Source organism: Brachybacterium tyrofermentans (assembly GCF_014897585.1).
GTDB classification, from domain to species: domain Bacteria; phylum Actinomycetota; class Actinomycetes; order Actinomycetales; family Dermabacteraceae; genus Brachybacterium; species Brachybacterium tyrofermentans.
Window position 1 is genome coordinate 52,707 of the sequence record NZ_JABUXW010000008.1, and the last position, 56,561, is coordinate 109,267.

Sequence of the window (56,561 nt, forward strand, 5' to 3'; positions counted from 1 at the left end):
AGCCTCTTCGCCGGAGGATCCGCGGAGCTGTTCGCCCAGCTCGCGCAGACCACGCGGTACGCCCCGGTCGTCGGATACGTGCTGCGGCGTCTTCAGGCCGGCGGGCCCCTCGCCGTGGAGCTGGTCGGCGACTTCGCCGCCGACGCCGTCGAGTACTTCGCCGACGGGGAGCGGGCGGGGACGATCACCCCCAGTCGCGATCCACAGGCGCGAGCGCAGGTGCTCACCGAGATGGCCCTGGGTGCCCTGCTCCTCCAGCTCCCCGCCCAGCGCGACCAGCTCGACCTCGAGGAGCTGCCCGCCTGGTTCGAGCAGTACTCCGCTCGGATCATCGGCCCGATCCTCGAGCTCTACAGCATCCCGTTGCTGGCCGATCGATCGATGCTCGACGCCTACCTGGCCGCTACGCAGGGCGACGACCCAGCACCGCAGACCATCCGACCACCAGCAGGAGAGACCTCATGAGCGCCGGACGCCGCCCGACAGCCAGGACAGCCACGACGGCCACGACCGCCGGCGCGTCGGGCGCGATCGACGCGGCGGTCGAGATCCGCGACCTCGGCAAGACCTTCGGGGCGACCCACGCCCTGGAGGGGCTCTCGCTCACCGTCCCCACCGGGCAGGTCACCGGATTCCTCGGACCCAACGGGGCGGGCAAGTCGACCACGATCCGTGTCCTGCTGGGCCTGCTCCGGGCGAGCTCCGGATCCGTCCGGGTGCTGGGCATGGACCCGTGGTCCCATGCTGTGCAGATCCATCGGCGGCTCGCCTATGTTCCCGGGGACACCAGTCTCTGGCCGAACCTCACCGGGGGAGAGGCGATCGACGTGCTCACCTCCTCCGAACGGTCGACGACGCATCGTCGACGCCGCCAGGAGCTCATCGAACGCTTCGAGCTGGATCCCACGAAACGCTGCCGCACCTATTCCAAGGGAAACCGCCAGAAGATCTCCCTCATCGCGGCGCTCTCGCGGGATGTGGACCTCTACGTCATGGACGAGCCCACGTCCGGGCTCGACCCCCTGATGGAAGCGATCTTCACCGATGAGGTCGACCGCCTGCGGAGCGAGGGTCGCACGGTGCTCCTGTCCAGCCACATCCTCGCCGAGGTGGAGAAGCTCTGTGACACGGTCACCATCATCCGCGCCGGTCGCGACGTGGAGAGCGGGACGCTGGCCCAGCTGCGCCATCTGACCCGCTCCACGGTCGCTGCGACCACGCATGCCGATCCCGGGGCGCTCTCGCGAACGCCCGGCGTGCACGACCTCGTCGCCGACGGCGGGCGGATCCGGTGCGACGTCGACGAGTCGGCGGTCCACGAGGTGCTGCCGATCCTGACCGCGATGGATGCACGGGGCCTCACCATCACCCCGCCGTCCCTCGAGGACCTCTTCCTGCGCCACTACGGCGACGACCTCGGTGCGGGCGCGGCTGGACCAGCAGGCAGCGCGGAGACCACCTCCGGGGAGGCGAGGACATGAGGACTGCTGCGGACCGTGCGACCACCATGCGCCACAGCCACCTGCTCGAGGTCGGACCCGCCACTGCGCTGACCGGTCTGGGGACCCTCGTGCGCCTGTTCTGGCGCCTGTCCAGGCGCCAGATCATCCTCTGGGGGCTGGTCATGCTGGCCACCGTCCCTGCCTCGGTCGTGGCCCTCAAGGAGGCGTACCCCGACCAGCAGGCGCTCGATGCCCGGGCCGCCCTGCTCGGGAATCCGTCGGCCGTGCTGATGACCGGACCGGCGTTCGCCCGGGACCACTACACGCTGTGGGCGGCGGTCGCCAACGAGCTCTTCCTCTACATCCTCCTCGCCGGAGCGATCATGAGCATCCTGATGACGATGCGGCACACCCGCCTGGAGGAGGAGTCGGGGCGGTTGGAGCTGCTGCGGTCGCTGCCGATGGGTCGCCTCGCCCCCGCGGCGGCAGCCCTGGCGATCGTGGTGATCGCGAACCTCGCCCTCGGGGCCGGCGTGAGCATCGGTGTGCTGGTCACCGGGGCGCCTGCCGTCGAGGCCCTCGCACTCGGCCTCGCCACCGTGCTGACCGGGCTGGTGTTCGCCGGGCTGGCAGGGGTCGCCGCGCAGCTCACCGAGCACGCCGGGACCGCCTCCGGGCTCTCCCTCGGCGCCCTCGCCGTCGCCTTCCTACTGCGCGGGGTCGGGGACGTGCTCGACGCGGAGGGGTCGTGGCTGTCATGGCTCTCCCCGCTGGCCTGGGCCCAGCAGACCCGGGTCCTCGTGGACCTGAGGTGGTGGCCGCTCGCCGTCTCCGGAGCCGCGCTGATCGTGCTCCTCGTGCTCGCCGCCGCGCTCTCCCGGCGTCGTGACGTCGGTGCGGGGCTGCGCGCGGCCGCAGCCGGACCGAGCGGTGCCTCCCGCGCGCTGCGAGCCCCGGGAGGACTCGCACGGCGCCTGGTGACTCCGACGATGCTCACCTGGGCGATCGGGCTGTTCCTTTTCGCGATCGCCTTCGGGTCCCTGGCGGCCTCCCTCGAGGACATGGTCGACCAGCTCCCGACGATCGGGGAGTTCGCCCCGATCGATGTCGACGACCTCACCAGCTCTTTCACGGCCTACATCCTGCTGATGCTCGCTCTGGGGCCCGTGGGCCTGATCGTCGCCGGCGTGCTCCGGCTGCGCGCCGAGGAGCAGGAGGGGAGGCTGGCCGGGTTGCTGGTGGCCGGGACCTCGCGAGTCGACGTCGTCTCGCGATGGGTGCTGGTCGTGGCGCTCGAGGTCGTCGCCCTGCAGGTCCTGCTCGGTCTCGGCACGGGCATCGGGGTCTGGCTGGCCACCGGCGACCTCGCGTGGATCGGGGAGTGCCTGCTCGCCGCCCTCGTCTATCTGCCCGCCGAGGCACTCGTCGGAGCCATCACCCTGGCCCTGTACGGACTGCGGGCGCGATGGGCGGGCCTCGCCTGGCTCGTCGTCGTCTGGGCCGCGCTGGACACCTTCCTCGGCGATCTGCTGCAGCTGCCGGAGTGGTCGCGCGACCTGTCGGTGCTCCATCACGTGCCGTTCGTGCCCCACGACGACCTCGACGTGGTCCCGCTGGTGGTGATGGCCGTCCTCGCGCTCGCGCTCGCAGCGGTGGGCCTGATCGCCCTGCGCCGACGCGACCTCGTGGCGGGCTGAGCCCGGGCCGACAGGACGGGCCCCGGATCCGCCGCACGGCAGATCAGGGGCCCGTCCTCGTCAGAGCTGGACCCCAGCGGTCTCAGATCTGCCGTATCGGCCAGGGGACTCGAGGGAGCCCGGTGGCTCAGATGTCGTAGTAGAGCTCGAACTCGTGCGGGTGCGGGCGGTAGCGGAACGGATCGATCTCCGTGGTGCGCTTGAGCTCGATCCACGTCGAGATGAGGTCCTCGGGGAACACATCGCCCTCGGTGAGGAAGTCGTGATCGCGCTCGAGGGCATCGAGCGCGGCGCCGAGAGACTCGGGCAGCTGCTTGATCTGCTTGTGCTCCTCGGGGGGCAGCTCGTACAGATCCTTGTCGATCGGCTCGGGCGGCTCGATGCGGTTGCGGATGCCGTCGATGCCGGCCATCAGCTGCGCGGCGAACGCCAGGTACGGGTTGGCCGACGGGTCCGGCGCACGGAACTCCACCCGCTTGGCCTTGGCGGATGCACCGGTGACCGGGATGCGGATCGCTGCCGAGCGGTTACGGGCCGAGTAGACCATGTTCACCGGAGCCTCGTAGCCGGGCACCAGGCGCTTGAAGGAGTTCACCGTGGGGTTGGTGAACGCCGTCAGCGAGGGGGAGTGCTCGATGATGCCGCCGATGTACCAGCGGGCGATGTCGGAGAGACCGCCGTAGCCGCGCTCGTCGAAGAACAGCGGCTCGCCGTCCTTCCACAGCGACTGGTGGGTGTGCATCCCCGAGCCGTTGTCACCGAACAGGGGCTTGGGCATGAAGGTCGCCGTCTTGCCGGCGTCCCACACGCAGTTCTTCACCACGTACTTGAACTTCATGACGTCGTCCGCGGCCTGGAGCAGCGTGTTGAAGCGGTAGTTGATCTCCTGCTGGCCCGCGGTGCCGACCTCGTGGTGGGCACGCTCGACCTGCAGGCCGGTCTCCTCCAGCACGGCGCAGATCTCATCGCGCAGATCCGCCATCTGGTCGTTCGGCGGAACGGGGAAGTAGCCGCCCTTCAGTCGGGTCTTGTAGCCCTGGTTGCCGCCGTACTCGGACTCGTCACGGTCCGTGTTCCACACGGCCTCGTCGGAGTCGATGCTGTAGAAGCCGGAGTTCACGGTGGTCTTGAAGCGCACGTCATCGAAGATGTAGAACTCGGCCTCGGCCGCGAACAGCGCGGTATCCGCGATGCCCGTCGACTTCAGGTACTCCTCGGCCTTCGACGCCACGGTGCGCGGATCGCGGGAGTACGGTTCGTCCGTGAAGGGATCCACGATCGAGAAGTTGACGATGAGCGTCTTGCGCTCACGGAACGGATCCAGGTAGGCGGTCTCCAGGTCCGGCACGAGCTTCATGTCGGACTCGTGGATCGCCTGGAACCCACGGATCGACGAACCGTCGAACAGCTGGCCGGTTGCGATGGCCTCCTCGTCGAACGTGCTCGCGGGGATGTTGAAGTGCTGCATGATGCCGGGCAGATCGCAGAAGCGGATGTCGATGAACTCGACACCCTCCTCTTCGATGTACTTGACGACCTCGCTGGGATTGTTGAACACATTTCCTCCATCCGCACCGTGGGGGCGCGTGTTGTGCTGACTGTCCCCGTGGGGTGATCACCGGGCCGAGCTCCGCAGAGCCCGGGAAGTCCGGGCAGTCCGGGCCGGGGGCTCGGTGCATCCAGCTTATGCCGTGCGGCACCCGGCTCCGGGGGAAACCTGGATCTCCCAGCCGCGCGCACTAGGGTCGACCCGTGATCGATCGCAAGGACCTCGGCTCCTGGATGGAGGGTGCCCCGAGCACCCCGGACTACGTCAAGGGCTCCTCCCTCGGACTGCCCGCCGACGGGCCGGGATCCGTCGCCCCCTTCTGGCGCCGCCCGCTCTCGCTGCTGATCGACTGGGGCCTGTCCATGGCGATCTCCGCCGTGGTGTTCGACGCCGACGCCCTGGCCAACCTCCTTCTCTTCGTGAGTGTGAACGTGCTGTTCCTGAGCCTTTTCGGGGGCACCCCGGGCCAGTTCGTCATGCGGATCCGGGTGCACCCGGTGCGGGGCCGCACCCCGATGGTGCTGCGCGCCCTGACCCGCACCGGCGCGATGCTCCTGCTGCTGCCGGCCTGCGTGTGGACCCGTGACGCCCAGCCCCTGCACGACCTGGCCGCCGGCACCGCCGTGGTCCGGATCTGACTCCACCAGCTGTCCGCCCAGGCCTCGTCGCCGAGGGGACCCGGACGCTCGGTGCGCCCCAGGCACGCCGAGCAGGGACGGGCACGTTCCCTGTCAGATAGCTTTCTGACCTGCGGCGACACCAAATGTCACGATAAGGTTACGAAGGTAACGGAAAGATAACGGCCGCTCGATCCCGCTGCCGCGCAGCGGTCGCCGCCGAGCCCGCGCACGAGGAAGCCCCCCGCCGGCCGTGGGGCCGATCGGGGGGCTTCGTGCAGCAGCGTCCGTGCAGCAGCGCGTGGACTCAGCGGCCGCGCATCGCCTTGCGGTTGGGGCGGGCGCGCGAGGGATCCACGCCCTTGGGGACGGACTGGCGGATCGAGCGGTGCAGCGCCGCCAGGCGCTTGCTCACCTGTGCCGACTCGTCCTTCGTGAGGGTCTTCTTCATGCGGGTCATGTAGGTGGGCAGCTTGTGCAGCGCCACCTCGCCCTCTCCGTCGCCGACCACGATCTGATGGATCGGGACGTTCTCGTGCTGGAGCACGCGGCGGATGTTGCGACGCTCCTTCTCGAGCAGCTTCATCGAGAGCGAGGAGGAGTCCTCGGCGACGACGGCGATGCCGGCGCGTCCGGAGGCGCGGAACAGCATCTTCTGGCTGCGGGGATCGACCTGCACGGGCTCGTCGGCCACGTCCCAGCCACGGCGGATCGACTGCATCGCCGCCAGCGCCGCACCGGGCTGGCCCTTGATGCGGCTGAAGGCAGCACGCTCGGCCTTGCGGGCCAGGATCAGCATGGCCACGAGCAGGCCGACGGCCAGGCCCATGAAGATGCCGTACCAGGGGCTGTTCAGCACGAGCCAGCTCACGAGCACGCCGACGGCGACGGCGGCGAGGAGCGCGCCGATCATCCACGGCATGGTGGTGCGGTCCACCTCTTGGGTGTACTTGAACACCTCGATCATCTGCTTGAAGCGGCCGGGCTTCTTCGTCCCGTCGGCCTTCTTCTCGCCCTTGGCGGGCTTGGTCTCGCTCTTGCGGGCCATCATGTGTGGGGGATCCTCTCGGGGGCGCGCGAGCCTCAGCTCGCGGCAGCCTGATCGCGGCGTGCGACGACGCTCGCTGCTTCTTGACGGGCGGGCTGGTTCTGGTCCAGGTGGCGGAGGTTCTCAGGGATCTCGCGGCCCAGCTTCTTCATCGACTGCGCCCACAGCTTCCCGGCGCGGTACGAGGAACGGACCATCGGTCCGGCCATGACAGCGAGGAAGCCCATCTCCTCGGCGGCCTCGGAGAGCTCGACGAACTCCTCGGGCTTCACCCAGCGATCGATCGGGTGGTGCAGCTTCGAGGGGCGCATGTACTGAGTGATGGTGATGATGTCGCAGCCGACGTCATGGAGGCGCTGCAGGGACTCGAGGATCTCCTGCGTGGTCTCGCCCATGCCCAGGATCAGGTTGGACTTGGTGATCATGCCGGCGTCCTTGCCCATCGTGATCACATCCAGCGAGCGCTCGTAGCGGAACGCGGGGCGGATCTGCTTGAAGATCCGCGGGACGGTCTCGAGGTTGTGCGCGAACACCTCCGGCTGCGCCTCGAAGACCTGCTCGAGCGCCTCGCCGTTTCCCTTGATGTCGTCGATGAGCAGCTCGACACCGGTGCCGGGGTTCATGGTGTGGATCTGGCGGCAGGTCTGCGCGAACAGCCCGGCGGCTCCATCGGGCAGATCATCCCGGGCCACACCCGTGATCGTGGAGTAGCGCAGGCCCATCTCCTTGACGCTCTGGGCGACCTTGAAGGGCTCCATCGGGTCCACAGCCATCGGCTTGCCGGTCGCGATGTTGCAGAAGTCGCAGCGGCGGGTGCAGGTGTCGCCACCGATGAGGAAGGTCGCCTCACGGTCCTCCCAGCACTCGAAGATGTTCGGGCACCCGGCTTCCTCGCAGACGGTGTGCAGGCCCTGTCCGTGCACGCGCTTCTTCATCGCGGTGTACTCGGGGCCCATCACCGCGCGCGTCTTGATCCATTCCGGTTTGCGCTCGATGGGAACTTCGGCGTTCCGTGCTTCGACGCGCAGCATGCGCCGGCCTTCGGGAGCAATGGTCACCCTCATGCCTCCTACATTCGACGTTTCGGGAAGTCTATCGAGCGCCTCGGGTCCGGGGCGCCTCATACGGCCCGGACGGAGGTGCGGTGCGCCACGAGTTCGGACATCGCCTCCGCCGCGGTGTCGACCACATCGGCGACGGCGATGCGTCGGCCGGCCTCCTGGCTGAGGCTCGTCACCCCGGCATCGTCGATCCCGCAGGGGATCACGTTCTGCGCCCAGGTGAGATCGTTGGCGCAGTTCAGGGCGAAGCCGTGCATCGTGGCGCGCTTGGAGACGCGCATCCCGATCGCGCACACCTTGCGTGCCTCCTCACCCTCCGGCGCGACCCAGACCCCGCTGCGGCCCTCGATGGGGACGGTCGCAACGCCGAGCTGGGAGCACACCTCGATGAGGGTCCGCTCGAGATCCCGCACGAAGCCGACGACGTCGATCGGGATGGGCAGCTTCACGATCGGGTAGCCGACGAGCTGCTGGGGGCCGTGCCAGGTGATCTTGCCCCCGCGGTCGATGTCCACCACCTCGGCGCCGTCGCGGGGCCGTTCGTTCTCCGCGGTGAGCTTGCCGGCGGTGTACACGGGGAGGTGCTCGAGCAGCAGCAGGGAGTCCGGACGGGTGCCCGACACGACCTCCGCGTGGATCCTGCGCTGGAGCTCCCAGGCCGCGCGATAGTCGACCGGTCCTGCGGGCAGGTCGAACTCCTCGTGGCGGTCGCCACCAGGGAGGGATTCGCTGAAACCGAGTCGGATCACGTCGAGCACCTGCTCAGGTTACTCCGGCTCCCACCAGTGCGTTGTGGATGACCACGGGGGCGGGGCCGAGCGATGGGGTTCACTGCGGCCATGGACGACTTCGACGACGCCCGGTTCGCGCGAGGGCCCGCACCCCTGGACGTCGCGCCGGCGCCTTCGCGGCACGGGACGAGCGGTGGGGAAGAGGTCGCGATGCCCGCTCCGGACTGGCTGCGTGACGAGGAGGACGTGGTCGAGACGGTGCTGGCGCCGCACGGCGGCGGTACGCGGGCGCCGGCGAGGGTGCAGGTGCAGGGACTCACCGTCGTCGGCCGGGTGCGGGTGCGGGCGGAGATGCAGCTGCTGGGATCGCTCGAGATCGCGGGGGTCCTCGCCGTCCCCGGCATCCTCTCGATCGAGGACGACGGCTATGTCCGGGAGGCGGCACCGCCCCTGGATCGTCGCAGCGGGCGCCGCGCGGCGGAGGTCGGCACCCCTGCCACGGCGGAGCGCGCGGGGACCCGCCGTGCCCGCGACCAGCTCGATGCTCTGGTGGACGCCCTGCACGAGCGGGGCTGGGTGCTCGGGGCGGCGACCGGGCACGGCGTGGGCCTGCGCGCGGACGGCACCGTGGTGGTGCTCGACCTGCGGGGCCTGATGCCGCATGACGATCTGGCGGCCTGCCGGGCGGATCGACGGTGGGTGGACTCCGTGCTCACGGACTCGGAACGGACGCTTCGCCGACGGATCCAGGACCCGCATCACGGCGGTATCGGCGGGACCAGCGGGACCAGCGGGGACGTCATCACGGACGTCCCCGTGCAGCCGGAGGACCCGGCCGGAGCGGGTGTGCGCGGCCTGCCCGGAGCGATCCCTGCGCACGGGGAGGTGGAGCGTTCGGAACCGGCCACGGTGAGACCGGTTCCCCGCGGCGAGCATGCCGCGCCGGTCCTGCCGCGGATCCGGACCCGGATCCGGGAGCTGATGACCAACCGCCGGTCGCGTCGCACGACCCTGGCGACGGCCGCCGCGGTGCTGCTCGCGGGGACCGTGCTCGGAACCGGGACCTGGCTCGTCATGCCGTCCACGGGCCAGCAGCCGTCCGAGACGCCGTCCGAGCCGGTCTCGGAGTCCGCGGCAGCAGACCTCCCCGCCCCGCCGATCGATGATCCCTGGGCGCTGGCCGCAGAGCTCGCCGGAGCGCGCCACGCCTATGTCACGGGGCTGACCCCGCAACCGGTGGCGGCGCCGGGGAGCGATGCCCTGGCGGCCGACATCGCGGTGCGGGCGGCGTACGACGGATACACCGTCGAGGGAGGCGGACCGGTCATCCACGAGGCGGAGGTCCTGCAGGGGCCGACGGAGGACGGCATGGCGCTGCTGCGGATCCTGACGTCCTCCGAGGCGGCGGATCTGGTCGCCGCCGACGGCACCCGGCACCCTGTCCCGGCGACCGGGCAGGAGAGCATCGACCTCGAGATCCACTGGGACGGGACCGGATGGCGGGTGCTGAGCTCGGCGCCGGCCTCTGCACCGGCGGCGGGGTGACTCCGGTCGGGAGCCGGGGTCGGCGGTGGGAGGGGACCGCTGGAGCGATGAGCGCACCGGCGACCGCACGAGGGCCCGGCACCGAGCTGATCGGTGCCGGGCCCTCGAGACAGGGTTCCTGCGGGGAGCGGCTGTCCCGTGGGGCAGCCGCTCAGGGCATCACAGGCCGAGCTCGGCCTCGAACGCCCCGTCCTCGAGACGCTTCTTCATGAAGGTGAGGAAGCGTGCCGCGTCGCCGCCGTCGACCAGACGGTGGTCGTAGGACAGGAACAGGTACATCATCGAGCGGATGGCGATGGAGTCATCGCCCTCGGCGTTCGGCACGACCGCCGGACGCTTGGTGATGGTGCCGCAGCCCAGGATGGCGACCTGCGGGCTCGGCACGATCGGCGTATCCCAGAGGGCGCCGCCGGAGCCGGTGTTGGTGATCGTGAAGGTCGCACCCTGCAGATCGTCCGGCGTGAGCTTGTTGCCCTTGGCCCGGGAGCCGAGGTCGCCGATCTGACGGGCCAGGCCCGCCAGGTTCAGGTCGCCGGCATTCTTGATGACCGGGACCACGAGGCCGCGCTCGGTGTCCGCCGCCATGCCGATGTTCTCGGAGGCCGCGTACTTGATGGTCTCCTCGTCGATCGAGGCGTTGACCTTCGGGTAGGTCTTCAGGCCCTCGACGGCCGCCTGCATGATGAAGGGCAGGAAGGTGAGCTTGGCACCCTCGCGCTGGGCGAAGGGCTCCTTCGCCGAGGCACGCAGCTTCGCGATCCGGGTCATATCGACCTCGACCGCCGTGGTGAGCTGAGCCTGCCCGTGCAGCGACTCCATCATCCGCTTGGCCGTGACCTTGCGGATACGGCTCATCTTCTCCTCGGTGCCGCGCAGCGGGGAGACCTCGACCTTGGCAGGTGCCGAGGTGGCGGCAGGGGCGCCGGCAGCGGCAGGAGCAGGGGCCGACGCAGCGGCCTTCTGCTCATCGATCGTCTTCTGCACGTCCTGCTTGCGGATGCGGCCGCCCAGGCCCGTGCCCGCGACGGAGGACAGATCGACACCGGCATCGGCGGCCATTTTCCGCACCAGCGGGGTCACATAGCCGGACGCCTCGGCGCCGGTGACGGAATCCGCGGCCTTCGGAGCCGGGGCAGCGGCGGGAGCCGACGGCTCCTGGGCCTTCTGCTCCGGTGCCTTCGGAGCCTCGGTCTTCTGCGGCTCAGCCGGCTTCTCCTCAGCCTTCGGCTCCTCAGCCTTCGGCTTCTCGGCCTCGGGGGCGGGAGCTGCGGGCTTCTCCGCCGGAGCGGATGCCCCGGAGGAATCGCCGACGACAGCCAGCACGGAACCGACCTCAGCGTCCTCGTCCTCCTGGACGCGGATCTCGAGCACGGTGCCCGCGACGGGCGAGGGGATCTCGGTGTCGACCTTGTCGGTCGAGACCTCGAGCAGGGGCTCGTCGACCTCGACGGCGTCGCCGACGGCCTTGAGCCAGCGGGTGACGGTGCCCTCGGTGACGGACTCGCCCAGAGCCGGCATCGTGACGTCCTGCCCGGAGGCCGCGCCCCCGGCGGTCCCGGACTCGGCGCCGGCGTCGGCGGGCTTCTCGTCCTCGCCGGCGGGTGCTTCCTCGTCGGTGGACGGTGCGGTGGTCTCGTCGGAGGCGAGGTCCTCACCGCTGTCGGAGGGCTCGTCCTGCTGGGCCTCGGACTCTCCGGCGTCGGCCCCGGAGTCGTCGGAGGACGACCCCTCGGAACCGGACCCATCGCCGATGAGGACGAGATCGGCGCCGACCTCGGCGTCCTCGTCCTCCTCGACCAGGATCTTCTCGATCGTGCCCGCGACGGGCGAGGGGATCTCGGTGTCGACCTTGTCGGTCGAGACCTCGAGTAGGGGCTCGTCGACCTCGACGGTGTCGCCGACGGCCTTGAGCCAGCGGGTGACGGTGCCCTCGGTGACGGACTCGCCGAGAGCCGGCATCTTCACGGTTTCAGACATGGGGATTCTCCTCTGGGGGACTCAGGCGTGTGCGTGCAGCGGCTTGCCGGCGAGGGCGAGGGCGGCCTCGCCCATGGCCTCGTGCTGCGAGGGGTGGCCGTGGATCAGCGAGGCGACATCCTCGGGGTAGGCCTCCCAGTTCACCATCAGCAGCGCCTCGCCCATGAGCTCGGAGGTGCGGGCCCCGATCATGTGCACGCCGATGATGGGCCCGTCCTTCTCGCGGATGAGCTTGATGAAGCCGGTGGTGCCGAGGATCTGCGACTTGCCGTTGCCGCCGAGGTTGTACTCGTAGGACTCGACGCCCTCCTCGCCGAACTGCTCCTTGGCCTGCTTCTCGCTGAGGCCGACGGAACCGATCTCCGGCTCGCAGTAGGTGATGCGCTCGATGCCGGACTCGACGATCGGGGCGGGATTCTGGCCGGCGATGCGCTCGGCGGCGAAGATGCCCTGCGCGAAGCCGCGGTGGGCCAGCTGCAGGCCGGGGACGATGTCGCCGACGGCGTAGATGCCGGGGACGTTGGTCTCCAGGGTCTCCTTGTTCGCGAGCACGAAACCGCGATCCATCTCGATGCCCTGGTCCTCGTAGCCGAGGCCCGAGGTGTTCGGGCCGCGACCGACGGCGACCAGCAGGTAGTCGCCCTCGAGGACCTTGCCGTCGGCGAGGGTGACCGTCACGCCGCTGTCGTTCTGCTCGGCCTTCTCGGTGAAGACACCGAGCGAGTAGGCGATGCCGCGCTTCTTGAACGCGCGCTCGAGCGCCTTGGAGATCGACTCGTCCTCGTTGGCGACCAGGTGGGGGAGGCCCTCGACAATGGTCACCGACTCCGCCCCGAGGGACTTCCAGATCGAGGCGAACTCGACGCCGATGACGCCGCCGCCCAGGATGATCGGGTTCTTCGGGACCTCGGGCAGCTGCAGAGCCGTCTCGGAGTCCAGGAAGCGACCACCCAGGTCGATGCCGGGGATCGACTTCGAGAAGGACCCGGAGGCCAGGATGATGTTCTTGGCGGTGAGCTCGCGCGTCCCGCCGTCCGTCTCGACCGAGACCGTCTTCGGCCCGCTGAGGCGGCCGAAGCCCTCGACGTACTCGACCTTCGAGGACTTCACGAGTCCCTGCAGTCCCTTGTAGAGGCGCGAGACGATCTTGTCCTTGAAGCCGAGGACCTTCTCGGCATCGATGGAGTTCAAGGTGAGGTCCAGGCCGACGGCCTTGGCCTCGGACGGGGCGTCGGCGAGCTCGCCGACGTGCAGCATGGCCTTCGTCGGGACGCAGCCTCGGTGCAGGCAGGTGCCGCCGAGCTTGTCCTTCTCCACGAGGGCGATCTTCTGGCCGAGCTGGGCTCCGCGCAGCGCGGCCGCATAGCCGCCGCTGCCACCGCCCAGGATCACGACGTCGAACTGGTCAGTGGATGTGTCAGCCACCTGTGTGCTCCTCGGTGTGTACGTTTCTCCGCAGCACGCGCTGACCCTGATGGCCGACGGCGCCGCCTGCGTGTCCCATGCTAGGCCACGAGGCGGCGCCGACAGGCCCGCTCCACGGGATGTTCCATGCCGTGGCGCGGCGAGGATCACTCGCCGGAGGCCGCCGCGCGGTCCTCGAGCACCTGCAGGACCGTGCGCACGCTCATACCGGTCGCACCCTTGCCCATGTACCCCAGGGGGGCGGAGGCGAAGCCGGGGCCCGCGATGTCCAGGTGGGCCCACTCGGTCTCGCCCACGAACTCCTGCAGGAAGACGCCCGCGGAGAGCGCTCCGCCGGGACGGTCCCCGATGTTCCGGAGGTCCGCGACGCGGCCGGTGAGATCAGCGCGCAGCTCCGCCGGGAAGGGCAGCGGCCAGAAGGGCTCTCCGGTGGTGCCGGAGGCCGTCATGACCACGTCGCGTCCGAGCTCGGTGCCCATCACCGCGGCGGTGCGCTTGCCCAGCGCCACCACGGCGGCGCCGGTCAGCGTCGCCACGTCCATCACCAGATCCGGCTTCTCAGCCACGGCGTCGACCAGGGCGTCGGCCATGACCATACGTCCCTCGGCGTCGGTGTTGAGCACCTCGACCGTCTTCCCGTTACGCATGGTGACCACGTCACCGGGGCGCTGGGCACCGCCACCGGGCATGTTCTCGGCGATCGCGAGATAGGTGGTGACCTTGACGTCGAGGCCGAGCCTGGCGGCGCCGATGGTCGCGCCGAGCACGGTGGCTGCGCCGGTCATGTCAGAGGTCATGTCGTCCATGCCGGCGGCAGGCTTCAGCGAGATGCCGCCGGTGTCGAAGGTGATGCCCTTGCCGACCAGGGCGACGGAGCTGCGGGCGCTCTGGGGGGCGTAGTCGACGCGCACCAGACGCGGCGGACGGGTCGACCCCTGGCCCACACCCACGATGCCGCCGTAGCCGCCGTCGGCGAGCTGCTTCTCGTCGAGCACGGTGACGGTGAGGGGCAGGCCCTCCACGAGCTCCTGGGTGCGGCGCGCGAACTCCTCGGGGTAGAGCAGGTTCGGCGGGGTGTTGACCAGGTCGCGGGTGAGATCGACGATCTCGGAGAGCACGGTGGCGCGCTCGGCGGCGCCCGCTGCCGACTCCTCGGAGCTCAGGGCGGTGACCGCCGTGAGGGCGCCCTTGGGGGCCGGGCCACCGGTGGCGGTCTTGTGTGCGACGAAGGCGTAGGCCCCCAGGGCTGCGCCCTCGAGGGCGGCGGCAAGCTGGTCGGCGGTGCCGCCGGGCAGGGCGATCGCGGCGGAGCCGACGCCGGCCAGAGCTCGGGTCGCCGCGCCGAAGGCGAGACGGAGGTCCTCGGCGGAGGTCGCGGCGAGATCCTCCTCACCGAGACCGACCAGCAGCATGGAGCCGGCTCCGGTCAGTCCGAAGGCAGGGATGCGGTGCACGTCGCCGCGGGCGGCGGAGGGGTCGAGACCGGCGATGGCCTCGGTGATCTCGGGTGCGCCGGGCACGCTCGAGGGGGCGTCGCCCGCTCCGCGGAGGAGGGGCAGGATGAGGACGTCGGCCTCGACGTCGCGCAGGGATGTATCGGTCACTGAAATGGTGGGCATGGTTCTATCGTAGAGGCGGCCCGGACCGGATGTCCGCGCCCCACGGAGCCACGTCGGATCGTCGACGACGGTGCCGTGCGCGCTCACGCGAGCGAGAACACAGGAACAGGACGGGCGGGTCGATGCTGGCACTGAGCATCCTGGTGTCGGTGGTGTGCTCCCTGACGGCACTGCTGGGGATCTACTACGCCGTGCGGGACCTCAGCGCGGATCTGGTCCTCCTCGGTGCCTGCGCACTGGTGGCCCTGGTCTGGGCGATCTTCGGGATCACGCTCGGCTTGCGGGACCTGGGCGGTGGACATCCCGAGGATCGGATCACCCTGTACGGCTATCTCCTCACCGGCTTCGCCATGGTGCTCGGCGGCGGCTGGGTCTCGCTGTGGGAGCGCAGCCGCTGGGGGAGCCTCGTCATCGCCGTCGTCTCGCTCGTGGCCATGGTGCTGCTGATGCGGCTCCATCAGATCTGGCCGGGAGGCTTCGCATGACCGACAGGGACACCCGCAGGGACACCGACCTCGGGACGACAGTCGCCGGCAGCAGCTCGCAGGGCTCCCGCAGCCCCCGCAGCGGGAGCCGTGGATTCGAAGCGGTGCTGATCATCCTCTATGCGCTCTTCGCCACCGCGGCGACGGCCCGCAGCGTGGTCCAGATGCTCCGGGACTTCTCCTTCGCCCCGGTCGCCTATCTGCTGTCCCTGGCCGCCGCGCTCACCTACATCGCCGTGAGCATCGCCCTGGTCAGGGGCGGGAGGCGCTCGCGCATCGCCCTGGTCCTGTGCCTGGTCGAACTCGTGGGCGTGCTGGGCGTGGGCACGCTGAGCCTGCTGGACCCGGCCCTGTTCCCGGACGCCTCCGTCTGGTCGGTGTTCGGCGAGGGCTACGGGTACGTGCCTCTGCTGCTGCCCGTCATCGCCCTGGTCTACCTCCTCCGCGGACGGCACCGCGCGCCGCAGACGGCGGACGACGCCCGCTGACCGCGTACGGTATCCCCGTGACCACGAACGACACCTTGCACGAGAGCACGCACGCCACCACGCGGCGCGGGCCGTACGCGGCCCTTTTCCAGCATGTCCTCAGCCGGCTCGACGCCGAGCAGGCCCACCGTCTCACCGTGAGGTCCCTGCGGCTGGCCCATTCCCTGCCCGGCGGTCCCGCAGCCCTGCGCACGCTCTTCAGGACGCCCGACCCGATGCGGGATCCGCGGCCCGCCCGGCGCGTGCTGGGCGTCGAGCACCGCAGTCCCCTGGGGCTGGCGGCCGGCTTCGACAAGGACGGCGAGATCCCGCTGGCACTGCTGGACATGGGCTTCGGCCACGTCGAGGTGGGCACCGTGACCGCGAAGGCGCAGCCGGGGAACCCGGCCCCGCGCTCCTTCCGGTTGATCCCGGATCGTGCCCTGATCAACCGCATGGGCTTCAACAACCATGGCGCCGGGGCGCTGGCGAAGTCACTCGCCGTCGCGCGCCGCACCGAGCGGGGACAGCGCGCCGTGATCGGCGTGAACATCGGCAAGTCCAAGGTGACCGCCCTCGAGGACGCCGCCGAGGACTACCGCTTCTCGGCCCGCATCCTGGCCCCCTATGCCAGCTATCTGGCAATCAACGTCTCCAGCCCGAACACGCCGGGACTGCGCGACCTGCAGACCGTCGACATGCTCCGACCCATCCTGGAGGCCGTGCTCGACGAGGCCCGCCAGGCGGAGCGCCGTCTGGGTCGCGATCTGCCCGTCCTGGTGAAGATCGCGCCCGACCTGCACGACGACGACGTGCGTGCCGCCGCCGAGCTCGCGACCGAGGTGGGGCTCGCCGGAGTGATCGCCACCAACACGACCATCGCACGGCCGGAGTCGCTGCGGACCGAGCGTGCCCGCATCGAGGCGATCGGCGCGGGGGGACTCTCCGGGCCGATGCTCGGCGATCGCTCGCTCGAGGTGCTCCGGCTCCTGCGCGGGACCCTGCCCGCCGAGTCGGTGATCATCAGCTGCGGGGGAGTCACCACGTCAGCGGACGTCCGCACCCGCCTCGAGGCCGGCGCCGATCTCGTGCAGGGCTACACGGCGATGATCTACGACGGTCCGTCCTGGCCCGGCCGGATGGCACGTGAGCTCGGCCCCCTCTCATGACGCGGTGCGTCCGGACCGTCAGCTGCTCGGCCTAGGCTGGGCCCATGGACGAGGATCTCTTCTCGCTCGGCGGAGACGCGCCGGCGCCGCGCACGCTCTCCGATCGCAACGTCGATCACCGGGCGCCCCTGGCCGTCCGCATGCGTCCGCGCACCCTCGAGGAGATCGTCGGGCAGAAGTCCGCGCTCGAGCCCGGAAGCCCGCTGCGCCGCCTGGTCGCGGCCGATGATTCCCGGACCTCACCGAGCTCGGTGATTCTGTGGGGTCCTCCCGGCACCGGCAAGACCACGCTCGCCTATGTGGTGGCGCAGTCGGGGGACCGCGAGTTCGTCGAGGTCTCCGCGGTGCTCGCCGGGGTCAAGGACATCCGTGAGGTCGTGGACCAGGCCCGCTCCCGGCTCCGCACCGTCGGCCGCGAGACCGTCCTGTTCGTCGACGAGGTGCACCGCTTCTCGAAGTCCCAGCAGGACGCCCTGCTGCCCAGCGTGGAGAACCGCTGGGTGACCCTGATCGCCGCGACCACCGAGAACCCGTACTTCTCCGTGATCTCGCCCCTGCTCTCACGCTCCATCGTGCTCACCCTGGAGTCCCTCGAGCGAGCTGATCTCGACACCCTGGTGGATCGTGCACTGGCCGACGACCGCGGGCTCGGAGGGGCCGTCACCCTGGCCGACGACGCCCGCGAGGCCCTGCTGCGGCTGGGCGGAGGCGACGCGCGCAAGATCCTCACCTCGCTCGAGGCCGCCGCGGCCGCCGCCCTCATGAAGGAGTCGCGCGAGATCGACGCGGCCGTCCTGGCCCAGGCCGTGAACCGCGCCGCCCTGCGCTACGACCGTGCCGGTGACCAGCACTACGACGTCACCAGCGCTTTCATCAAATCGATGCGCGGCAGCGACGTGGACGCCTCCCTGCACTATCTCGCCCAGATGATCGAGTCGGGGGAGGATCCCCGGTTCATCGCCCGCCGTGTGGTGATCGCCGCCGGCGAAGAGGTGGGGATGGCCGATCCGACCGCGCTGCAGGTCGCGGTCGCCGCGATGCAGGCGGTGCAGTTGCTCGGCATGCCGGAGGGCCGGATCCCGCTCGCCCAGGCCGTCGTGCACATCGCGACGGCCCCGAAGTCCAACGCCTCCTACCGGGCCCTGGACGCCGCGATCGCCGACGTGCGCGCCGGCAAGGGGAGCGGGGTGCCCGCCCATCTGCGCGACGCCCACTACGCCGGGGCGAAGAAGCTCGGCCACGGGACCGAGTACCGCTACGCGCACGACGCGCCGCACGGCGTGGTGGCTCAGCAGTACGCGCCGGACGACCTCGTCGGGGTGGACTACTACCACCCCAAGGGGCACGGCAACGAAGCCCAGACCGGCCGACGGCTCGAGGCGCTGCGACGGATCCTGCGCTCCACCGACGGCTCCTGATCCGCCGCGACGGGCGACCGGGAGCAGTGCCGCGGTCCCGTCCGGACCGTGCGGAACGGCCCGGTGTGGGCCACTCCACAGGAACTCGAGGTCACACCCGGGCGTCGTGTCGTTGAGCCGGCGCTCTTCCTGCGGTAATCTTGGGTGTTGAATCCGCGGCTGCATGACTGGATTCACCACACGAACAAGAGGTATACCTCGTGACCAACGTCACCCGCGCGCGCCGCCAGGCGCGCCTCTCCCGAGCTCTCGGGCTCCCGCTGACCCCGAAGTCGGTCAAGTACTTCGAGAAGCGCCCGTACCCCCCGGGCGAGCACGGCCGTGCTCGCCGTCGGACCGAGTCCGACTACGCCGTGCGCCTGAAGGAGAAGCAGCGCCTGCGTGCTCAGTACGGCATCCGCGAGAAGCAGATGCACCGCGCCTACCTGGACGCCAAGAAGGAGCCGGGTCTGACCGGTGAGAGCATGGTCGAGCTGCTGGAGATGCGTCTCGACGCTCTCGTGCTGCGCTCCGGCTTCGCCCGCACCACGCTGCAGGCCCGTCAGGCCGTCGTGCACCGTCACGTCCTGGTCGACGGCAAGATCGTGGACCGTCCCTCCTTCCGCGTGAAGCCGGGCCAGACCATCCAGATCAAGCCCAAGAGCCAGGCCATGGAGTCGTTCCAGATCGCTGCCGAAGGCGGCAACTCGGACGTCCTGGCCTCGGTCCCCTCGTACCTCTCCGTCGAGCTCTCCGAGCTCAAGTCGCAGCTCGTCGCACGCCCCAAGCGTGCCGAGGTTCCTGTGACCTGCGAGGTCCAGATGGTCGTCGAGTACTACGCGCGCTGACCTCTCCACACTGCGGCGCGAAGGCCCCGGCGGGTGTACTCCGGTACCCTGACCGGGGCCTTCGTGTCCGTTCAGCTCGTCGGGCGGCCCTGTACGCCCTCCCCAGGTTTCCCCGGAAGGACCTCACCAGACCATGCGCACATCCGAGATCCATCGTCGCTGGCTCGACTTCTTCGCGACGAAGCAGCACGAGATCGTCCCCAGCGCCTCGCTGGTGTCCTCCGATCCGTCGATCCTCTTCACGATCGCCGGCATGGTCCCCTTCATCCCGTACATCGTGGGCACCGAGAAGGCCCCGTACGCGCGCGCGGTGAGCGTGCAGAAGTGCATCCGCACCAATGACATCGAGAACGTCGGTCGCACCACGCGCCATGGCACGTTCTTCCAGATGGCCGGGAACTTCTCCTTCGGCGACTACTTCAAGAAGGGTGCCATCGACTTCTCCTGGGAGCTGCTGACCACCCCTCAGGACGACGGCGGGCTCGGCTTCGATCCCGACTCCCTCTGGTTCACGCTGTGGGAGGAGGACGAGGAGTCCTACCAGCACGTCACCGAGGTCATCGGCCTGGACCCCTCGCGCGTCGTGCAGCTGCCGTGGGAGGAGAGCTGCTGGGACACCGGTCAGCCCGGCCCCGCGGGCTCGACGGGCGAGTGGCACGTCGACCGGGGTCCCGAGTACGGGCCCGATGCTCCGAGCGGCCGGGTGCCCGAGTGGCCGGGCAGCCCGGACGCCGAGGATCGCTACATCGAGATCTGGAACCTGGTGTTCGACCAGTTCCTGCGCGGTCCGGGCGCGGGCAAGGACTATCCGCTGCTCGGGGAGCTCGACCAGAAGTCGATCGACACCGGTCTCGGCGTGGAGCGGGTCGCCTACCTGCTCCAGGGCAAGCAGAACATGTACGAGATCGATCAGGTCTTCCCCGTGATCGAGAAGGCCCAGGAGCTCTCCGGTCGCGCCTACGGCGCCGACGAGGAGGACAGCGTGCGGCTGCGCATCGTGGGCGACCACGTGCGCAGCGCGCTGATGCTGGTGGCGGACGGTGTGCGCCCGAGCAACGAGGGCCGCGGCTACGTGCTGCGCCGGATCATCCGCCGTGCGGTGCGCTCCATGCGCCTGCTCGGCTACGCGGACCCGTCGATGCCCCATCTGCTGCCGATCTCCAAGGATGCGATGGTCGAGTCCTACCCGGGGCTCGAGGCGGACTTCGGGCGCATCAGCGAGATCGTCTACGCCGAGGAGGAGGCGTTCCGGCGCACCCTCGTCACCGGCACCGCGATCTTCGACCAGTTCGCCGACGCGGTGAAGACGGAGGGCGGGCGCAGCCTCGCAGGCCCCGATGCCTTCCGCCTCCACGACACCTACGGCTTCCCGATCGACCTCACCCTGGAGATGGCGCAGGAGGTGGGCCTGACCGTCGACGAGGAGGGCTTCCGCACCGCGATGTCCGAGCAGCGTGAGCGCGCCCGGGCCGATGCAGCCTCCAAGAAGTCCGGCCACACCGACACCGCGCTCTACAACCAGCTCCTGGGGGAGCGCGGCGAGGCCGTGCCCTTCGTCGGCTACACCGAGTCGACCCTCTCCACCACGGTCGAGTCCGTCCTCGTGGACGGTGCCCTCGTGGACTCCGTCCAGGCTCCGGCGGACGTCGAGCTCGTCCTCGCTGCGACCCCGTTCTATGCGGAGATGGGCGGCCAGCTGGCCGACCAGGGCCGCATCACGCTGGCCAGCGGCGGCATCGTCGAGGTCGACGACGTCCAGGCCCCGGTCAAGGGTCTGCCGGTCCACCGCGGACGGCTCGTCGAGGGCGAGGTGCACCCCGGCGCGGGCGCGGTCGCCGCGATCGACACGGCCCGTCGCGGCGCGATCGCGCGGGCTCACACCGCCACCCACATGGTCCATCAGTCCCTGCGCGAGGAGCTCGGGGACGGCGCCACCCAGGCCGGCTCGGAGAACTCTCCAGGGCGCATGCGCTTCGACTTCCGGTACGGGCAGGGCGTGCCGCGCAGTGCGCTGGCGCAGATCGAGGGCCGGGTGAACACCCTCCTCCAGGACGAGCTCGCGGTCACCGACCAGCAGATGCCGATCGACGAGGCGCGGGCGCTCGGCGCCCAGGCGCTGTTCGGCGAGAAGTACGGCGATATCGTGCGCGTCGTCTCCATCGGCGGCGACTGGTCGCGCGAGCTGTGCGGCGGCACCCATGTCGACTCCACCGGAGCCATCGGCACCGTCCAGCTCATGGGTGAGGCGTCGATCGGCAGCGGCGTACGTCGCGTGGATGCCCTCGTGGGCCTGTCGGCCTACCGGTTCCAGGCGCAGGAGCATGCGCTGGTCTCCCAGCTCTCGGAGATGCTCAAGGTGGGCTCCGCCGCGGATCTCCCCGAGCGGGTGAAGACGATGACCCAGCGCATGAAGGATATGGAGAAGCAGCTCGCAGCGCTGCGTGGCCAGCAGCTGCAGGCCGAGGCGGGCAAGCTCGCCTCGAGCGCCACGGACGTCGGGGGAGCGCGGCTCCTCGTCCACGACGCCGGCGAGGGCATCGCGGCCGGCGACCTGCGCACCCTGGCGCTGGATCTCCGCACGCGTCTGGGTGAGGACTCGCCCTCCGTCGTGGCCGTCGCCGGGCACGAGGACGGGCGCGCCGCGCTCGTCGTCGCGACCAACGCGGCGGCACGGGACCTGGGCCTGGCCGCCGGGACGCTGCTGCGCACCGCCGCCGAGGCGATGGGCGGCCGCGGCGGCGGCAAGCCCGACATGGCGCAGGGCGGCGGCGGGGAGCCCGCACGGATCCCCGATGCGCTCTCCGCCGTGCGCGGTGCGGTCGCGGCGACCCTCCCCGCATGACCGGGGCCGATGACCGGCACGAGGACCAGGGGCTTCCCCGGGGAGTCCGACTCGGGGTCGACGTCGGCGACGTGCGGGTCGGTCTGGCCCGCAGTGATCTCGACGGCATGATCGCGACCCCGGTCGAGACCCTCGACCGGGCGAGCGCGACGCGCCGGGTCGCCGACGAGGCAGCCGAGGCGGACGCCCGTGTGATCATGGTGGGGCTTCCGCGCTCCCTGAACGGCACCGAGGGTCGTGCGGCCGAGAAGGCGCGAGCCTTCGTCGGCGAGCTCTCGGTGTTCCTCGAGGGCAGCGGTCAGGACGTCGAGATCCGCCTGCTCGACGAGCGGCTGACCACGGTCACCGCGCATCAGGCGCTGCATTCCGCAGGCCGGAAGGGGCGCAAGCACCGGAAGGTCGTGGACCAGGTCGCTGCCGTGATGATCCTCCAACAGGCATTGGACATCGAACGGTCCACCGGGCGACGCGCCGGTGAACTCGTCGAGTCGATCTCCGGTCGCACCCCATCAACCGATCAGGAGGACGACGGATGAGCGAGGACGAGAACTACTCGTTCGACGAAGTCGCCGAGCATCAGACCTCCGGTGGCACCCCGCACCGTGGTCGCCGGCGGGCGGAGACGCCCCCGCCGCCGAAGCGCGGGGGTCTGCTGCGTCGCGTCCTCCCCGTGCTGCTCGTGCTCGCCGTGCTCGGAGGTCTCGGGTTCGGCGGGTACGAGGGATATCGCTGGCTCACGTCGAACGTCACCGTCGAGCAGGAGGACCCGGAGTTCCCGGGCCCCGGCACCGGCGAGGTGGTCGTCGAGGTCGCCCCCGGGGACACCGGCACGGACATCGCCGCAACGCTCGTCGACAAGGGCGTCATCAAGTCGTCGGGCCCGTTCATCACCCAGTTCTCGAACACCCCGGATGCCGGGAAGATCGAGCCCGGGGTCTACCGCGTCAAGAAGGAGATGACCTCCGGTGATGCGCTCGACGCGCTGCTGGACCCGTCGAATCTCGCCGGGCACCGGGTGATCATCCCCGAAGGCCTGAACCTCTCCCAGATCTGGCCTCTGCTGTCCGAGGCCTCGGGGATCCCGGTGAAGGACTTCGAGGAGGCCGCGAAGGACTACACCGCCTACGGCATCCCGAAGAACTCGGCCGGGACGCTCGAGGGCTACCTCTGGCCGGGGCGCTATGACATCCCCGAGGAGGCCACCGCCGAAGAGGTCATCCAGATGATGTGGGACAGCATGGAGGAGCAGCTGACCTCCCGCGACATCCCCGAGGAGTCCTGGCACGAGACGCTCACGATCGCCTCGTTGGCCGAGCTCGAGGTGCGGGAGCCTGAGGACTACGGCAAGGTCGTCCGCACGATCCGCAACCGGCTCGAGGGCACGGGCGAGGCGAAGGGCACCCCGATGCCCCTGCAGTTCGACTCCACGGTGCACTACGTCACCGGCAAGGCGGCCAGCGTGGGCACGACCTCGAAGGAGCGCAGCAACGACAGCCCGTACAACACCTATGTCCACACCGGTCTTCCGCCAGGGCCGATCGGGGCCCCGGGCGCAGGGTCGCTGGACGCGGCAACGGATCCGCCGGCCGGCGATTGGCTGTACTTCGTGACGGTGAACACGGACACCGGCGAGACCAAGTTCGCCGCCACCTGGGCGGAGCACGAGGCGAACGTCAAGGAATGGCAGGACTGGGCCGACGCGAAGAAGGGCTGAGCATGAACGACAGGACCATCTGCGTCCCCACGGGGCCGCGCTTCGGGGTGATCGGCTCCCCGGTGCAGCATTCGCTCTCCCCGGTGCTCCATCGCACCGCCTACGAGGTGCTCGGCCTCGACGGGCCGACCTACGACCGCTTCGAGGTGTCCGCCGGTCAGCTCGCCGGCTTCCTGGCCGACGGTCCCGGCCGGGAGCTGTCCGGGGTCAGCGTCACGATGCCCGGCAAGCCCGAGGCCTTCGCCCTCGCCGCGGAGACCGATGCGACGTCCCGTGCGCTCGGCATCTCCAACACCCTGATCCGGCGGGAGGACGGCACCTGGCGCGCCGAGAACCATGACGTGTACGGGATCGTCGCAGCCCTGCGGGATCACGGCGCCCGTGCGCCGCGCACCGGTGCGGTGCTCGGCTCCGGCGCCACGGCGATGAGCGCTGTCGCCTCGCTGCTCGAGCTGGGGGTGCGGGTGATCCTGCTCAGCGCCCGCAGCCCGCACAAGCTCGCTCCTCTCGAGGCTCTCGCCGCCACGGAGAAGGTGTCCGTGCGTCACGTGCCCTGGTCGTCCAGCCAGCTGCTGCTGGATGCCGAGGTGGTCATCAGTGCTCTCGCCGTCGAGGGTGCGCACGCCGTCGCGGAGGAGTGGGAAGGGCGATCGTCGCTGACCGCGCCGACGCTGTTCCTGGACGTGCTCTACGATCCGTGGCCGGCGCCGTTGGCTGCCGTCATCACGGGCCTGGGCGGCGAGGTCGTCGATGGGCTCGAGATGCTCGCCCATCAGGCGGACCAGCAGGTCCGTTCGATGCTGGGCGTGCCGGCCGCCCCCGTCTCCGCGATGCTCCTCGCCGCACGCTCGGAGCTGGCGGGCCGGGGCACGGCGACGAGCGGGGCCTGACGCACGGACCCGCCCGAACCCCCGCTCTCCTCGGAACCGTCGGCGAGGTGCTTGTCCCGAAGGGTAAAGACGCAGTAAAGTCATCGACGTCGACCGGACCCTGTCGACACCGCCGGACGCAGCACGAGGACGTGACCCATGGACCTGGAGCGGGTATTCGCAGACAGCACCGACAGTGTGCTCGGTCGCCGTGCGGAGTCTCCGGAGATGATCGGTCCAGATCTCACCACACCTCTCCTGCGTCGGTGCACGGCCCTGGCCGCGCGAGCTCGCGTGGACCTCCTCTCCGGAGGTCGGCATGATGCCTGCGACGAGCTCGAGCACCTCCTGGTGGCGATCGACGCCTGGGACCGGTCGGGGATCGTGGATCCCGACCCGACGATGGTCGTCCTCGCCGCCGCCGCGCTGCAGGATCTCGGCGAGAGGCTCCCGTCCTCGGTCGCCAGCACGCTGGGCACTCGGATCGCGGCGGTCCTGGAGCTGCTGCACACCTTGATGGATTCGCGTCGCATCGACGCCCTGGCGTGATTGTCTTCACGTTTCTGCTGGCAGGACGCTTTTCGGTAGACGACCACCGTCTCCTGCGTGCTATATTTCTCGAGTCGCTACGGCGGTCACCTGTCCGGGTGGCGGAATTGGTAGACGCGCTAGCTTGAGGTGCTAGTGCCCGTATTAGGGCGTAGGGGTTCAAGTCCCCTCTCGGACACGGACGAACCCCTTCTGATCGGTGAGAACCGGCAGGAGGGGTTCTTTGTCGTGCGCACGGGACGACGCGCGGTGCGTGGGAAGATCGGTGCATGGTCCATGTCTTCCTCCACGAGCCCGCCATCGCCGGGAACACCGGCAATGCGATCCGGCTCTCCGCCGTCACCGGGGCGCGTCTCCATCTCATCGAACCGCTCGGCTTCGATCTCGAGGATTCCAAGCTGCGACGGGCGGGGCTGGACTATCACGACCTCGCCGACGTCTCGATCCACCCCGATCTCGACCAGGCGCTCGATGCGCTCCCCGGGGCCCGGGTGTTCGCCTTCACCGCGCGCACGGACGTCTCCTACGAGCAGATCGAGTACGCCCGTGACGACGTGCTGCTCTTCGGCACCGAGCCCACCGGCCTGCCGGAGGACGCGATGGCCCATCCCCGCATCACGTCCAGGGTCCGGATCCCGATGCTGCCGGCCCGTCGGTCCCTGAACCTGTCCAACGCGGTCTCGATCGCGGTGTACGAGGCCTGGCGTCAGCTCGGGTTCGACGGGGCCGGCGCATGAGCCGCCCCGACTCCCCGCATCGCAGCTCCCTGCCCGCCCGGCTCGAGCGTCGCAACGCGCTGTTCCAGCAGTGGCAGGCGCTGCTGGGCAACCGGACGAAGCGCACCCGCAGCGGCGAGATGATCGTCCATGGGGTACGCCCGATCAGCCAGGCGATCGCGCACGGCGCGGAGATCCGTGCCCTGCTGTCCGACGGCCGGGAGCGGCCCTCCCGATGGGCTCAGGAGCTGCTGGAGGACCCGCCTGCCCCGGTGGTCGTCCTCGCCTCGGAGCTCATGGCGGAGCTGGGGGAGCGCCAGGAGGGCGCCCCCGAGCTGCTGGCCGTGGTCGCCGTCCCGTCCGATGACCTCAGCCGGCTCGCGCCCTCGCCGACCGCGGTCGTGGTCGTCTTCGACCGCCCGTCGGGCCCGGGCAACATCGGATCCCTCGCCCGGACGGTCGATGCGCTCGGCGCAGAGGGCCTCGTGATCACCGGTCACAGCGCCGATGCCTGGGATCCGGCGGCGATCCGCGCGAGCACCGGGTCGATCTTCGCGGTGCCCGTGGTGCGCCAGGCCTCGCATCGGGAGGTGCTCGCCTGGGTGCAGGAGCAGCGCGAGCAGGGCGTTCCGTGGACCGTTGTCGGCCTGGACGAGGCCGGCGGCTTCGAGCTCGCGCAGACGGATCTGACCGGCCCGGTGCTGATCGTGGTGGGCAACGAGACGATCGGGATGAGCGCCGGCTGGCGCGAGGCCTGCGATGTGATCGCCGAGATCCCGATGGGCGGCAGCGCGTCCTCCCTCAACGCCTCCGTCGCGGGGTCCATCGCTCTGTACGAGGCACGACGCCAACGACGCTGAGGGGGGCGGGGCGGCGCGGACCCGGACGTCACGACCCCGCACCTCAGCCGCCGGTCCCGAGCGCCGCACCGACCAGCGGTGCACCGAGCAGGCCCAGGAACGGGCCGGCCAGCAGGATCGGTCCCACGGCGAAACGCACTCCCGAGCGCCTGGTCGCGAGCATCACGACGCCTCCGGCGAGCCCGCTGATCACCGCGATCCCCAGCAGCGACGCGAGGAGCACCTCGCCGCCGAGCGCCGCGCTCATGAGCACGACCACCGGCAGGGTCTTGGCATCGCCCATCCCCAGCAGCGGCGGGGCGACCAGCGCGAGGAGGATCGCTCCGGCGCCCAGCAGCAGGGCCAGGATCGCGGCCGTACGCAGCGTGCCCCGCGCGGAGGGCAGCAGGACGGCCTCGAGCAGCAGCGCGGCGCTCACCGCGAGGGTCATCCCGCCCACCCAGACGTTGGGCAGGCGATGCTCCCTGCTGTCGATCCAGGCGAGCACCAGCGCTGGCGGCAGATAGACGCCGAGCAGCACGGCGAGGGTGATCACAGGGAGCTCAGGAGGGTTGCCACGGTGCCATTGGACCAGAATCGACGGCCTCGGCGTCGCGAGGGCGGCTCCCTTGTGGACGGAGCCGAGCCCCGATCAGAGCACGGAGACGTGGTCGAGGGTCGATTCGACGCGGAGGATCCGCCGGCGCAGCCACACCTTCTTGCCACCGCCCAGGTAGAGGCGCGTGCGGGCATGCTCCCAGCGGCCGTACTCGGCCTGCTCCGTGAGCACCGCGCGCACCTGCGACACCGAGCTCTCCCGGGGGACCGTGATGATCTGGAACTCGTAGTCCTCCGCACGGCGCCCGCGTTCGAGCGGGAGGTCCCGCAGACCTCGCGGATCGCGCACGTGCTCGATACGTGCGGCCAAGGGCTTGTGGAGTCCGGACAACGAGATCCTCCTGTGATCGATGATCTGGCGGGACGAACGGGTCCACGATCCTGCCGCCACGGGGACGATATCGGACCGGGGACCTTGTGCTTCCTCTGTCCATTCTGCCGTCGGACGGGGTACCGTCCAAGCATGAACACGGATCCTCGCTCCGCTCTTGCTGCGCTGATCGCTGCCCTCGAACGACACTACGAGGCGGCCTCCGCCTCCCGCGGTGACGACGATCCTGCCCTGGACGCCGCCACCGAACAGCTGACCACTGCCTTCGATGCGTACGACGATGCCCTCTTCGACGCCTACGACATCGCCACGCCCCTGATCGTCTTCGACGCCGACGATGAGGACGACGACGATGACGACGACTTCGACGACCTCGATGACCTCGACGAGTACGAGGACGACGATGACGATGACGATGACGATGACGACAGCGATGAGGACGACGACGGGGACGATTACGAGGACAACGGCACCGGACGCTGACCTCGTGCTCTGAACCTGCACGTCATCTTCACCACTGGCTCCCACGCGGCGCCGGGCTCGACGCCCGGCGCCGCGTAGTCTGTCCGGGGCCGATGAGCGCGGATGAGCGCGTCGGGCCACCCCGATCGATAGCCGTCCCCGAGGAGTGTCCATGTCGTTCATCGAGGCGATCGTCCTGGGCCTGGTCCAGGGTCTGACCGAATTCCTGCCGGTCTCCTCGAGCGCCCACGTGCGCGTGGTCGGCGAGCTGATGGCCCCGGGCGAGGACGCGGGCGCCGCCTTCACCGCGATCATCCAGCTCGGCACCGAGACCGCTGTCCTGATCTACTTCTGGAAGGACATCACGCGGATCATCGGCAAGTGGTTCAAGGCCCTTGCCGGCAAGGTCCCGCAGTCCGATCCGGACGTGCGGATGGGCTGGCTGGTGATCCTCGGGTCGATCCCGATCGGCGTCCTGGGTCTGCTGTTCGAGAGCCAGATCGACCATTCCCTGCGCAACCTGTACATCACCGCCACGATGCTGATCGTCTTCGGCATCCTGCTGGGGCTCGCGGACAGGATCGCTCCCCAGCGCAAGGAGCTGACGGACCTCACGCTCCGCGACGGCATCCTCTTCGGCCTGGCCCAGGCTCTCGCGCTGATCCCCGGGGTCTCCCGCTCCGGCGGGACCATCACCGCGGGCCTGCTGATGGGCTTCACCCGCCAGGCGGCCGCCCGGTACGCCTTCCTGCTCGCCGTCCCGGCCGTGTTCGCCTCCGGCCTGTACAAGGCGGCGAAGGAGGTGCCGGCGCTGCTGAGCGCCGATGGTCGCGCGGCCGCCGCGGCCGCCGGGGAACCCTCCCTGATGGCGATCATCGTGGCCACCGTGGTGGCCTTCGCCGTCGGCCTGGCGATGATCGCCTGGTTCATGCGCATCATCGAGAACCACTCGTACCTGATGTTCGTCGTCTACCGGGTGATCGCCGGCCTGCTGCTGCTGGGTCTGCTCTGGCTGGGTGGGGTGGACCCGCTCGGCGGCGCCTGAGACCCCTCCCACCCTCGTCATCCGTCCTGTTCCGGGACCGTATGATCGAACAGTGGAATCTTGGATCTCTCCGACGCTCTCGCCCCTTCCCGCTTCCGGTGTGCCGCTGAAGCTGCACGACACCCGGACCGGTCGAGTGGCCCCCCTGATGCCGATCACCCCGGGCCGCGCCCGTCTGTACGTGTGTGGCATCACCCCGTACGACGCGACCCACCTGGGACATGCGTCCACGTACCACGCAGCGGACCTGATGCGCCGGGCCCTGCGGGACACGGGGCTCGAGGTCGAGGTCGCGCAGAACATCACGGACGTCGACGACCCGCTGCTGGAGCGGGCCGAGCGCGACGGTGTGGAGTGGCGGGAGCTCGCCGCCTCGCAGACCGCCCTGTTCGCCGAGGACATGGAGGCGCTGCGGGTCGTCGCCCCGGAGACCTACCTCTCGGTGAGCGAGTCGATGGAGGGCATCATCGCGACCGTGACCACCCTCCTGGAGCGCGGGCGCGCCTATCAGGTCCCCACTCCGGATGCCTCCGGAGACGACTGGTACCTCGACCTCGACATCGACGGTGCCCTCGGCGACGTCTCCGGCTGGAGCGAGCAGCAGATGCTCGCCGTCTTCGCCGAGCGCGGGGGAGACCCCGATCGTGCGGGCAAGCGCGGCCGCTTCGATCCGCTCGTGTGGCGCGCCGAGCGCGACGGCGAACCCGCCTGGGACGCCGGGGTGCTGGGGCGCGGTCGTCCCGGATGGCACGTCGAGTGCGTGTGCATCGCCGAGGGCGGGCTCGGCCTGCCCTTCGACATCCAGGCCGGCGGCAGCGATCTGATCTTCCCGCACCACGATCTCAGCGCAGCCCATGCGGTCGCCCTGGGTCGCGGCTTCGCGAACGTGTACACCCACAGCGGCATGGTCGCCCATGAGGGCGAGAAGATGAGCAAGTCACTGGGCAACCTGGTGTTCGTGCACCGCCTCGTCCGCGGGGGAGTCGACCCGATGGTGATCCGTCTGGTGCTCATGGCGCACCACTACCGGGCCGACTGGGCCTGGTCGGATGACGGGCTCACCCTCGCGGAGAGCCGCCTGGCGAGCTACCGCCTCGCCGCCTCCCGCGGTGGTCATCACCCGCGGACCGTCGAGGCCCTGCGCGCCGCTCTCCGCGATGATCTGGACACCCCGACGGCTCTCGCCGTGCTCGACGGATGGGCCGCCTCGCAGGAGTCGGACGCAGCATCCGGATCACCGGAGGCCGCATCGGGCCCCGGCGACGTCCTGGCCGCGGCCGACGCGCTGTTCGGTCTCGATCTGCGCGGCTGAACCGGCCGGCGCGGCAGAACCGGCCCGTGCCGCGCGGCGCACTGCCCCGGGCCGGTCCGTCCGCGGACTCAGTCCGTCTCGCGCCGGCGGCGCAGGAACTGCTCGAACTCCTTGGCGATCGCGTCGCCGCTCGCCTCGGGGAGATCCGCGGCATCCTGGGCGCGCTCGAGGCGCCGCACGTAGTCGGCGACGTCCTCGTCCGTGCGGGCGAGCTCGTCGACGCCGCGCTCCCAGGCTTCGGACTCCTCGAGCAGGTCGTCGATCGGGATCGGCGCGCTGACCAGCGACTGCACTTCCCGGAGCAGACCGAGCACGGCCTTCGGGGAGGGGTTCTGGGAGACGTAGTGCGGGACCTGCACCCACACGTTCGACGTGCGCAGGCCCGCGCTCGCAGTACGCCGTGCGAGGATCGTCGGGACGCCGACGGGCCCCGAGTACAGCTCGGAGCCCGCGACCGGCTGGGCCGATCCCGGTTCGATCGAGGAGGAGACCGGCAGAGGGCGGCTGTGCGGGGAATCCGCCAGGAGCGCACCGAGCGAGATGACCGAGCTCACGTCCAGCAGCTGCATCTGCTCGAGCACCTCGTCGCAGAAGCGCTTCCAGTGCAGGGACGGCTCGGGACCCAGCACCGTCACGATCTCGGGGCCACGCGGCGGCTGCACAATCCGCAGCTCGGTGTCCGGCCAGTCGAGAACCCGCAGACCGTCCTCGTCCGTGCTGATCTCGGGTCGGTTGACCTGGAAGTCGATGTACTCCTCGGCATCGACCGCGCCGGCCGGCCGTGACGGCCACACCTCGAGCAGATGCTCGATCACCCCGCTGGCGGCTTCTCCCGCGTCGTTCCATCCGCTGAAAGCCGTGATGGCGATTCGACTCATCCCTCCATCATAGGCTCCATCGCGCTCTCCGAGCCGAGGCGCAGGACCACCGGATATCCTCGCTGTGCCCCGGGGATCCACCACCCCGGCCGGAGGAGTGTCCACCCCATGAAGAGCCCCACGCTGAGACTCGGCGCACTGCCGCCGATCCAGGTCAGCCCGGGCACGCTCGTCACCGTCGCGGTGTTCGCGCTGATGCTGTACCCGTCGTTCTCCGACGGCAGCGGCAGCTTCTCCGCGGCCGCTCTGCTGCCTGCCCTGGGCATCGCCCTGTTCCTCGTCCTGTCCGTGCTCGTCCACGAGGTGGGGCACGCCGTGAGCGCTCGAGCCTTCGGTGCGACGGTCGACCACATCGCCCTGACGCTGTGGGGCGGGCACACGCAGTACACGGGGCGGCCGATGTCCGCCGCGGCGTCGATCGTCATCTCGCTCTCGGGCCCGGTCAGCAACCTGGCCCTCGCCGCGCTCGCCACGGCCGCCGGGACGCTGACCGATGCGGGGACCACCGCGGACGTCTTCTGGTATCTCTGCTCCCGCCTCAATCTCGCCCTGGCACTGTTCAACCTGCTTCCCGGCCTGCCCATGGACGGCGGACGCGCCCTGGAGTCCCTGCTCGGCGGTGTGCTGCGCAATCCGCTGCTGGGTACGCGCGTGACCGCCTGGATCGGACGCGGCATCGCCGTGCTCGTCGTGCTCGTCCCGCTGCGGTGGATCCTGCAGAGCGAGGGAGCAGGCACTTTCCTGCTGCTCGCGCTGCTCTGGGCGATGCTGATCGCCGGCATGCTCTGGCAGGGCGCCTCCCGGGCGCTCGGTGCGGCGACGCTGCAAGCGCGCATCGACACGCTCGCCGCGCGCTCCCTCGCCCGCCCGCTGCGTCTCGTCGCGCCGCAGCAGATGCTCTCCGACCTCGGCCCCTCCTCGGAGCTCGACGCCCTCCTCGTCCTGGACCAGCGCACCGCCCGGCCGGGGGTCGTCGGTCACGTCCTGCGCGTCCAGCCCGCCGCCGCCGCTGCGGTGCCGGACGGCGAACGCTCCCGCACCCCGATCAGCGCCGTGGCCGGCCCGGTGGGGGAGATGGGGGCGCTGCGGGCGTCGCTCCGCGGCGACGAACTGGTCTCCGCGATCCTCGCGCGACCGTTCCCCCTCTATCTCGTGCTGGAGGATTCGGGCCAGGCGCTGGGCGTGATCCTCAGCGACGAGGTCAACGCTCTCCTGCGCGGACGGTGACCCATACGACTCCTGGGCGCGGACGTCTCACACAGCGTCATATGCTGGACGCATGACTGATCAGCCGCAGCCGCCGCAGCAGAGCGCCGCCACCGACGAGGCTCCGGCCACCGCCCACCGAGACCTCGGACTCGGCCTGGATCGCACGGGGCCCTTCGCGGTCGGCGACAAGGTCCAGCTCGCGGACGTGAAGAACCGCCTGCACACGATCACCCTCAAGGAGGGCGGCGAGTTCCACACCCATCGCGGCGTGCTCCAGCACGACCTGCTGATCGGTGCTGAGGACGGCGTCGTCATCGAGGACGGCCGCGGCACGCGCTACCAGGCGCTGCGCCCGCTGTACGCCGACTACATGCTCTCCATGCCGCGCGGCGCCGCGATCATCTACCCCAAGGACTCCGCCCAGATCCTCATGTGGGGAGACATCTTCCCCGGCGCCCGGGTGCTGGAGGCCGGCGTCGGCTCCGGCGGCCTGACCACCGCGCTGCTGCGCGCCGTCGGCCCCGAGGGCACCGTGCATTCGATCGAGCGCCGCGAGGACTTCGCCGAGGTGGCCCGCGAGAACGTCGAGACCTACTTCGGTGGGCCCCATCCCTCCTGGGACCTCTCGATCGGGGACTTCCAGGACCTCGCCCCGACGCTCTCACCTGGTGAGCCCCAGGTGGACCGCGTGGTGCTCGACATGCTCGCCCCGTGGGAATGCGTCGAGTCGGCGGCCGAGGTGCTCGTCTCCGGAGGCGTGTACCTCGCCTACGTCGCCACCGTCACCCAGCTCTCCCGCACCGCCGAGGCGCTGCGCGATCATGGCGAGTTCACCGAGCCCTATGCCTGGGAGTCGTTCGTGCGGCCCTGGCACCTCGAGGGCCTCGCCGTGCGCCCCGAGCACCGGATGAACGCCCATACCGGGTTCCTGCTCACCGCCCGCCGCACCGCCCATGGCACGAAGGCGCTGACCCGCGTGACGCGACCCGCGCCCGGCTCGCATCTCGAGGAGGAGCTCCAGGATCCCGCCAACGACGGCTTCGGCGGCTCGGACTCGGAGTGGGGCCCGAAGGACGTGGGGGAGCTGGGCGTCGCGCCCCGCAAGCTCAAGCGCGCGCTGCGGGACATCCGCCAGGGCCGGGACCGCTGAGCGGCCCGGCCGCTGACCTGCCGACCGGAAGGAGAACCAGGACGATGAAGACGTACGCGGAGATGACCGCAGAGCTGGACAAGCTCGCCGCCCACAACGAACGGCTGGTGGGCGGGCTGCGCAGCGCCCGCGCCCAGATCGTCGAGCTCAAGAGCGACCTGGAGCGGGTGGGCGATCCGCCCAACACCTATGCGACCTTCCTGCGCCGCGCCGAGGGCACGACCCTGGACGTGCTCCACAACGGTCGCAAGCTGCGCGTGGCCACCGCCGCGAGCCTCGACCTCGAGGCTCTGGATCCCGGCACCGAGCTGCGGCTGAACGAGGCGCTCGCAGCCGTCGAGGCCGTCCCGGCCGGCGACTCCGGCAACGTCGTCCCGGTCGTGGAGGCCCTGGCGGACTCCCGGCTCCTGGTCGCCGTCGCCCCGGATGACACCCGGGTGCTGCGCCGCGCGGGCGGACTCACGCAGGAGACCCTCCATCCCGGCGACCACGTCCTCGTGGATCTCAAGGCCCAGCTGGTCATGGAGCGCATCGACCGCGCCGAGATCACCGACCTCGTCCTCGAGCAGGTCCCGGACGTCTCCTTCGACGAGATCGGCGGGCTCGGGGACCAGATCGAGGCGATCCGTGACGCGGTCGAGCTGCCGTTCCTCCAGCAGGACCTCTACCGCACCTACGGGCTGCGGCCGCCCCAGGGCGTGCTGCTCTACGGCCCTCCCGGCTGCGGCAAGACGATGATCGCCAAGGCGGTTGCCCACGAGCTGGTGCTGCGCAGCGCCGAGGTGCGCGGGGTGAGCGTCGCCGAGGCCCTCGAGAACTCCGCGTTCCTCAACGTCAAGGGGCCCGAGCTGCTGAACAAGTACGTCGGCGAGACGGAGCGCTCCATCCGTCTGGTGTTCGAGCGCGCCCGCGAGAAGGCCGCCGCCGACCATCCCGTGGTGATCTTCTTCGACGAGATGGAAGCGCTGTTCCGCACCCGCGGCACCGGCATGTCCAGCGATGTCGAGACCACCATCGTGCCGCAGCTGCTCGCCGAGATCGACGGCGTGGAGGGCCTGGACAACGTGATCGTCATCGGCGCCTCCAACCGTGAGGACATGATCGATCCCGCGATCCTGCGCCCGGGACGACTCGACGTGAAGATCCGCGTGCGCCGCCCGCATGCCCGCGCCGCCCGCGAGATCCTCGGCCTGTACCTCGATCCGTCCGTGCCGGTGCGCGAGGACCGCGAGCGGCTCCTGGACCTCGCGGTGCGCGAGATCTACGCCGAGGGTCCGGAATCGGCCTTCGTGCGCCTGGACTATTCCGACGGCGTGCAGGAGACGCTCCACTTCCGCGACTTCGTCTCCGGCGCGACCCTGCGCAACATCACCGACCGCGCCAAGAAGCTCGCCGTTAAGGAGCAGCTGTCCAGCGGGGCCGTCGGCCTGACGTCCCAGCACCTGGTCAGCGCGATCACCGCGGAGTTCATCGAGAACGAGGACATGCCCTCGGCCGCGCATCCCGAGGACTGGGCGCGCATCTCCGGGACCCGGGGCGCCGCGGGCCGACGGGTGGAGGCCGTGATCCCCCTCCAGGGCCGTTCCCGCGCCGAGGAGGAGGCCGCCCGATGAGCATCGACCGCCTGCTGACCACCGAGCGCGTGATGGGCATCGAGACCGAGTTCGGGGTGCTCCACGCCGACCTGGAGGACCGGGCCCGTGCGGGCGCCGGCAGCTCGATCCTGCTCTCCCATCTCGTGGTCGGGGCCTACGCCCTCCTGGACCCCCAGGAAGGGGAGAGGGGCCGCCGCGTGCGGTGGGACTACGGCGACGAGACACCGCTGCGCGATGCCCGCGGCTTCGAGCTGCAGCGCGCCGCCGCCCACCCCAGCCAACTCACCGACGAGGTGCGCGACGCCCACGTGCCCAGCGTCGAGATGGATGCCCCGCTGGCCGGCCCGGAGGTCGCCCCGGACGGGGACGACGCCGAGGTGCTCGCCTGGGCCGCGCAGCGCTCGCTGGGCAACGCCGTGCTGACCAACGGCGCGCGCTGGTACGTGGACCATGCGCATCCGGAGTACTCGGCCCCCGAGGTCATGCGGGCCCGCGAGGCCGTGGTCCAGGACCGCGCGGGAGAGGAGATCGCCCGCCGCTCGATGGGCATCCTCGCCGCTGCCGACGGCATCCCCGAGGTGGCGCTGTACAAGAACAACACCGACGGGAAGGGTGCCTCCTACGGCACCCACGAGAACTTCCTGGTCGATCGGGCGGTGCCCTTCGAGCGCGTCACCGCAGCGATGCTGCCCTTCCTGGCCACCCGGCAGGTGCTGGTCGGCGCCGGACGCGTGGGCCTGGGCACCCGGGGCGAGCGGCCCGGGTTCCAGCTCTCCTCCCGCGCGGACTTCATGGAGGCCGAGGTCGGTCTCGAGACCACTCTGAACCGGCCCATCGTGAACACCCGCGACGAACCCCACGCCGATCCCGCGCGGTTCCGTCGGCTGCACGTGATCATCGGGGACGCGAACCTGCTGGAGGAATCCACCTTCCTCAAGCTCGGCACCGCCTCCCTCGTGCTCGCCGCCCTCGAGGCCGAGCACCGCACCGGTCGCGCCATCCTCCCGGACCTGCGCCTGGTCGATCCGGTCGCCGCGGTGCGCACCATCAGCCACGACCCGACGCTGCGGGCCACCGTGGAGCTGGTCGACGGCCGCGAGCTGACCGCGCTCCAGATTCAACGGGCCCATCTCGACGCGATCGCCGCGGTCGCCGACCGTGACGACGCCGAGACGGCGCAGGTGCTCGACTCCTGGGCCGAGCTGCTGGACCTGCTCGAGCAGGATCCTGCGCTGGCCGCGGACCGCGTCGAATGGGTCGCGAAGCTGCAGCTGCTGGAGCGCTACCGCGCGCGCCACGGCCTGGAGTGGGGCGATCCGCGCCTGTCGATGATCGACCTGCAGTACTCCGACCTCCGCCCTGCCCAGGGACTGTTCGCCAAGCTCCGGGCCGCAGGAGCGGTGCGCACGCTCGTGGGCCAGGACGAGGTCGACGCGGCCATGACCACCGCTCCGACCTCGACCCGCGCCCATCTGCGCGGCGGCCTCATCTCCGCGCACCGTGAGCACGTACCCTCGGCCGGGTGGGATGCGATCACCCTCGCCGGCCCCGACAGCGGGTACCGCCTGCGCCTCGCGGATCCGCGCCTGGGCTCCGCCGCCTGGTGCGAGCTGCACGGCATCGACCTGACCACCGATCCCGAGACGATCCTCGACGCGCTGCGCCGGGCCGTCTCCGCGTCCTGAGGAGGACCCATGTCCCAGCAGTCCCTGAACGGCCCCGGCACCGGAGGCGAGGACGAGCAGAACGAGGTCGCCGCGACCGGCGGCCAGACCTTCGCCTCGGCGCAGGGCGCCGACGACCTGCTCGACGAGATCGACGCCGTGCTGGAATCCAACGCCGAGACCTTCGTGCGCTCCTTCGTCCAGAAGGGCGGTCAGTGACCCGATGAAGCGTCGCGTCGGAGGGTTGGAGACCGAGTTCGGTCTGGTGTGCGTGCGGGCCGACGGTTCGCGGGCCCTGGAGCCGGAGGCGGCCGCCCGCGAGCTGTTCCGCCCGGTGGTCGCGATGGGTCGTTCCTCGAACGTGTTCCTGCGCAACGCCGCTCGTCTCTATCTCGACGTGGGCTCCCATCCGGAGTACGCGACCGCCGAGTGCGACGACTGGTGGGAGCTGGTGGCGCAGGACCGTGCCGGGGAGCGGATCTTCGCCGACCTCACCACCCAGGCCAACGAGCGCCTCGCGGCCGACGGGCAGGATGCCCGCATCCACCTGCTGAAGAACAACGTGGACTCCGCGGGCAATGCCTTCGGGTCCCATGAGAACTACCTGGTGGACCGTCGAGGCGAGTTCACGCGGCTGCCGCGCTTCCTGCTGCCCTTCCTGGTCACACGCCAGATCGTCACGGGCGCCGGAGGGGTGGCCGCCCCTGCGGACGACGAGGACGGCGCGCAGTTCGTCTTCTCGCGGCGCAGCGATCACATGTGGGAGGCCGTCTCCTCGGCCACCACCCGCACCCGCCCGATCATCAACACCCGCGACGAGCCCCATGGCGATCCCACCCGCTTCCGGCGGCTCCACGTCATCGTGGGGGACTCGACCATGAGCGAGGTCTCCACCTACCTGCGCTTCGCGACCACCGACCTGGTGCTGCGGGCGATCGAGTCCGGGCGCACCCTGCCCGAGCTCGCCCTCCATGACGACATCTCCACGATCCGCGCTGTGGCCCGCGACCTCACCGGGCGGGAACCGATCGCGCTCGCGAACGGCGGCACGACGTCCGCCGTCGAGGTGCAGCAGCGGTGGCTCGACGCGACCGCGACCCTCGTCGAGGACGGCGACCGCAGGGACCGCGAGGTGCTGGAGACCTGGCAGAAGGCGATCGATGCGGTCGCCACCGGAGATCGCAGCTGGGCCGCGACCCATCTGGACTGGGCCATCAAGGAGCGGCTGTTCGGCCAGGTCACCGAACGTCGCGGAGTGGGCCTGGGCGATTCCTCGATCGAGCGGCTCGACCTCGCCTATCACGACATCGATCCCGGTCAGAGCGTGTTCCAGGCCCTCCAGCGCCGCGAGCTAGCACCGTCCCAGCTGTCCGAGCAGCGCATCGAAGCGGCCCGCGAGACCGCCCCGCGCACGACCCGCGCGCATCTGCGCGGCCAGGTCGTCACCGCCGCGCAGGAGCACGGCGTCGATCACGTCGTGGACTGGACCACCTTCCGCCTGACCCGGCCCGGCGCGATGCCCGTGCAGGTGCTCGACCCCTTCGCCACCTCGCTGCCCACGGTCGACGCCCTGCTCGAGGAGATCCGGAGCCTCGGCGGAGCCCGCAGCGCCGGCGGCACCGGCGTGCCCGGTGCGGGCGCCCAGCAACCCCCTGCAGTCTGAGAACCGGCGTTCCGGCGCCCCCGTACCCTGGACCCGTGCCCCGATCGGGGCCCGTCCTCTGAAAGGCCCTCTGTGATCCGCCGTCGTACCCTGCTGACCACCGCACTCGCCGCGACCGCCGCCATCGGCCTGGCCGCCTGCTCCGACGACGACGAAGGAACCGGTGGCGCGTCCGACGGCGGCGGTGCCTCCGACGGCGGCGGTGGCGCCCCCGCTCTGAGCGGGGTGACCGTCAGCGAGGACCTCGGTGCCGAGCCCACGGTCGAGTTCACGGCGCCGCTGCAGATCTCCGAGGCCGATGCCGAGGTCATCGTCCCCGGGGACGGCGCGGCCATCGCCGAAGGCGACACCATCATCTGGCGCCACCTCTACATCGACGCCAGCAGCGGCGAGACCCTCCAGTCCTGGTGGCAGGGCGCACCCGCCGGCGGTGTCCAGGTCAACGCGGAGGCCGTGGGCCCGGCCGCCTTCGAGGTCTTCACCTCGATGACCGTCGGCTCCCGGTTCGCGATGGCCGGCTGGCAGCAGGACCAGTCCGGTCAGGCGCGCTCCCTGATCCAGGTGGCGGACGTCGACCGGGTCGTGGAGCCGCTGCGGGCCGAGGGCACGGCGGGCAAGCCCTCGGGGACCTTCCCGAAGGTCACCCTCGGCGACGACGGCGCTCCGGCGCTGGACGGTGCACCGTCGGGCGATGCCCCCACGAAGACCACCCGCGAGGAGCTGATCGTGGGCGCCGGCGACACGACCGTCGCCGGCGACTACCTGACGATGCACTACACCGGCTGGAAGTGGTCCGACGGCTCGCAGTTCGACTCCTCCTGGGACCGCAGCGCCCCGTTCTCCTTCGTCCAGGGGCAGGGCCAGGTCATCACCGGCTGGGACGAGAATCTGCTGGACCTCGCCGTGGGCAGCCAGGTCATGCTCGTGGTCCCGGCCGAAGAGGCGTACAAGGACCAGGGCGAGCTCGCCGGGGAGACCCTCGTCTTCGTCATCGACGTGCTGGACGCCGCCCACCTGACAGACTGATTTGGCACACTGGCCCCTGACCCACATCACCTCGAGAAGGAGCACCCATGGATCGCAGCAAGCCCGAGATCGAGCACCCCGAGGGCCCCGCGCCCACCGAGCTGGTCAGCACCGACGAGATCGTCGGTGACGGCGACGAGGCAGGACGCGGCGATGTCGTGGACGTGCACTACCTCGGCGTCTCCCACTCCACGGGTGAGCAATTTGACGCCTCCTGGGACCGCGGCGAGCCGCTGCGCTTCCAGCTCGGCATCGGTCAGGTCATCTCCGGCTGGGACCAGGGCGTGCAGGGGATGAAGGTCGGCGGCCGCCGCCGGCTCGAGATCCCCGCGTCCCTCGCCTACGGCGACATGGGCGCCCCGCCGGTCATCGCGCCCGGCGAGTCGCTGATCTTCGTGTGCGACCTGGTGGCGGTGCACAAGCGCTGACCACGTCCCGCACAGCAGCGGCGGGGGAGCCGGAGGAGGAGCAGGCGAGCCTCTTCGCGGCCCCCGCCGTTCCTGTTCCCGAACCCGCCCCGAGCGACCCGGGCCGCGACACTGCGGCCCGGGCCTCCGGCCTGCGCACGACCGCCGGGTTCGCGGTCGTCGACGAGCTGCCCGTGGCGAGCGTGCGCCTGGTGGGCGTGCTCCCGCACCTGGATCGCCCCTTCGAGTACGCGGTCACTCCGGACACGGCCGCCGCGGCGGCCGGCATGCGGGTGCGCGTGCGCTTCTCCGGCCGGGACACCGAGGGCATCGTGCTGGGTCGCCACGAGCACGCCTCGACGGACCGGGCGTTGGCGCCGCTGCACCGGCTCGTCTCCGAGGATGTCGTGGTGCCGCCGCCCATGATGCGCGTCGTCGAGGAGGTCGCCGCGCGGTGCGCCGGCACCGTCGGCGATGTGCTGCGCCTCGCCCTCCCTCCGCGCCACGCCCGCGCCGAGAAGTCCGACCGCGCCGCGGCCGAGAAGGACGCCGCGCAGGAGGTCGATCCACCGGAGACCGCCCCCCGGGACAGCACAGCGGACGAGCCGGCACCCGACACACCCGACACAGCCGAGGCAGCCGAGGCAGCCGAGGCAGACGAGGCAGACGACACGGAGGGCGCAGCCGGGACCGCTGCCGTCCCCACCGAGGCTCCGCCCGAGCCGCGCCCTGGTGACCGCTACCCGGGCCTGGGCGCGCTGCTCTCCCGGGCCGGGAGCGCCACCGGACCGGTGCCCCGGGCCACGATCACCCTGGACTCGGCGGACCCCTGGACCACAGTCACCGCCGACGCCCTCGCCGATCTGGGCCCCGAGCAGGGCGCGCTGGTCATCGCGCCGGACCGTCGGGATGTCGACCGGCTCAGCAGGATCCTCACCGAGCGCGGCATCGGGCACGAGATCCTCGCCGGCACCGAGGGCCCCGAGAAGCGCTATCGCACCTTCCGCCGCATCCTGCGCGGGGCGACCAGGATCGTGCTGGGCAACCGCTCCGCCGCCTTCGCCCCTGTGCAGGGGCTGGCCCTCGTGATCTGCTGGGACGAGGGCGACGACCTCCTCGAGGAGCCCCGCGCGCCGTACCCGCACGTGCGCACCGTGCTCCAGTGCCGCTCCCACGAGGAGCGCTGCGCCCTGCTGTTCCTGTCGGCGAGCGACTCGGTGCCGCTGCGGGCGCTCACGGACGCCGGCTATCTCGCGCGCCTCGATCCGGTCCCGGCCCCGGTGCGCACGGTGCGCCCCCACATCGTCGCCATGGACCAGTACCTGCGCGACCGCGAGGGAGCCTCGGGGCGCTCGCGCCTGCCGCAGGAGGCGATGCGCGTGATCCGCCGTGGCCTGGAGCGCGGTCCGGTGCTCGTCCAGGTGCCGCGCTCGGGCTATGTCCCCGCGATCGCCTGCACGTTCTGCGGCACCCGGGCGCAGTGCCCGCACTGCGCCGCCCAGCTCTCGATCGCCGGTCGCAGCGGGCACCTGCACTGCCGGGTCTGCGGTCGGCGCGAGGACGGCTACCGCTGCCCGGAATGCGACCGCACGCAGGTGAGGGCCATGGTCATCGGCTCCACCCGCACCGCGGAGGAGCTCCACCGCGCCTTCCCGGACTCGCCCCTGCGGGTCGCGGGCGGTGCCCATGACACCCTCGCCGACACGGAGGTCCCTTCCGACGCGATCGTGGTCGCCACGCCCGGCGCCGAGCCCGTGCCGCCGGAGCGCTTCGCCGCGGCGCTGCTGCTGGACGCGGACGCCATGCTGGGCCGGGCGGCCTTCGATGCAGATGTCGAGGCGATCCGGCGCTGGCGCAATGCGATCGCCCTGGTCCGCACCGCCGAGGACGGAGGAGAGGTGCTGATCGTCGGCACCGCGACCCTGCCCGCGATCCGGGACCTCGTCGCCCACCGCTCGGGCGCCTTCTTCGACCGGGTCCTCGCGGACCGTCAGGATCTCGATCTGCCGCCCTTCAGCCGGGTCGCGGAGATCGTGGGCGACAAGGACGCCTGCCGCCTCTTCCTGGAGAGCACCGAGCTGCCCGACGGGACCGACGTCTTCGGCCCCGTCGACCTCGAGGGGCCCGACGCCGCGGGCCGGGCCCGCGCCGTGGTGCGCCTGGACCCCCGACGCTCCCGCGAGCTCGCCGACGCCCTCCGCGGCGGAGTCTCCGCGCGGTCCGCGCGCAAGGCCCGAGGATCGCTGCGCGTGCGTCTCGATCCGCCCGACGTCTTCTGACCCGAGAGGCCGTCCGGGAATCCGAGAGGCCGTCGGGGAAGAAGTCCACGGATCGTGCCAGGTCCTCCCGTAGTGTGATCGTCCGCACCTGCACTCCACCGCGATGACGCGATGAAGGGACCACGCGATGCCTACCGACTCCTCGACCCCACAGAATCCTTCGGGCACCACGATCGATGACCGCGCTGCGCTCTCCGAGGGGGAGCGCGCTCCCGCCGAGGGGGGCCGCACGATCCTCATCCGCCGGCTCGGCCTGGGCTGCGGACTGGCCCTGGCGCTGATCGTCTACGCGATCATGCCGGCCGACGTCCCGCAGGGGGCGAAGCTCACCGCGGCGACAGCGGTGCTGATGGCCGTGTGGTGGATGACCGAGGCGCTGCCGATCCCGGCGACCGCTCTGGTCCCGCTGGTGGTGTTCCCGGTGCTGAACGGGGACGTGGGCTTCGACGACGTCGGCGCCTCCTACGGCAACAACATCATCTTCCTGTTCATGGGCGGCTTCATCCTGGCCCTCGCGATGCAGCGCTGGAACCTCCACAAGCGCATCGCCCTGGCGATCGTCGGCATGATCGGCACCAGCCCGTCCCTGCTGGTCCTCGGCTTCATGGTCGCCACCGGCTTCGTCTCCATGTGGGTCTCGAACACGGCGACCGCCGTGATGATGCTGCCGATCGGGGTGTCGGTGCTGCTGCTCGTGAACAAGCTGCGGCTCGAGGACGCCGCGGCGAAGGGCGAGGAGCCGGGGGAGGGCGTCGACCCGGATCCGACCTCGGACGGGCCCTCGAAGGCGGTGCGCTCGAACTTCGGGGTCTCGCTCATGCTCGGCATCGCCTATGCGGCCTCGATCGGTTCGCTGGCCACCATCATCGGCACCCCGCCCAATGCCCTGCTCGCCGCCCATATGAGCCAGGACTTCGGGATCACCCTCGGTTTCGGGCGCTGGATGATCGTCGGCGCACCGATCGCCATCGTGTTCATGGTCATCGCCTGGCTCCTGCTGACCAAGGTGCTGTTCAAGCCCGAGATCACGGAGATCCCCGGCGGCAAGGAGCTCATCCGTTCCGAGCGTCGGGACCTGGGGAGGATCGGCTCCGGAGAGGTCCGTGTGCTCGCGATCTTCGTGCTCGCGGCGCTCAGCTGGGTGTTCGTCCCGCTGCTGTGGGATCTGGTGCTCGGCGCGGAGCCGCCGATCAGCGATGCCGGCATCGCCATGGTCGTCGCCCTGCTGCTGTTCGTGCTGCCGGCAGGCGCCGCCCGCGGGGTGCGCCTGCTGGACTGGGAGGCCGCGGTCAAACTCCCCTGGGGCGTGCTGCTGCTCTTCGGCGGCGGTCTCGCGCTGAGCGCGCAGTTCAGCTCCTCGGGCCTGACGGAATGGATCGGCCAGGTGACCGAGCTGATCGGTGGCCTGCCGGTGGTGCTCGTGGTGATGGTCGCCGCGGCCGGGGTGCTGTTCCTCACCGAGCTGACCTCCAACACCGCCACGGCGGCGACCTTCCTCCCGGTGGCGACCGCCGTGGCCGTCGGGATCGGGATCGACCCGATGCTGCTGGCGATCCCGGTGGCGATCGCGGCGACGTGCGCGTTCATGCTCCCTGTGGCGACCCCGCCGAACGCGATCGCCTACGGCTCGGGGTATGTGCAGATCCCGCAGATGGCGAAGGCCGGCCTGTGGTTGAACCTGATCGGCATCGTGCTGATCACGGTGACCACGATGACCCTCGCGGTGTGGGTGTTCGGCCTCGTCTACTGACGCTGCCGCGGAGAGGGGCGGAGCGTGGCAATCGCCGCCCCCGCCGCGAGCACCACGGCGATCGCGACCGCGGCCACCGTCCCCGGCCAGCCGGCGCCCTCGTAGACGTGCCCGATGGCCCAGCCCAGCACGCTGGAGCCTGCGTAGTAGGCGAGGTTGTACAGCCCGGTGGCCTGGGAGCGTGCCCCGTCGGAGCGTGCCCCGGCCCAGCCGCTGGCGATCGAATGCGCGGCGAAGAATCCCGCGGTCATCACCACCAGGCCGAGCAGCACCAGAGGCAGAGGACCGGCCAGCGTGATCCCCAGTCCCAGCAGCATCGTCGCCATCCCTCCGAGCAGCACCGGCAGCCGCCCCCGACGGGAGGCCAGCCGGCCGGCGAGCGGAGAGGACACGGTCCCGCCGAGGTAGGCCAGGAACACCAGTCCGATCAGCCCGGCGGGAAGCAGGTAGGGCGGGGCGCTGAGGTGGAAGGCGAGGTAGTTGTAGACCGCGACGAAGCCGCCCATCAGCAGGAAGGCGCACGCGAACAGCCCGAGCTGGCCGGGATCGCGGAGAGTCCTCAGCAGGCGCGAGGTGCGGGTCCCTCCGGCCCCCGGCCCGTCGAGCGAGCGCCCGACACGGCGCTCACGGGGCGCGATGAGCACGAACGCCGTGGCGGCGAGGGCGGCCAGCAGGGCGACGGCGGTCATCCCCGCCCGCCAGGAGAGCGCATCCGCGACCGGCGTGGCGACGAGCCGGCCCAGCAGACCGCCCACGGTGGTCCCGGCGACGAACCAGCCGGCGGCGATGGCGCGGGCGTGCTCCTGGACCTCCTCGGAGAGGTACGCCATCGCGAGGGCGGGCACCCCGCCCAGGGCGACGCCCTCGAGGACGCGCAGCGCGAGCACGAGTTCGACGGTCGGCGCCCAGGCCGCGACGAGCGCGAGCACCGTCGCCGCGGACACCGCGATGACCATGGCTCGCAGCCTGCCGATCCGGTCGCCGACGAAGGACCAGGGGACCACCGAGAGCGCGAGGCCCCCGGTCGCGGCCGAGACCGTCAGCGCGGCCTGCTCCGCTCCGATCCCGAGATCGGCGGAGATCAGCTGCAGGATGCCCTGGGGCGAGTACAGCTGGGCGAAGGTCGCCACGCCGGCGCACAGCAGGGCGACGAGCATGCGTCGGTAGCCGGAGGAGCCGAGGGCGTGGCCCGGTGTGACCTGTGCCCCCATCAGGTGGGGGTGGTGAGTCGGCAGGGCATGCCACCACTGTAGGCACCCAGGTCGCCCCGTAGACTCGGGCCATCATGCGTCTGCTCTTCGCCGGTACCCCTGAGGCCGCCCTTCCGTCCCTGCGCACCCTGCTCGACTCGCACCACGAGGTCGTCGGGGTGCTCACCCGCGCCGATGCCCCCTCGGGCCGCGGGCGAAAGCTCACCCCCAGCCCGGTGACGTCGCTCGCGCGAGAGGCCGGGATCCCGGTCCTGACCCCGCCGACCCTGCGGGTCGCGGCCGTCCAGCAGCAGATCCGGGAGCTGGCCCCCGATGCCGCTCCGGTGGTGGCCTACGGCAACCTGGTGCCGCAGGCCGCCCTGGACATCCCCACCCACGGCTGGGTGAACCTCCACTTCTCGCTGCTCCCGCAGTGGCGCGGGGCGGCACCGGCCCAGCGGGCCGTGCTCGCCGGGCAGCGCGAGACAGGGATGAGCGTGTTCCGCCTCGAAAAGGGTCTGGACACCGGGGACCTGATCACGACGGCCCCGACCACGATCGGCGAGTTCGAGACGTCCGGCGAGCTGCTGGAGCGGATGGCCGAGGACGGTGCCGCGGTGCTGCTGCAGGCGCTGGATACGCTCGAGGCCGGCACCGCGACCTTCTCCCCGCAGGATGACGCCCGGGCCACTCACGCCGCGAAGCTCTCCACCGCCGAGGCCCGCATCGACTGGACCCGCCCGGCCGAGGAGGTCAGCGCCCATATCCGAGGCATGAGCCCCCATCCCGGCGCCTGGACGACGCTGGCCGGCTCCCGCACCAAGATCCTCGGCGTCGAGGCGGCACCGGAGCACGAGGCGCTCGCCCCCGGGACGATCGCCACCACCAAGCGCCAGGTGCTCGTCGGCACCGGCACGCAGGCCATCGCCCTGTCCCGGCTCGCCCCCGCCGGCAAGAGACCGATGCGGGCCGCCGATTGGGCACGTGGCGCGGCGCTCCTCGCCGACGCCGCGTTCGCGCGAGGGGACCAGGACGAGGATCAGCAGCAGGGCCAGCAGCAGGATGGAGCACAGGCATGAGCGACGCACGACGGGGACCGGGACACGGGCAGGGTCGCGACGACCGCCGCGACGACCGCCGCGACGACCGGCGCGGGGGGCGACGTGATGACCGCCCGAGCGGGGGCCGCGACGACAAGGGCCGCGAGCGCTCCGGATCACGCGGGCAGGGCGGCCCGCGCCGCGGCTGGTCCGACTCCCGGCCCTCCGAGCGCGGTCGCCGGTCGACGCCCTCGCGGCAGGTGGCCTTCGAAGGGCTGCGCCTGGTGCGCGAGGACGACTCGTACGCGAACCTCGTGCTGCCGCGCCTGCTGCGCTCCGCCCGGGTCTCCGGCCGCGACGCCGCCTTCACCACAGAGCTCTTCTACGGCTCGCTGCGCGCCCAGGGCCGGCTCGATGCGATCCTCGCTGCCTGCGTGGACCGGCCCCTGGCCGACGTCGACCCGGCGCTCGTGGACGTGCTGCGACTGGGGGCCTACCAGCTCCTGGACATGACCGTCGCGCCCCATGCCGCGACCTCCGAGACCGTCGCGCTGGCCCGTTCGCAGGTGGGCGCCGGTGCCGCCAGCTTCGCCAATGCGGTGCTGCGCCGGGTCGGGGCGAAGACCCGTGAGGAGTGGATCGACGAGGTCGCCCCGGACCGGGAGAAGGATCCCACCGGGCATCTCGCCGTCGTCCATTCCCACCCTCGCTGGGTGGTGCGCGCTCTGACCGATGCCCTCGCCGGGCACGGACGCTCGCGGGACGAGATCGACGAGCTGCTGGCCGCGCAGAACGCCGCGCCCGCGGTCTCGCTCGTGATGCGGCCCGGCCTCACCGACCTCGACGAGCTCATCGACAACGGGGCGAGCGCCGGCCGGCTCAGCGTCTTCGCCGCCTCCTGGCCCGCGGGGGATCCCGGCGGCATGGACGTGGTCAAGGACGGACGGGTCGCCGTGCAGGACGAGGGCAGCCAGCTCGCCGCCCTCGCCCTCGCCCTCGGCGCCGACGACCTGGTCCGCGGCGACGACGCCCACTGGCTCGACCTGTGCGCCGGCCCCGGCGGCAAGGCGGCTCTGCTGGGCGGGCTCACCGTGGGGCACGACGCCGATCTGCTGGCCGTCGAGCTCCAGCCCCACCGCACCGAGCTCGTCGACCGGTCCGTGGCGACGCTGCGGGAGGCCGGCTGCGAGATCACGACCCTCACCGCGGACGGCACCACGATCGGCGCCGAGATGCCGGGCCGGTTCTCCCGGGTCCTCGCCGACGTCCCCTGCTCCGGGCTCGGCGCCCTGCGACGTCGCCCCGAGTCGCGCTGGCGCCGCACCCCCGCGGACATCGGCCAGCTCAGCACCCTGCAGCGGACGCTGCTGGGCTCCGCCCTGGACGCCGCGGCCGACGGGGGAGTGGTCGCCTATGTGACGTGCTCCCCGCACCTCGCCGAGACGCGCCTGGTGGTGGCCGACGTCCTCAAGGGCCGGGACGACGTCGAGGAGCTCGACGCCCGCGATGCCGTGCGCGCCGGGGTGCTCCCCGCCGCGCAGTCCACCCTCGACCTGGGTGACGGGCCCGCCGTGCAGCTGTGGCCGCATGTGCACGGCACCGACGCCATGTACATCTGCCTGCTGCGCAAGAACCCCGCCGACAGCTCCTCCGACAGCTACGCCCCCGATGTGGAAGGGACCCCGTCCTCATGAATGCCGCGTACTCGACCGATGGCCAGTACATCCACCCCAGCATCCTCAACGCCGACTTCATGGACATCGGCACCGAGCTCGACAAGATCTCCACCGCCGACAGCGTCCACGTCGACATCATGGACAACCACTTCGTCCCGAACCTCACGTTCGGCACGAGCATGGTCGAGCAGATCGTGCGTCGCAGCGCGATCCCCGTGGACGCGCACCTGATGATCGAGGACGCGGACCGCGAGGCCCCCGCCTACGCGGAGGCCGGGGCCTCCTCGGTGACCTTCCACCTCGAGGCCGCGAGCGCCCCGATCAAGCTCGCCCGCGATCTGCGCCGCAAGAACGTCGAGGTCGGGGTCGCCCTGCGGCCGGCGACGCCGGTCGAGCCGCTGCTGGACGTCATCGGCGAGTTCGACATGCTGCTGCTCATGACGGTCGAGCCGGGTTTCGGGGGCCAGAGCTTCCTGGAGACCATGCTCCCCAAGATCCGTCGGGCGCGGCGTGCGATCAGCGAGGCCAACCTCGAGGTGTCGATCCAGGTCGACGGCGGAGTCAGCCGGGAGACCATCGAGCGCTGCGCGGACGCTGGCGCCAACGTGTTCGTGGCGGGCTCGGCGATCTACCGTGCCCAGGACGCGGCCGAGGAGATCTCCGCCCTGCGCGAACTCGCGCGAGCTCACACGGCGCACTGAGTCTCGACGCTCCGAGCGGGGCTATCCTTAACCCGTCACGACCAGTGACGTGCTCCGGGGTCGGTGAAATTCCGAGCCGGCGGTGACAGTCCGCGACCCGCTTCGGCGGTGGAGCCGGTGGAACTCCGGCACCGACAGTACAGCCTGGATGAGAGGCGCACGTCCTGCATGTCCCAGGGCGCTCTTCGCGCGCTCCGGATCCATGCCGGAACCCTTTTCCCCCGGAGCCACTGCATCCGACGGCGAAAGGACCGACATGGATCTTCTGCAGTGGCTCTTCGACGCGCGAATCGATTTCGCGGGCGGCCAGTTCATTCTTCTGCGCGAGGTGCTCGGCAACGTCTTCGGACTGCTCAGCGCTCTCGGCGGCATGCGACGCAAGGTGTGGGCCTGGCCCATCGGCATCGCCGGCAACCTCCTCCTGTTCACCGTGTTCATGGGCACGCTCTTCGGCAACCCCCAGGCGGTGGACCTGCTCGGCCAGGCCGGGCGCCAGATCATGTTCATCCTCACCAGCATCTACGGCTGGGTGCGCTGGCGGCAGGCGCAGCACGAGGGCGGCACCGCCGTCGAGCCCCAGTGGGCGTCGTGGCGCACCCGCATCCTTCTCGTGGTCGCCCTCGTCGGCGGCACGGCCGCGCTCACCCCCATCTTCCGGGCGCTGGGCTCCTACGAGCCCGTGTGGGCCGACGCCTGGATCTTCATGGGCAGCCTGCTCGCCACCTTCGGCATGGCCAAGGGCTGGGTCGAGTTCTGGCTGATCTGGGTGGCCGTCGACCTCGTGGGCGTCCCGCTGCTCCTGAGCGCGGGCTACTACGCGAGCGCCTTCATGTACGTCTTCTACGGGGCCTTCACCCTGATCGGCTTCTTCGTCTGGTGGCGCGTGCGCAACCGGCAGGACCATCGGAAGCGGGTGTCCGTGGAGACGGCGCACCTGGACCCGACGGTGCGCCGGGACTGACCGTGCACCCGCACCGACCGACGACCGGTGGGTGGTCGCCTTCGTCGATCACCCGCCGGGGCGAGTACCCTGGTGGTGTGAAGGATTTCGAAGCATTGTTCGCCGAGCTGACCGAGAAGGCACGCACCCGCCCCGGGGGCTCCGGCACCGTCCGCGAGCTCGATGCCGGTGTGCATCAGATCGGCAAGAAGATCGTGGAGGAAGCCGCCGAGGTGTGGATGGCCTGCGAGCACGAGACGCAGGAGGATGCCGCGATGGAGATCAGCCAGCTCCTCTACCATCTGCAGGTCATGATGGTCGCCAAGGGCATCAGCCTCGAGGACGTCTACCGGCAGCTCTGAGCCGCCGCACCCGCTTCCAGCTCCCCGACTCCCACCATCCCGTCCGCCCTGCGCGGCGTCCGTCGACGCCCCACCATCATCACGGGCCGCTGACGCGGCCGAGGAGGAACCGTGCTGCGCATCGCAGTCCCCAACAAGGGCGCCCTGTCCGAACCCGCCGCCGACCTGCTCGCGGAGGCCGGCTACCGCCGTCGCGGAACCGCCAAGGAGCTCGTGGTCGTCGACCAGGAGAACGACGTCGAGTTCTTCTACCTGCGTCCGCGCGACATCGCGGTCTACGTCGGCTCCGGCACCGTGGACGTCGGCATCACCGGCCAGGACATGCTGCTGGACTCGCGCACGCCCGCCCAGGAGATCCTGCCGCTCGGCTTCGCCCGCTCCACCTTCCGCTTCGCCGCGGCCGCCGGTCTCCACGAGGACGTCACCAGCCTCGCGGGGGCCCGGATCGCCACCAGCTACGAGAACCTCGTCGAGGACTACCTCGCCGAGCGCGGCCTCAGCGCCTCCGTGGTCCACCTCGACGGAGCGGTCGAGTCCTCGATCCGCCTCGGGGTGGCCGATGTGATCGCCGATGTGGTCGAGACCGGCACCACGCTGCGCCAGGCGGGCCTGGAGCCCTTCGGCGAGGCGATCATGACCAGCCAGGCCGTGCTGTTCTCCCGCCCCGGGATGGAGCTGGACGAGACCGGCGCCCACTCCCTGGAGGTCCTCGAGCGCCGCGTGCGCGGCGTGCTGGTGGCCCGCGAGTACGTCATGCTCGACTACGACATCCCCAGCGAGCTGCTCGAGAAGGCCGTCGAGATCACCCCGGGCCTGCAGTCGCCGACGGTCTCCCCGCTGCACGGCGGGGAATGGTCCGCCGTGCGCGCCATGGTGGATCGCCGCGCGGCCCACCGCATGATGGACGACCTCTATGACGCCGGCGCCCGCGCCATCCTGGTCACCGCCATCCAGGCCTGCCGCATCTGAGTCCTGGGATGTCCACCACCGAGCCGGCGCCGAGCGCGGGGGAGGTGCGGCCCACCCTCGTGATGCGGCCGCGGATGGTGCGCGTCGTCGCGTACCTCACCGGCGTGATCGTGCTGGGCGGTCTGACCGTCGGCGCCGTCATCATGCCCGGCTTCCTGATCGGCGGCCGGCTCGGTCTGGTGGCCGTGGGCGTGATGATCTTCTTCTTCTGCCATCTCGAGGCGTCCGTGCGCCTGGTCGCGCGGCCCTACGTGCTCGAGGTGCGCAACGTGTTCAGGGCCCGCACTCTCGAGTGGGCGGAGATCGTGGACATCAGCTTCCCGATGGGAGATCCCTGGGCGCATCTGGACCTGGCCGACGGCACGACCCTCGCGCTCAACGCCATCCAGCGCTATGACGGGAAGCGCGCCATCCGCACGGCGCACCGACTGCGTGCCCTGGTGCAGGAGCGCGGGGAGGCCCGTCCCTAGCTCGAGGCTGGTCCCTGGATCAGCGAGTGGGGATCAGGCCTGCCGCGCAGCGCCCGGCGAGGGCCGCGTAGCGGAAGGCCTCCGGATCCTCTCCGAGGCTGCGGCCCATGGTCGACAGCCGCACCGGCATCTCCTCGAGGGCATCGCGCAGCCCCTTGGCATCGATCTCGGCGAGCACGTGCTCGGTGCCCCGTGCCCGCGCAGGCTTGACGATCGAGGATTTCACCTGTTCACGTACTGACGCATGAAAAGCGTTGTAACGATGGTCTCGACGGGAGAGGATCGGCAGGTGCACCGGGGCGAGCGTCGCCCGGCCGTAGGTTGTCGCGGAGTGATGGGACAGGCCCCGATGGCGATCACGGGGATCCGCGTTGGAGACTCTCAGCGTCGCCACCGGCGCGCCGCCGAGCGCGGCCGCGGCATGGAGATGCTCGGCGGCCTGCATGCCCGAGAATCCCCAGCCGGTTCCTGTGCCCAGGTTCCCCGGCCCCTGGATCACGACGGCGATATCGCCGCCCACCACGTGCTTGGCCCCCAGCAGCGCCGAATGCACGGTGACCGCCTCGAGGTCGCCGCCGAAGGACTGCCCGGCGCTGATCACCGAGGCGAGCAGCCCCGCTTCCCGCAGGCGGGCGGCGCTGCGCGAGTAGGCGGCGGGCAGCGAGGCGCCGTCGGTGTGCACATAGACGATCTTCGCGCTGTGACGCTCGGCGCGGATGCCGGCGACGAGCGCGGGCAGGGACGAGTGGAGGTCCGCGACGAGCACCGGCATGCCGCCGAGATCCTCCGCACCCTGCATCGTCGCGTAGTGCTCACCCTCGGGGTCGTCGATCGCATCGACCATGGTCTGCATCGGCGTGTAGCGCGCCTTGACCATGTGGCCGGTGATCTCCTCCGGCGCGGGGAGCACATCCAGGCGTGCCACCACCAGGGCGTCCCCGCCGGTGCCGAGGCCACGTCGCAGTGCGTTGGTGTTCAGCAGCACCCTCTCTCCCACGGCCGGGGTGCCGGTCAGCTCCGGATAGGCGATCGCCGACACCGTCTCCGTCTCCGCAGAGGCATCCGCGCCGCGTCCGTCCCTCTCGATCTCGACCTGCAGGCGGTCCACCCCACGCCATGATGACCTCGAGCCGGTGACCGTTGCCCGTTCCCAGTGCAGCATGGGTCCAGCCTAGAGCCCTCGGAGCGCTTCGGCGGCTACGCTGGGCCGGTGGCCTCCAAGAGTGTGGAAAGACTTCTCAACGTCATCATGACGATCGGCTCGCGCCGCCGGATCGACCGCGCGAAGCTCTTCGCCGTGATCCCCGACTATGCGCGAGCGACCTCCGAGCAGGCCGCCGAGCGGATGTTCGAGCGCGACAAGGCGGCGATCCTCGAGCTCGGGCTCCCGCTGGTCACCGACCGCGACGTGCTCGACGAGAACACCGTCTACTACCGCATCGACGCCGCGGAGTCCGGCGCCGTCCTCGACCTCAGCACGCAGGAGTACACCGTGCTGCTGGCCGCGAGCCGCGCCTGGGACGATGCCGCCGCCGGGGGAGCGGCGCGCCGGGTGCGCTCGAAGCTGCTCAGCCTCGGTCACGACGCCGACCCGGATCTGCTGCGGCGCACCCCCCGAGGCGCGGTCGAGTCCCTGCCGGTGCTCTCGCCCCTGCTGGAGGCCGTCACCTCCGCCCGCTCCGTGAGATTCACCTATCGCGGCACCCAGGGTGCCCCGGCCGAGCGGTTCGTCGAGCCCTGGGTGGTCGGTGTCCACGACGGGCACTGGTACGTGCACGGCTGGGATCGCGACCGCTACGCGCCGCGCCTGTTCCGCGCCTCCCGCATCGAGTCGTTCCCGGTCGAGGGTCCTCCGGCCCTCGAGCCGCGTCCCGAGCGGACCGAGCTCGCGACCGTGCTGGACGCCCTGCAGGACAGCGACGACCGGGCCCGCGCCGTGCTCGAGGCGGCTCCGTTCAAGGCCCTCGCCCTGCGGGACCGGGCCGGAGCCCCGCTCGAGGCGACGCGCATCACGCTTCCCGACCTGCCTCGGCCCGCCGCCCGTCGGCTGCTGCTCGCGAACATCCGCTGGCTCGAGCTCGTGGAGCCCGCGGCCTGGCGCGCCGAGGTCGCCGAGGTGCTCGCGAACATCGCCGCGGCCCATGAAGGAGAGGGGGACACCTCCGGGATCGCGGCCGGCGCCGTGCGCACCGCGCCGCGGATCCGCACCACCCCGACCGGGAACGACACCCTCTCGAGGCTGATCTCCGAGGCGTCCTATGTGATGAGCCGCGGCGAGGTCGACCTCGACGAGCTGTCCTCCGCGCTCGGCATCTCCGAGAAGCAGCTGATCACCGACCTGCAGGTGCTCTTCGTCTGCGGGGACATGGGCACCGGCTGGGAGGACTTCATCGAGGCGGAGTGGGAGCAAGGGGTGGTGCGTGTGCGCAACGCCGAGCCCCTGCGTCGCGCGCTGCGGCTGAGCGCCGTCGAGATCACCGCGCTGCTGGCAGGCCTGGCCGCGCTCGAGCCCTCGGCCGGGGACACCGAGGGCATCGTGGCCAGCGCGCGGGAGAAGCTGCTCGCCGGTGTGACCGAGCAGGCGGGATCCGACGAGCCCGTCGAACCGCCCACCCGCGCCGAGCTCGCAGAAGCCGCGTCCGTGGACGAGATGGCCTCCCGCACCGCGGATCGCGCCGAGTCGATCCTGGCCGCGGTCCAGCAGGCGATCCAGGCCGACGACAGCGCCGAGGAGGCTGTGGGCTCTCGACTCACGATCCGCTACTCCTCGGTCGACCGCCCGGGCACCAGCGTGCGCCGGATCCGCCCGCTGCGTATCGAGACCGACGGATCGCGCTCCTACCTTCTCGCCGACTGCGAGCTCGCCGGGGCGAAGCGGAGGTTCCGCCTGGACCGGATCGTCGAGATCCTGCCCGACGCCACCGCGCAGGCCCGGCCGGACGTCGGGGAGGGGCCCAGCCTCGGAGGCCGCCTGGACGGCGATGTCTGGCTGCGCCTGGATCCGCCGGGGCAATGGGTCGCCGAGTCCTTCGGCGCTGCCGAGATGCGCGACGGGGACGGCGGCGTCCTCTATGCACGGCTGGACCGTCCGGTCCGGGCAGCGCTCGTGGACGCGGTGCTGGAGTCCTCCGGAGCGGTCGAGGTCCTGTCCCCGGCCAACCTGAGAAACACGATCGTGACCGTGGCGCAGGTCGCGGGCGCACGTCACACCCAGCAATAGCCGTTACTCTGGAACGGCCCGCCGAGCGGCGGGTCGGATCGCTCACCGAGCTGTCCGTCACGCGCCCCATCCACTGTGGGATGATGTGTGCGCCCGTGCAGATCGCGGCGCAGTTGAAAGGGAATTTCATGGGTATGTTCAAGAGCCCCTGGGCGATCGTCGTCGTGATCCTGGTCGTCGTGCTGCTGTTCGGCGCCAACAAGCTTCCCGGTCTCGCACGCAACATGGGCAAGTCCATGCGCATCTTCAAGACCGAGGTCGAGGAGATGCGCGGGGACGACAAGAAGGACGAGGACGACGACATCGACGAGCCTCGTCGCTCCGCCCGCGACGACCGTCCCCGTGACGACCGTCCGCGTGATGACCGTCAGTACAATCCCCGCGACGAGGCCGAGCACGAGCCCGTGCGCCCGCGCGAGGACGGCGACTCCTACCGCCGCGACTGAGCATCTCGTCGCACAATGACGTCATCGGGTCCGGGCGAGGAATCGCCCGGACCCTGAATGCTGGGAGGAAGCAGACCCGTGGCGAGTGATACGCAGGGACGTGAGCAGGACGCCAAGCGCCGCTCGCGCCGGGACCCCGAAGGCCGGATGGCTCTCGGGGAGCATCTCGTCGAGCTCCGCAACCGCCTGGTGATCAGCGCGATCACCGTGCTGCTCCTCGCGATCGTCGGCTGGTTCGTCTTCCCCTGGGTGTTCGAGGCGTTGAAGCGACCCTTTGCTCTTGCCTCGGAACAGGGGCTCAAGGCCAACTTGAATTTCCAGAGCATCGGAAGCGGTCTGAGCGTCAAGCTCCAGATGTCGGCGTATGTCGGCTTGCTGCTCTCCTCGCCGATGATCATGCTGCAGATCTGGCTCTTCGTGATGCCGGGCCTGCATAAGAACGAGCGCAAGTACGCGGTCGGCTTCTTCGGCTCCGCGATCCCGCTGTTCTTCATCGGCTGCGCCGCCGGCTACTGGGCCGTCAACCAGCTCGTCCCCGTGCTCCTGAGCTTCACGCCGGATGCCGACCAGGTCGAGCAACTGATCACGTACGACGAGTACTTGAACATGCTCGTGAAGACGATGCTCGCGTTCGGCATCGCCTTCGTGATCCCGGTGGTCATGGTGCTGCTGAACTTCCTCGGCATCGTCCGCGGCAAGACGATGCTCAAGGCCTGGCGCTGGATCATCTTCCTCAGCGTCCTGTTCACCGCCATCATGGTTCCCACTCCCGAGCCGATCACCCTCCTGGCGATGTCCGCGGCCATGGCGAGCCTCTTCTTCGCCGCCATCGTCATCGCCCTCCTCCACGACCGCCGCAAGGGCGTGGATGAGGAGGACGAGCTCGACGACGACCAGGCGAGCAGCCTCGACGATGGCCCCTCCTCGCTCGATGAGGACGACGGCCGGTGAGCAGACTCCGGGTCGGGCTGCTCTCGAACCCGACAGCGGCCCTGGGCACAGCTCGACGGGTCGGCCGGCAGGTCGGCGACCTGCTGCGGCTCGCAGGGATCTCGGTCGTGGACCTCTCCGGTCCCTCCGCGCACGTGGCACGGGCCCGGGCGGAGGAGGTGCGCGATACTCTCACCGCCCTCGTGGTCGTCGGCGGCGACGGCACCGTCGCCCTCGGCGCCGAGATCGTCGCCGGCAGCCCCGTCCGCCTGGGGATCGTCCCGGCCGGCAGCGGCAATGATCTGGCTCGGGCCCTCGGCCTGCCCCTGAACGACCCGGAGGAATCCACCCGGATCCTCCTGCATGCCCTCTCGCGCCCCGTGGTCACGGTCGACGCCATCGAGGTGGTCTCCACCGGGGAGCACGCCCTGCCTCACCGCTCCATCGCGCTGGGCAATGTGAACCTCGGCTTCGACGCGCTGGTCAACGCCCGTGCCAACAGCTCCCAGCACTCCCACACCGTGCGCTACAAGACCGCCGTCCTGCGGGAGCTGCCCGCCTTCAAACCCTTCCCCTACTGGATCGAGGTCGACGGCGGCCCGCGCCAGGAACTCGACGCGTC

Annotated in this window: 53 protein-coding genes, 1 tRNA gene and 1 riboswitch (2 of these 55 cut by a window edge); of the genes, 42 read left to right on the forward strand and 12 right to left on the reverse strand. The window is 70.8% G+C overall.

Features of this window, described 5'->3' with window-relative positions:
- The 3 genes in view from INT49_RS07440 to INT49_RS07450 are tightly spaced (each overlapping or abutting the next) and all read left to right on the forward strand, a layout consistent with a single transcriptional unit that may run on beyond the window.
- A protein-coding gene (locus INT49_RS07440) for a TetR/AcrR family transcriptional regulator (RefSeq protein WP_193117100.1) crosses the window boundary here: on the forward strand, window positions 1–465 show its 3' portion. The gene continues 207 nt to the left of window position 1, outside the view; 465 of the gene's 672 nt are visible here — the last part of the coding sequence; its start codon lies beyond the left edge, outside the window; the stop codon is at window positions 463–465.
- Complete coding sequence (locus INT49_RS07445) at window positions 462–1,481, forward strand: ABC transporter ATP-binding protein (RefSeq protein ID WP_193117101.1); 1,020 nt, start codon at window positions 462–464, stop codon at window positions 1,479–1,481. Before INT49_RS07440 ends, INT49_RS07445 begins: the two co-directional genes overlap by 4 nt.
- Complete coding sequence (locus INT49_RS07450) at window positions 1,478–3,139, forward strand: ABC transporter permease (RefSeq protein ID WP_226849902.1); 1,662 nt, start codon at window positions 1,478–1,480, stop codon at window positions 3,137–3,139. The genes INT49_RS07445 and INT49_RS07450 overlap by 4 nt, the downstream gene beginning before the upstream one ends.
- A 127-nt stretch (window positions 3,140–3,266) precedes the next feature.
- On the opposite strand, the gene glnA is transcribed toward INT49_RS07450, so the two are convergent.
- Entirely contained in the window at window positions 3,267–4,697 is a 1,431-nt protein-coding gene (glnA, locus tag INT49_RS07455) for a type I glutamate--ammonia ligase (protein WP_193117102.1), read from the reverse strand.
- 194 nt (window positions 4,698–4,891) lie between these two features.
- Here glnA and INT49_RS07460 point away from each other — a divergent pair, with 194 nt between their 5' ends.
- Window positions 4,892–5,326, forward strand: a complete 435-nt coding sequence (locus tag INT49_RS07460; protein ID WP_193117103.1) for an RDD family protein — start codon at window positions 4,892–4,894, stop codon at window positions 5,324–5,326.
- Between the two features lie 286 nt (window positions 5,327–5,612).
- On the opposite strand, the gene INT49_RS07465 is transcribed toward INT49_RS07460, so the two are convergent.
- The 3 genes from INT49_RS07465 to lipB form a co-directional block, all read right to left on the reverse strand.
- Window positions 5,613–6,356 carry a DUF4191 domain-containing protein gene (locus INT49_RS07465; protein ID WP_226849903.1) on the reverse strand — a complete coding sequence of 248 codons (744 nt, stop codon included), beginning with the start codon at window positions 6,354–6,356 and terminating at the stop codon, window positions 5,613–5,615.
- A gap of 32 nt (window positions 6,357–6,388) precedes the next feature.
- Window positions 6,389–7,411, reverse strand: coding sequence for a lipoyl synthase (gene lipA / locus INT49_RS07470; RefSeq protein ID WP_193117104.1), 1,023 nt, complete (start codon window positions 7,409–7,411; stop codon window positions 6,389–6,391).
- A gap of 62 nt (window positions 7,412–7,473) precedes the next feature.
- Window positions 7,474–8,172, reverse strand: coding sequence for a lipoyl(octanoyl) transferase LipB (gene lipB / locus INT49_RS07475; RefSeq protein ID WP_193117105.1), 699 nt, complete (start codon window positions 8,170–8,172; stop codon window positions 7,474–7,476).
- A gap of 81 nt (window positions 8,173–8,253) precedes the next feature.
- Here lipB and INT49_RS07480 point away from each other — a divergent pair, with 81 nt between their 5' ends.
- A complete protein-coding gene (locus INT49_RS07480) occupies window positions 8,254–9,690 on the forward strand; it encodes a hypothetical protein (RefSeq protein ID WP_193117106.1) in 1,437 nt (478 codons plus the stop codon).
- 159 nt (window positions 9,691–9,849) lie between these two features.
- On the opposite strand, the gene sucB is transcribed toward INT49_RS07480, so the two are convergent.
- The 3 genes from sucB to INT49_RS07495 form a co-directional block, all read right to left on the reverse strand.
- Window positions 9,850–11,667 (reverse strand): 2-oxoglutarate dehydrogenase, E2 component, dihydrolipoamide succinyltransferase, encoded by a 1,818-nt coding sequence (gene sucB, locus INT49_RS07485; RefSeq protein WP_193117107.1) that lies wholly within the window; start codon window positions 11,665–11,667, stop codon window positions 9,850–9,852.
- 21 nt (window positions 11,668–11,688) lie between these two features.
- Window positions 11,689–13,092: a dihydrolipoyl dehydrogenase gene (gene lpdA / locus INT49_RS07490; protein ID WP_193117108.1), complete on the reverse strand. Its 1,404-nt coding sequence runs from the start codon at window positions 13,090–13,092 to the stop codon at window positions 11,689–11,691.
- Between the two features lie 146 nt (window positions 13,093–13,238).
- Window positions 13,239–14,711, reverse strand: a complete 1,473-nt coding sequence (locus INT49_RS07495) for a leucyl aminopeptidase (RefSeq protein WP_193117109.1) — start codon at window positions 14,709–14,711, stop codon at window positions 13,239–13,241.
- A gap of 122 nt (window positions 14,712–14,833) precedes the next feature.
- Here INT49_RS07495 and INT49_RS07500 point away from each other — a divergent pair, with 122 nt between their 5' ends.
- The 13 genes from INT49_RS07500 to INT49_RS07560 all read left to right on the forward strand — a co-directional run bounded on the left by INT49_RS07500 (window position 14,834) and on the right by INT49_RS07560 (window position 26,627).
- Window positions 14,834–15,196: a hypothetical protein gene (locus INT49_RS07500; protein ID WP_193117110.1), complete on the forward strand. Its 363-nt coding sequence runs from the start codon at window positions 14,834–14,836 to the stop codon at window positions 15,194–15,196.
- Window positions 15,193–15,684: a hypothetical protein gene (locus INT49_RS07505; protein WP_226849904.1), complete on the forward strand. Its 492-nt coding sequence runs from the start codon at window positions 15,193–15,195 to the stop codon at window positions 15,682–15,684. Before INT49_RS07500 ends, INT49_RS07505 begins: the two co-directional genes overlap by 4 nt.
- 17 nt (window positions 15,685–15,701) lie before the next feature.
- Window positions 15,702–16,832, forward strand: coding sequence for a quinone-dependent dihydroorotate dehydrogenase (locus INT49_RS07510; protein ID WP_319021543.1), 1,131 nt, complete (start codon window positions 15,702–15,704; stop codon window positions 16,830–16,832).
- Window positions 16,833–16,876: 44 nt separating this feature from the next.
- Window positions 16,877–18,250 carry a replication-associated recombination protein A gene (locus INT49_RS07515; protein ID WP_193117111.1) on the forward strand — a complete coding sequence of 458 codons (1,374 nt, stop codon included), beginning with the start codon at window positions 16,877–16,879 and terminating at the stop codon, window positions 18,248–18,250.
- Window positions 18,251–18,450: 200 nt separating this feature from the next.
- A complete protein-coding gene (gene rpsD / locus INT49_RS07520) occupies window positions 18,451–19,077 on the forward strand; it encodes a 30S ribosomal protein S4 (protein WP_193117112.1) in 627 nt (208 codons plus the stop codon).
- Between the two features lie 133 nt (window positions 19,078–19,210).
- Window positions 19,211–21,919, forward strand: a complete 2,709-nt coding sequence (gene alaS, locus INT49_RS07525; protein WP_193117113.1) for an alanine--tRNA ligase — start codon at window positions 19,211–19,213, stop codon at window positions 21,917–21,919.
- Entirely contained in the window at window positions 21,916–22,455 is a 540-nt protein-coding gene (ruvX, locus tag INT49_RS07530; RefSeq protein ID WP_193117114.1) for a Holliday junction resolvase RuvX, read from the forward strand. The genes alaS and ruvX overlap by 4 nt, the downstream gene beginning before the upstream one ends.
- Window positions 22,452–23,633, forward strand: a complete 1,182-nt coding sequence (mltG, locus tag INT49_RS07535; protein ID WP_193117115.1) for an endolytic transglycosylase MltG — start codon at window positions 22,452–22,454, stop codon at window positions 23,631–23,633. Before ruvX ends, mltG begins: the two co-directional genes overlap by 4 nt.
- Window positions 23,634–23,635: 2 nt before the next feature.
- Window positions 23,636–24,523: a shikimate dehydrogenase gene (locus INT49_RS07540; RefSeq protein ID WP_193117116.1), complete on the forward strand. Its 888-nt coding sequence runs from the start codon at window positions 23,636–23,638 to the stop codon at window positions 24,521–24,523.
- A gap of 207 nt (window positions 24,524–24,730) precedes the next feature.
- On the forward strand, window positions 24,731–25,051 hold the full coding sequence (locus INT49_RS07545; RefSeq protein ID WP_193117117.1) for a hypothetical protein: 321 nt from the start codon (window positions 24,731–24,733) through the stop codon (window positions 25,049–25,051).
- A gap of 92 nt (window positions 25,052–25,143) precedes the next feature.
- A tRNA-Leu gene (locus tag INT49_RS07550) sits at window positions 25,144–25,229 on the forward strand.
- Between the two features lie 91 nt (window positions 25,230–25,320).
- Complete coding sequence (locus INT49_RS07555) at window positions 25,321–25,788, forward strand: tRNA (cytidine(34)-2'-O)-methyltransferase (protein ID WP_193117118.1); 468 nt, start codon at window positions 25,321–25,323, stop codon at window positions 25,786–25,788.
- Window positions 25,785–26,627, forward strand: a complete 843-nt coding sequence (locus INT49_RS07560) for an RNA methyltransferase (protein WP_193117119.1) — start codon at window positions 25,785–25,787, stop codon at window positions 26,625–26,627. The genes INT49_RS07555 and INT49_RS07560 overlap by 4 nt, the downstream gene beginning before the upstream one ends.
- A gap of 43 nt (window positions 26,628–26,670) precedes the next feature.
- Here the strand turns inward: INT49_RS07560 and INT49_RS07565 are convergent, their stop codons facing one another.
- Together INT49_RS07565 and INT49_RS07570 are read right to left on the reverse strand one after the other, a co-directional pair.
- Entirely contained in the window at window positions 26,671–27,162 is a 492-nt protein-coding gene (locus INT49_RS07565) for a hypothetical protein (protein ID WP_319021544.1), read from the reverse strand.
- Window positions 27,163–27,258: 96 nt separating this feature from the next.
- Window positions 27,259–27,555 carry a DUF5703 family protein gene (locus INT49_RS07570; protein WP_226849906.1) on the reverse strand — a complete coding sequence of 99 codons (297 nt, stop codon included), beginning with the start codon at window positions 27,553–27,555 and terminating at the stop codon, window positions 27,259–27,261.
- A 132-nt stretch (window positions 27,556–27,687) separates the two neighbouring features.
- Here INT49_RS07570 and INT49_RS07575 point away from each other — a divergent pair, with 132 nt between their 5' ends.
- The 3 genes from INT49_RS07575 to mshC all read left to right on the forward strand — a co-directional run bounded on the left by INT49_RS07575 (window position 27,688) and on the right by mshC (window position 30,374).
- Window positions 27,688–28,038: a DNA primase gene (locus INT49_RS07575; protein WP_193117120.1), complete on the forward strand. Its 351-nt coding sequence runs from the start codon at window positions 27,688–27,690 to the stop codon at window positions 28,036–28,038.
- Between the two features lie 151 nt (window positions 28,039–28,189).
- Window positions 28,190–29,062 carry an undecaprenyl-diphosphate phosphatase gene (locus tag INT49_RS07580; RefSeq protein ID WP_193117121.1) on the forward strand — a complete coding sequence of 291 codons (873 nt, stop codon included), beginning with the start codon at window positions 28,190–28,192 and terminating at the stop codon, window positions 29,060–29,062.
- A gap of 52 nt (window positions 29,063–29,114) precedes the next feature.
- The gene (gene mshC / locus INT49_RS07585; protein ID WP_193117122.1) at window positions 29,115–30,374 is read left to right on the forward strand and encodes a cysteine--1-D-myo-inosityl 2-amino-2-deoxy-alpha-D-glucopyranoside ligase; all 1,260 of its coding nucleotides are present in this window, start codon (window positions 29,115–29,117) and stop codon (window positions 30,372–30,374) included.
- Window positions 30,375–30,442: 68 nt separating this feature from the next.
- On the opposite strand, the gene INT49_RS07590 is transcribed toward mshC, so the two are convergent.
- Window positions 30,443–31,252, reverse strand: coding sequence for a PAC2 family protein (locus INT49_RS07590; RefSeq protein ID WP_193117123.1), 810 nt, complete (start codon window positions 31,250–31,252; stop codon window positions 30,443–30,445).
- 108 nt (window positions 31,253–31,360) lie between these two features.
- On the opposite strand from INT49_RS07590, the gene INT49_RS07595 reads away from it, so the two are divergent.
- The 10 genes from INT49_RS07595 to INT49_RS07640 all read left to right on the forward strand — a co-directional run bounded on the left by INT49_RS07595 (window position 31,361) and on the right by INT49_RS07640 (window position 43,995).
- Window positions 31,361–32,479: a site-2 protease family protein gene (locus tag INT49_RS07595; protein ID WP_193117124.1), complete on the forward strand. Its 1,119-nt coding sequence runs from the start codon at window positions 31,361–31,363 to the stop codon at window positions 32,477–32,479.
- A 52-nt stretch (window positions 32,480–32,531) separates the two neighbouring features.
- Window positions 32,532–33,611, forward strand: coding sequence for a tRNA (adenine-N1)-methyltransferase (locus INT49_RS07600; protein WP_193117125.1), 1,080 nt, complete (start codon window positions 32,532–32,534; stop codon window positions 33,609–33,611).
- Between the two features lie 44 nt (window positions 33,612–33,655).
- The gene (gene arc, locus INT49_RS07605; protein WP_193117126.1) at window positions 33,656–35,224 is read left to right on the forward strand and encodes a proteasome ATPase; all 1,569 of its coding nucleotides are present in this window, start codon (window positions 33,656–33,658) and stop codon (window positions 35,222–35,224) included.
- Window positions 35,221–36,891: a depupylase/deamidase Dop gene (gene dop / locus INT49_RS07610; RefSeq protein ID WP_193117127.1), complete on the forward strand. Its 1,671-nt coding sequence runs from the start codon at window positions 35,221–35,223 to the stop codon at window positions 36,889–36,891. The genes arc and dop overlap by 4 nt, the downstream gene beginning before the upstream one ends.
- Before the next feature lie 9 nt (window positions 36,892–36,900).
- Window positions 36,901–37,089 carry a ubiquitin-like protein Pup gene (locus INT49_RS07615; RefSeq protein WP_193117128.1) on the forward strand — a complete coding sequence of 63 codons (189 nt, stop codon included), beginning with the start codon at window positions 36,901–36,903 and terminating at the stop codon, window positions 37,087–37,089.
- 4 nt (window positions 37,090–37,093) lie between these two features.
- A complete protein-coding gene (gene pafA, locus INT49_RS07620) occupies window positions 37,094–38,533 on the forward strand; it encodes a Pup--protein ligase (protein ID WP_193117129.1) in 1,440 nt (479 codons plus the stop codon).
- A 72-nt stretch (window positions 38,534–38,605) separates the two neighbouring features.
- A complete protein-coding gene (locus INT49_RS07625) occupies window positions 38,606–39,559 on the forward strand; it encodes an FKBP-type peptidyl-prolyl cis-trans isomerase (protein WP_193117130.1) in 954 nt (317 codons plus the stop codon).
- Between the two features lie 47 nt (window positions 39,560–39,606).
- Window positions 39,607–39,987, forward strand: a complete 381-nt coding sequence (locus tag INT49_RS07630) for an FKBP-type peptidyl-prolyl cis-trans isomerase (protein WP_193117131.1) — start codon at window positions 39,607–39,609, stop codon at window positions 39,985–39,987.
- Window positions 39,957–42,245 carry a primosomal protein N' family DNA-binding protein gene (locus tag INT49_RS07635; RefSeq protein WP_319021545.1) on the forward strand — a complete coding sequence of 763 codons (2,289 nt, stop codon included), beginning with the start codon at window positions 39,957–39,959 and terminating at the stop codon, window positions 42,243–42,245. The genes INT49_RS07630 and INT49_RS07635 overlap by 31 nt, the downstream gene beginning before the upstream one ends.
- A 127-nt stretch (window positions 42,246–42,372) precedes the next feature.
- Complete coding sequence (locus INT49_RS07640) at window positions 42,373–43,995, forward strand: SLC13 family permease (RefSeq protein ID WP_193117132.1); 1,623 nt, start codon at window positions 42,373–42,375, stop codon at window positions 43,993–43,995.
- Here the strand turns inward: INT49_RS07640 and INT49_RS07645 are convergent.
- Window positions 43,989–45,206 (reverse strand): MFS transporter, encoded by a 1,218-nt coding sequence (locus INT49_RS07645; RefSeq protein ID WP_193117133.1) that lies wholly within the window; start codon window positions 45,204–45,206, stop codon window positions 43,989–43,991. The two genes, INT49_RS07640 and INT49_RS07645, sit on opposite strands and share 7 nt — an antisense overlap.
- Window positions 45,207–45,280: 74 nt before the next feature.
- On the opposite strand from INT49_RS07645, the gene fmt reads away from it, so the two are divergent.
- The 7 genes from fmt (at window position 45,281) to INT49_RS07680 (ending at window position 51,343) form a co-directional block, all read left to right on the forward strand.
- On the forward strand, window positions 45,281–46,264 hold the full coding sequence (gene fmt / locus INT49_RS07650; RefSeq protein ID WP_193117134.1) for a methionyl-tRNA formyltransferase: 984 nt from the start codon (window positions 45,281–45,283) through the stop codon (window positions 46,262–46,264).
- On the forward strand, window positions 46,261–47,919 hold the full coding sequence (locus tag INT49_RS07655) for an RsmB/NOP family class I SAM-dependent RNA methyltransferase (protein WP_193117135.1): 1,659 nt from the start codon (window positions 46,261–46,263) through the stop codon (window positions 47,917–47,919). The genes fmt and INT49_RS07655 overlap by 4 nt, the downstream gene beginning before the upstream one ends.
- Window positions 47,916–48,602, forward strand: a complete 687-nt coding sequence (rpe, locus tag INT49_RS07660) for a ribulose-phosphate 3-epimerase (protein WP_193117136.1) — start codon at window positions 47,916–47,918, stop codon at window positions 48,600–48,602. Before INT49_RS07655 ends, rpe begins: the two co-directional genes overlap by 4 nt.
- Window positions 48,603–48,648: 46 nt before the next feature.
- Window positions 48,649–48,766: riboswitch (FMN riboswitch) on the forward strand.
- 92 nt (window positions 48,767–48,858) lie between these two features.
- Window positions 48,859–49,563, forward strand: coding sequence for a nicotinamide riboside transporter PnuC (gene pnuC / locus INT49_RS07665; RefSeq protein WP_193117137.1), 705 nt, complete (start codon window positions 48,859–48,861; stop codon window positions 49,561–49,563).
- Between the two features lie 77 nt (window positions 49,564–49,640).
- Window positions 49,641–49,904 carry a phosphoribosyl-ATP diphosphatase gene (locus tag INT49_RS07670; protein ID WP_193117138.1) on the forward strand — a complete coding sequence of 88 codons (264 nt, stop codon included), beginning with the start codon at window positions 49,641–49,643 and terminating at the stop codon, window positions 49,902–49,904.
- 111 nt (window positions 49,905–50,015) lie between these two features.
- Window positions 50,016–50,873: an ATP phosphoribosyltransferase gene (gene hisG / locus INT49_RS07675; protein ID WP_193117139.1), complete on the forward strand. Its 858-nt coding sequence runs from the start codon at window positions 50,016–50,018 to the stop codon at window positions 50,871–50,873.
- An 8-nt stretch (window positions 50,874–50,881) separates the two neighbouring features.
- A complete protein-coding gene (locus INT49_RS07680; RefSeq protein WP_193117140.1) occupies window positions 50,882–51,343 on the forward strand; it encodes a PH domain-containing protein in 462 nt (153 codons plus the stop codon).
- A 19-nt stretch (window positions 51,344–51,362) separates the two neighbouring features.
- Here the strand turns inward: INT49_RS07680 and INT49_RS07685 are convergent, their stop codons facing one another.
- Window positions 51,363–52,505: a DUF3866 family protein gene (locus INT49_RS07685; protein ID WP_193117141.1), complete on the reverse strand. Its 1,143-nt coding sequence runs from the start codon at window positions 52,503–52,505 to the stop codon at window positions 51,363–51,365.
- Between the two features lie 48 nt (window positions 52,506–52,553).
- Here INT49_RS07685 and INT49_RS07690 point away from each other — a divergent pair, with 48 nt between their 5' ends.
- From INT49_RS07690 to INT49_RS07705, 4 genes are all read left to right on the forward strand, one after another.
- The gene (locus tag INT49_RS07690; RefSeq protein ID WP_319021546.1) at window positions 52,554–54,563 is read left to right on the forward strand and encodes a WYL domain-containing transcriptional regulator; all 2,010 of its coding nucleotides are present in this window, start codon (window positions 52,554–52,556) and stop codon (window positions 54,561–54,563) included.
- Between the two features lie 128 nt (window positions 54,564–54,691).
- A complete protein-coding gene (gene tatA / locus INT49_RS07695) occupies window positions 54,692–55,009 on the forward strand; it encodes a Sec-independent protein translocase subunit TatA (protein ID WP_193117142.1) in 318 nt (105 codons plus the stop codon).
- A 78-nt stretch (window positions 55,010–55,087) separates the two neighbouring features.
- Window positions 55,088–55,960, forward strand: coding sequence for a twin-arginine translocase subunit TatC (gene tatC / locus INT49_RS07700; protein ID WP_319021547.1), 873 nt, complete (start codon window positions 55,088–55,090; stop codon window positions 55,958–55,960).
- A protein-coding gene (locus tag INT49_RS07705; protein ID WP_193117143.1) for a diacylglycerol/lipid kinase family protein crosses the window boundary here: on the forward strand, window positions 55,957–56,561 show its 5' portion. The gene runs 337 nt beyond the window's last position; 605 of the gene's 942 nt are visible here — the first part of the coding sequence; it begins with the start codon at window positions 55,957–55,959; its stop codon lies beyond the right edge, outside the window. The genes tatC and INT49_RS07705 overlap by 4 nt, the downstream gene beginning before the upstream one ends.

Bases quoted from the DNA above. Each gene is read 5' to 3' on its own strand.
- INT49_RS07480 (WP_193117106.1), top strand. From the start codon at position 8,254: ATGGACGACTTCGACGACGCCCGGTTCGCGCGAGGGCCCGCACCCCTG.
- INT49_RS07500 (WP_193117110.1), top strand. From the start codon at position 14,834: ATGCTGGCACTGAGCATCCTGGTGTCGGTGGTGTGCTCCCTGACGGCA.
- fmt (WP_193117134.1), top strand. From the start codon at position 45,281: ATGCGTCTGCTCTTCGCCGGTACCCCTGAGGCCGCCCTTCCGTCCCTG.
- INT49_RS07555 (WP_193117118.1), top strand. From the start codon at position 25,321: ATGGTCCATGTCTTCCTCCACGAGCCCGCCATCGCCGGGAACACCGGC.
- alaS (WP_193117113.1), top strand. From the start codon at position 19,211: ATGCGCACATCCGAGATCCATCGTCGCTGGCTCGACTTCTTCGCGACG.
- INT49_RS07505 (WP_226849904.1), top strand. From the start codon at position 15,193: ATGACCGACAGGGACACCCGCAGGGACACCGACCTCGGGACGACAGTC.
- INT49_RS07655 (WP_193117135.1), top strand. From the start codon at position 46,261: ATGAGCGACGCACGACGGGGACCGGGACACGGGCAGGGTCGCGACGAC.
- INT49_RS07685 (WP_193117141.1), bottom strand. From the start codon at position 52,505: ATGCTGCACTGGGAACGGGCAACGGTCACCGGCTCGAGGTCATCATGG.
- dop (WP_193117127.1), top strand. From the start codon at position 35,221: ATGAGCATCGACCGCCTGCTGACCACCGAGCGCGTGATGGGCATCGAG.
- sucB (WP_193117107.1), bottom strand. From the start codon at position 11,667: ATGTCTGAAACCGTGAAGATGCCGGCTCTCGGCGAGTCCGTCACCGAG.
- INT49_RS07495 (WP_193117109.1), bottom strand. From the start codon at position 14,711: ATGCCCACCATTTCAGTGACCGATACATCCCTGCGCGACGTCGAGGCC.
- INT49_RS07575 (WP_193117120.1), top strand. From the start codon at position 27,688: ATGAACACGGATCCTCGCTCCGCTCTTGCTGCGCTGATCGCTGCCCTC.
- INT49_RS07540 (WP_193117116.1), top strand. From the start codon at position 23,636: ATGAACGACAGGACCATCTGCGTCCCCACGGGGCCGCGCTTCGGGGTG.
- INT49_RS07450 (WP_226849902.1), top strand. From the start codon at position 1,478: ATGAGGACTGCTGCGGACCGTGCGACCACCATGCGCCACAGCCACCTG.
- pafA (WP_193117129.1), top strand. From the start codon at position 37,094: ATGAAGCGTCGCGTCGGAGGGTTGGAGACCGAGTTCGGTCTGGTGTGC.
- INT49_RS07445 (WP_193117101.1), top strand. From the start codon at position 462: ATGAGCGCCGGACGCCGCCCGACAGCCAGGACAGCCACGACGGCCACG.
- arc (WP_193117126.1), top strand. From the start codon at position 33,656: ATGAAGACGTACGCGGAGATGACCGCAGAGCTGGACAAGCTCGCCGCC.
- INT49_RS07515 (WP_193117111.1), top strand. From the start codon at position 16,877: ATGGACGAGGATCTCTTCTCGCTCGGCGGAGACGCGCCGGCGCCGCGC.
- INT49_RS07595 (WP_193117124.1), top strand. From the start codon at position 31,361: ATGAAGAGCCCCACGCTGAGACTCGGCGCACTGCCGCCGATCCAGGTC.
- INT49_RS07615 (WP_193117128.1), top strand. From the start codon at position 36,901: ATGTCCCAGCAGTCCCTGAACGGCCCCGGCACCGGAGGCGAGGACGAG.
- INT49_RS07590 (WP_193117123.1), bottom strand. From the start codon at position 31,252: ATGAGTCGAATCGCCATCACGGCTTTCAGCGGATGGAACGACGCGGGA.
- rpe (WP_193117136.1), top strand. From the start codon at position 47,916: ATGAATGCCGCGTACTCGACCGATGGCCAGTACATCCACCCCAGCATC.
- ruvX (WP_193117114.1), top strand. From the start codon at position 21,916: ATGACCGGGGCCGATGACCGGCACGAGGACCAGGGGCTTCCCCGGGGA.
- INT49_RS07600 (WP_193117125.1), top strand. From the start codon at position 32,532: ATGACTGATCAGCCGCAGCCGCCGCAGCAGAGCGCCGCCACCGACGAG.
- INT49_RS07630 (WP_193117131.1), top strand. From the start codon at position 39,607: ATGGATCGCAGCAAGCCCGAGATCGAGCACCCCGAGGGCCCCGCGCCC.
- tatA (WP_193117142.1), top strand. From the start codon at position 54,692: ATGGGTATGTTCAAGAGCCCCTGGGCGATCGTCGTCGTGATCCTGGTC.
- INT49_RS07465 (WP_226849903.1), bottom strand. From the start codon at position 6,356: ATGATGGCCCGCAAGAGCGAGACCAAGCCCGCCAAGGGCGAGAAGAAG.
- INT49_RS07640 (WP_193117132.1), top strand. From the start codon at position 42,373: ATGCCTACCGACTCCTCGACCCCACAGAATCCTTCGGGCACCACGATC.
- INT49_RS07680 (WP_193117140.1), top strand. From the start codon at position 50,882: ATGTCCACCACCGAGCCGGCGCCGAGCGCGGGGGAGGTGCGGCCCACC.
- INT49_RS07645 (WP_193117133.1), bottom strand. From the start codon at position 45,206: ATGGGGGCACAGGTCACACCGGGCCACGCCCTCGGCTCCTCCGGCTAC.
- INT49_RS07545 (WP_193117117.1), top strand. From the start codon at position 24,731: ATGATCGGTCCAGATCTCACCACACCTCTCCTGCGTCGGTGCACGGCC.
- INT49_RS07580 (WP_193117121.1), top strand. From the start codon at position 28,190: ATGTCGTTCATCGAGGCGATCGTCCTGGGCCTGGTCCAGGGTCTGACC.
- pnuC (WP_193117137.1), top strand. From the start codon at position 48,859: ATGGATCTTCTGCAGTGGCTCTTCGACGCGCGAATCGATTTCGCGGGC.
- INT49_RS07560 (WP_193117119.1), top strand. From the start codon at position 25,785: ATGAGCCGCCCCGACTCCCCGCATCGCAGCTCCCTGCCCGCCCGGCTC.
- mltG (WP_193117115.1), top strand. From the start codon at position 22,452: ATGAGCGAGGACGAGAACTACTCGTTCGACGAAGTCGCCGAGCATCAG.